The sequence below is a fragment of the Stenotrophomonas sp. GD04054 genome (assembly GCF_029836955.1).
GTDB lineage: Bacteria > Pseudomonadota > Gammaproteobacteria > Xanthomonadales > Xanthomonadaceae > Stenotrophomonas > Stenotrophomonas maltophilia_A.
Map to the genome: position 1 here is coordinate 1 of NZ_JAOECR010000042.1, position 43,511 is coordinate 43,511.

At 64.9% G+C, this 43,511-nt stretch carries 32 protein-coding genes; 19 read left to right on the forward strand and 13 right to left on the reverse strand.

Translation table 11 applies throughout. The features are described from left to right. Window positions 1–626, reverse strand: a 626-nt coding sequence (locus N7573_RS16920; protein ID WP_279943228.1) for a YceH family protein, incomplete at its 3' end; no start/stop codon positions are given. A 101-nt stretch (window positions 627–727) separates the two neighbouring features. Between N7573_RS16920 and N7573_RS16925 the strand changes: the two genes are divergently transcribed. The 4 genes from N7573_RS16925 (at window position 728) to plsB (ending at window position 6,384) form a co-directional block, all read left to right on the forward strand. Next, window positions 728–1,651 (forward strand): 5'-nucleotidase, lipoprotein e(P4) family, encoded by a 924-nt coding sequence (locus tag N7573_RS16925; protein WP_279913660.1) that lies wholly within the window; start codon window positions 728–730, stop codon window positions 1,649–1,651. Then, complete coding sequence (pyrF, locus tag N7573_RS16930; protein WP_032128688.1) at window positions 1,648–2,373, forward strand: orotidine-5'-phosphate decarboxylase; 726 nt, start codon at window positions 1,648–1,650, stop codon at window positions 2,371–2,373. The genes N7573_RS16925 and pyrF overlap by 4 nt, the downstream gene beginning before the upstream one ends. A 424-nt stretch (window positions 2,374–2,797) precedes the next feature. After that, the gene (locus tag N7573_RS16935) at window positions 2,798–3,748 is read left to right on the forward strand and encodes a hypothetical protein (RefSeq protein WP_277778873.1); all 951 of its coding nucleotides are present in this window, start codon (window positions 2,798–2,800) and stop codon (window positions 3,746–3,748) included. Beyond that, window positions 3,748–6,384, forward strand: coding sequence for a glycerol-3-phosphate 1-O-acyltransferase PlsB (plsB, locus tag N7573_RS16940; protein WP_032128690.1), 2,637 nt, complete (start codon window positions 3,748–3,750; stop codon window positions 6,382–6,384). Before N7573_RS16935 ends, plsB begins: the two co-directional genes overlap by 1 nt. Window positions 6,385–6,484: 100 nt before the next feature. Here plsB and N7573_RS16945 read toward each other — a convergent pair whose 3' ends face one another. After that, a complete protein-coding gene (locus tag N7573_RS16945; protein WP_005421068.1) occupies window positions 6,485–6,688 on the reverse strand; it encodes a YdcH family protein in 204 nt (67 codons plus the stop codon). Between the two features lie 91 nt (window positions 6,689–6,779). Here N7573_RS16945 and ttcA point away from each other — a divergent pair, with 91 nt between their 5' ends. The 3 genes from ttcA to N7573_RS16960 are packed head-to-tail and all read left to right on the forward strand — an operon-like array spanning window position 6,780 to window position 9,481. Further along, window positions 6,780–7,700: a tRNA 2-thiocytidine(32) synthetase TtcA gene (ttcA, locus tag N7573_RS16950; RefSeq protein WP_180843176.1), complete on the forward strand. Its 921-nt coding sequence runs from the start codon at window positions 6,780–6,782 to the stop codon at window positions 7,698–7,700. Between the two features lie 36 nt (window positions 7,701–7,736). After that, window positions 7,737–8,642 (forward strand): recombination-associated protein RdgC, encoded by a 906-nt coding sequence (locus N7573_RS16955; protein WP_005411825.1) that lies wholly within the window; start codon window positions 7,737–7,739, stop codon window positions 8,640–8,642. A 59-nt stretch (window positions 8,643–8,701) separates the two neighbouring features. Beyond that, window positions 8,702–9,481 (forward strand): SprT family zinc-dependent metalloprotease, encoded by a 780-nt coding sequence (locus N7573_RS16960; RefSeq protein ID WP_032128692.1) that lies wholly within the window; start codon window positions 8,702–8,704, stop codon window positions 9,479–9,481. A 449-nt stretch (window positions 9,482–9,930) separates the two neighbouring features. On the opposite strand, the gene N7573_RS16965 is transcribed toward N7573_RS16960, so the two are convergent. Continuing rightward, on the reverse strand, window positions 9,931–10,797 hold the full coding sequence (locus N7573_RS16965; protein WP_279913415.1) for a methylglyoxal synthase: 867 nt from the start codon (window positions 10,795–10,797) through the stop codon (window positions 9,931–9,933). Between the two features lie 167 nt (window positions 10,798–10,964). Here N7573_RS16965 and N7573_RS16970 point away from each other — a divergent pair, with 167 nt between their 5' ends. Further along, a complete protein-coding gene (locus N7573_RS16970) occupies window positions 10,965–13,373 on the forward strand; it encodes an ATP-binding protein (RefSeq protein WP_277778875.1) in 2,409 nt (802 codons plus the stop codon). On the opposite strand, the gene N7573_RS16975 is transcribed toward N7573_RS16970, so the two are convergent. From N7573_RS16975 to N7573_RS16985, 3 genes are all read right to left on the reverse strand, one after another. After that, window positions 13,359–14,804: an FAD-dependent oxidoreductase gene (locus N7573_RS16975; RefSeq protein ID WP_014035469.1), complete on the reverse strand. Its 1,446-nt coding sequence runs from the start codon at window positions 14,802–14,804 to the stop codon at window positions 13,359–13,361. The two genes, N7573_RS16970 and N7573_RS16975, sit on opposite strands and share 15 nt — an antisense overlap. Window positions 14,805–14,894: 90 nt before the next feature. Next, window positions 14,895–19,349 (reverse strand): glutamate synthase large subunit, encoded by a 4,455-nt coding sequence (gltB, locus tag N7573_RS16980; protein ID WP_279913414.1) that lies wholly within the window; start codon window positions 19,347–19,349, stop codon window positions 14,895–14,897. Between the two features lie 175 nt (window positions 19,350–19,524). Then, window positions 19,525–19,914: an I78 family peptidase inhibitor gene (locus tag N7573_RS16985; RefSeq protein ID WP_004133799.1), complete on the reverse strand. Its 390-nt coding sequence runs from the start codon at window positions 19,912–19,914 to the stop codon at window positions 19,525–19,527. A 111-nt stretch (window positions 19,915–20,025) separates the two neighbouring features. Here N7573_RS16985 and N7573_RS16990 point away from each other — a divergent pair, with 111 nt between their 5' ends. Beyond that, window positions 20,026–21,081, forward strand: a complete 1,056-nt coding sequence (locus N7573_RS16990) for a DNA topoisomerase IB (RefSeq protein WP_279913413.1) — start codon at window positions 20,026–20,028, stop codon at window positions 21,079–21,081. Here N7573_RS16990 and N7573_RS16995 read toward each other — a convergent pair. Then, a complete protein-coding gene (locus N7573_RS16995) occupies window positions 21,059–21,367 on the reverse strand; it encodes a hypothetical protein (protein ID WP_004153470.1) in 309 nt (102 codons plus the stop codon). The two genes, N7573_RS16990 and N7573_RS16995, sit on opposite strands and share 23 nt — an antisense overlap. 194 nt (window positions 21,368–21,561) lie before the next feature. Here N7573_RS16995 and N7573_RS17000 point away from each other — a divergent pair, with 194 nt between their 5' ends. Further along, complete coding sequence (locus N7573_RS17000) at window positions 21,562–22,668, forward strand: SDR family oxidoreductase (protein WP_279943229.1); 1,107 nt, start codon at window positions 21,562–21,564, stop codon at window positions 22,666–22,668. 72 nt (window positions 22,669–22,740) lie between these two features. On the opposite strand, the gene N7573_RS17005 is transcribed toward N7573_RS17000, so the two are convergent. After that, the gene (locus N7573_RS17005; RefSeq protein WP_279912792.1) at window positions 22,741–23,808 is read right to left on the reverse strand and encodes a serine hydrolase; all 1,068 of its coding nucleotides are present in this window, start codon (window positions 23,806–23,808) and stop codon (window positions 22,741–22,743) included. A gap of 144 nt (window positions 23,809–23,952) precedes the next feature. Next, window positions 23,953–24,900 carry an AraC family transcriptional regulator gene (locus N7573_RS17010; protein ID WP_279912791.1) on the reverse strand — a complete coding sequence of 316 codons (948 nt, stop codon included), beginning with the start codon at window positions 24,898–24,900 and terminating at the stop codon, window positions 23,953–23,955. 128 nt (window positions 24,901–25,028) lie between these two features. Between N7573_RS17010 and N7573_RS17015 the strand changes: the two genes are divergently transcribed. From N7573_RS17015 to N7573_RS17035, 5 genes are all read left to right on the forward strand, one after another. After that, window positions 25,029–25,421, forward strand: a complete 393-nt coding sequence (locus N7573_RS17015) for a hypothetical protein (protein WP_232528179.1) — start codon at window positions 25,029–25,031, stop codon at window positions 25,419–25,421. Further along, window positions 25,411–26,631, forward strand: a complete 1,221-nt coding sequence (locus tag N7573_RS17020) for an MFS transporter (RefSeq protein WP_279912790.1) — start codon at window positions 25,411–25,413, stop codon at window positions 26,629–26,631. The genes N7573_RS17015 and N7573_RS17020 overlap by 11 nt, the downstream gene beginning before the upstream one ends. Before the next feature lie 17 nt (window positions 26,632–26,648). Beyond that, window positions 26,649–28,904, forward strand: a complete 2,256-nt coding sequence (locus N7573_RS17025) for a TonB-dependent receptor (RefSeq protein WP_279912789.1) — start codon at window positions 26,649–26,651, stop codon at window positions 28,902–28,904. Between the two features lie 798 nt (window positions 28,905–29,702). Beyond that, window positions 29,703–31,922 carry an AAA family ATPase gene (locus N7573_RS17030; RefSeq protein ID WP_279912788.1) on the forward strand — a complete coding sequence of 740 codons (2,220 nt, stop codon included), beginning with the start codon at window positions 29,703–29,705 and terminating at the stop codon, window positions 31,920–31,922. Window positions 31,923–32,301: 379 nt separating this feature from the next. After that, window positions 32,302–32,748 (forward strand): zinc-binding dehydrogenase, encoded by a 447-nt coding sequence (locus N7573_RS17035; RefSeq protein ID WP_279912787.1) that lies wholly within the window; start codon window positions 32,302–32,304, stop codon window positions 32,746–32,748. Between the two features lie 77 nt (window positions 32,749–32,825). Here the strand turns inward: N7573_RS17035 and N7573_RS17040 are convergent, their stop codons facing one another. Genes N7573_RS17040 through N7573_RS17050 form a run of 3 tightly spaced genes read right to left on the reverse strand, consistent with a single transcriptional unit; the run spans window position 32,826 to window position 36,097 of the window. Further along, window positions 32,826–33,680, reverse strand: a complete 855-nt coding sequence (locus N7573_RS17040) for a hypothetical protein (protein ID WP_279912786.1) — start codon at window positions 33,678–33,680, stop codon at window positions 32,826–32,828. After that, complete coding sequence (locus tag N7573_RS17045) at window positions 33,681–35,318, reverse strand: AAA family ATPase (protein WP_279912785.1); 1,638 nt, start codon at window positions 35,316–35,318, stop codon at window positions 33,681–33,683. It lies immediately after the preceding gene. Window positions 35,319–35,350: 32 nt separating this feature from the next. Further along, window positions 35,351–36,097, reverse strand: a complete 747-nt coding sequence (locus N7573_RS17050; protein WP_279912784.1) for an abortive infection family protein — start codon at window positions 36,095–36,097, stop codon at window positions 35,351–35,353. 451 nt (window positions 36,098–36,548) lie between these two features. On the opposite strand from N7573_RS17050, the gene N7573_RS17055 reads away from it, so the two are divergent. Next, a complete protein-coding gene (locus N7573_RS17055; protein WP_279912783.1) occupies window positions 36,549–37,016 on the forward strand; it encodes a LysR substrate-binding domain-containing protein in 468 nt (155 codons plus the stop codon). Between the two features lie 331 nt (window positions 37,017–37,347). Continuing rightward, window positions 37,348–40,602 carry a hypothetical protein gene (locus N7573_RS17060; protein ID WP_279912782.1) on the forward strand — a complete coding sequence of 1,085 codons (3,255 nt, stop codon included), beginning with the start codon at window positions 37,348–37,350 and terminating at the stop codon, window positions 40,600–40,602. Here the strand turns inward: N7573_RS17060 and N7573_RS17065 are convergent. Continuing rightward, window positions 40,580–40,774 carry a hypothetical protein gene (locus N7573_RS17065; RefSeq protein WP_279912781.1) on the reverse strand — a complete coding sequence of 65 codons (195 nt, stop codon included), beginning with the start codon at window positions 40,772–40,774 and terminating at the stop codon, window positions 40,580–40,582. The genes N7573_RS17060 and N7573_RS17065 overlap by 23 nt on opposite strands. Window positions 40,775–41,162: 388 nt before the next feature. On the opposite strand from N7573_RS17065, the gene N7573_RS17070 reads away from it, so the two are divergent. Further along, entirely contained in the window at window positions 41,163–41,549 is a 387-nt protein-coding gene (locus N7573_RS17070) for a BlaI/MecI/CopY family transcriptional regulator (RefSeq protein ID WP_004133922.1), read from the forward strand. A 3-nt stretch (window positions 41,550–41,552) separates the two neighbouring features. Beyond that, on the forward strand, window positions 41,553–43,511 hold a 1,959-nt coding region (locus N7573_RS17075; protein WP_279943230.1), incomplete at its 3' end, for a M56 family metallopeptidase.

Here is a 43,511-nt window from a genome sequence, read left to right on the forward strand (position 1 = left end):
GCCTGCAGCTCGGCCACGGCCGCTTCCAGCTGGGCCACGCGCTCGGCCAGGCCGGGATCGGCCGCGTCGCTGCCACCGCCGCTGCTGGCGTACCTGGCCGCAAGCGCCGCGCCATCCACTTCACCGCACAGCAGGTGCATGTAGCGGTCTTCGCGCTGGCCGCTGGCGCGCGGCAACACCACCAGCAGCGCGCGCTGCTGCAGGCGCTCGATGGCGTGGCGGGCTTCGTCGGCGTCGGCGAAGCGGTGCAGGCGCTCGCTGCGCGTGACCAGTTCGCCCAAGGTCTGCGGCCCACGCAGCAGCAGCATCGCCAGCAGCACGGTCTGCTGCCGGGTCAGGTCCAGCGCGGCCTGCAGGCGGTGCTCGTAGCGGTCTGCGCGCGAGGAGAAGTGCTGGCGGGCCAGGCCCAGTGTCTCCAGTTGGCGCAGCGCGTGCTGCACGCTCCCGGCGTCGACGTTCATCACCGGCTCGCGGGCGGTCTTCTGGTTGGCGGCCGACTGGGCGGCGTTGACCGTCAGCGGGTAGGTGTCCGGGGTGGTCGCCTCCTTCTCCACCAGGCAGCCCAGCAGGCGGGCCTGCACGGCGTCGAGCAGGGGGACGTCGGGGGTCTGGGCGGAATCGGTCATGGCGGCCTCCGGAAGGGCAACGGGTCAACCGCCAAGCATAGCCGTCCCCGGGCCGGCTTTGCCGGTAAAATGCGCCGGTATATCTGATTGCCGGTGAATCCATGCGTCGTCCCGTTTCCCTGTCCCTGACCCTGCTCGCCACCGCGGCGCTGGGCCTGTCCGCCTGCAAGCGCGTGGATGTGCCTGCCGCCGAAGCCACTGCGCCGGAGGCCCCGGCCGCCGCTGCCAAGGCCGATGGCGCGCTCGATGCCACTGCCAACGACAACCTCAATGCGGTGCTGTGGATGCAGCGTGCGCAGGAGTACAAGGCGATCACCGAGCAGACCTACCGTGCCGCCGCCGACCACCTGGATGCCGCGCTGAAGGAAGCCCACTGGGATGCGCTGGTGCCGGAAGAACGCGGCAACGAGGCCAAGGGCCTGAAGCCGGCCGTGGTGCTGGACGTGGATGAGACCGTGCTGGACAACTCGCCCTACCAGGCGCGCCTGGTCCGCGACGGCAAGGAATACGACGAGCTGACCTGGGACCAGTGGGTGGCCGAAAAGAAGGCCAAGGCCATTCCGGGCGTGGTTGATTTCGCCAAGGCCGCCAACGCCAAGGGCGTGACCCTGCTGTACATCTCCAACCGTGCCGTGCACCTGAAGGACGCGACCCTGGCCAACCTGCGCGAGCAGGGCCTGCCGGTGGCCGATGACAGCGTGTTCCTGGGCCTGGGTACTTTGGTCGAAGGCTGTGAGCAGGCCGGCAGCGAGAAGAACTGCCGCCGCCGCCTGGCCGGGCAGAAGTACCGCGTGCTGATGCAGTTCGGTGACCAGCTGGGCGACTTCGTGGAAGTGACCGCCAACACCAATGAAGGCCGTGACGCCCTGCTGCAGCAGTACCACGACTGGTTCGGCGAGCGCTGGTGGATGCTGCCGAACCCGACCTACGGCGGCTTCGAGCCGGCGCAGTTCAACAACGACTACAGCCAGTCGCGCCAGGCCCGCCACGACGCCAAGCGCGCTGCGCTGGACTACGCGCCGTGAGCCGCGCGCCGCTGCCGCTGCGCGATGACGAGCGCCTGATCTTCGCGCTGGACGTGCCGGACCGCGTGCAGGCGCTGGAGTGGGTCGACCGCCTCGGCGACAGCGTGGCGTTCTACAAGATCGGCATGGAACTGCTCGCCTCCGGCGAGTACTTCCAGGTGCTGGACGAGCTGGCCCGCCGCGACAAGCGCGTGTTCGTCGACCTGAAGTTCTTCGACATCCCGGCCACCGCCGCGGCGGTGATCAAGCGCCTGTCGCAGTGGCCGGTCAGCTACGCCACCATCCACGGCTGGCACCCGGCGATGATGGAAGCCTGCGCCGCCGCCAACAGCAGCGACATGCGCCTGCTGGCGGTGACCGTGCTGACCTCGATGGGCCGCCCGGACCTGGCGCAGATGGGCATCGACCGTGAGCCGGTGGACGTGGTGGTCGAGCGCGCGCTGGCCGCGCAGGCGGCCGGCATCGATGGCGTGATCGCCTCGGGCCAGGAAGCCGGCCCGATCCGCGCCGCTACCGGCGCCGGGTTCTCGATCGTCTGCCCGGGCATCCGCCCCGGTGGCCCGGTCGGCGATGACCAGAAGCGTACCGTTGGCGTGGCCCAGGCCTTTGCCGATGGCGCCGATGCCATCGTGGTCGGTCGCCCGATCCGCCTGGCCGCCGATCCGCAGGCCGCGGCCCGGGCCATCCAGCAGGAAATCGCGTCGGCGTTGGCTACGCGCTGAGATTCCGCTGCGCAGGCTGCAGGCCCGAACGCCATCCCGACCCGCGCGGGATGGCGTTTTTGCATCCGTCCAGCAAGCGGTTGTGCCCGAATCGCCGCAAAACCTGCCGTAGATTTCATGGCCCCGGCGCAAGGCATCAGGCAAATCAATAAAATCAATAATTTAGGCTGCACTACGTAAAGTTTTGCCTTAACTTGAGCGGCAGCGTAGGATCGCCGCCATCCGGTCCTCGGACCGGACATGTGCCACAACACTGTCCACCGGCCCTGCGCCGGCTTGAAGAGCCTGTGATCCTCGTGATCCCGGCTCTTTTTTTATTCCGATCAGTGACTTGCACAAGCAACCGCGGAAACCGTGACGTCCCGGCTTGCCGCTGTCACCTCGCAGGCCGCAAGATGCGGACCGGTCCGGGGAGTCCGAGTGCATGAGCGTGGCAGTGCGAGGAAGGTCTGCGCGTGGATGGGGGCTGGCAGTCATGCTGCTGGCCGTGGCCGCGTGCCGTGAACCGGCCAACGATCCGGCCAGGCCGGCAGCCGAACCGGTTGCGGCGGTGCAGGCGATGGCCCTGCGCCTGGCCGAGGACGATCTGGTCGGCTATGCAAAGCTGTCGGTTCCGCCCAGCCAGTACCAGCGCCTGCAGCAGGCCTGGGCCGAGGGCCACAGCCAGTGGCCGCTGACCGAGCTGCCGCTGGGCGACCAGCTGCTGCCGATGCTGGCCGCACTGCGCACGCCCAATGCCGGTGCCGAACTGCAACGCAGCTTCGACCGCCAGCTGGCAGGCCAGGCCAGCGCGGTACGCCAGGCGGCGCAGTCGATGGGCAACTTCGGCGTGCAGTACCTGCGCCACCAGAAGGGCTATACGCCCGGCCAGCAGGCCCATTACATCGCCCTGGTGGAAACCCTTGCCAGCTGGGCGCAGGGCGCGCCGATCAGTGACCGTGCGCGTGCACGCAGCACGATCGCCGCGCTGGTGGGTGCCGCCGGCAAGGTTGGCTTCGACGATGAGGCCGGCCTGCAGGCCGCGGGCATGGAAGGCAGCCTGCAGCAGCTGGCGCCGTTCATCCATACCCTCAAGGCGGTGCTGGGCAGCTACGGGTTGGGCGTGGATGACGCACTGCGCAGCGTGCGCGGTGAACTGCTCTCGGTGGAGGGCGACAACGCGCTGGTACGCCTGCACTACGACCTGGCGGGGCGTGAGATGACCCTGCAGCTGCCGCTGAGCCGCCGCGAGGGCCACTGGTACCTGACCCGCACCCTGGCCGACACCGACGCGCTGCTGCGCAAGGCCGACGCGGCCCGCGCCGCTGCGTCGCCGTCACCGGCTGAAGCCCCCGCCGAGGGTGGGGAAGCGGCAACGCCGCCGCCTAAGCCATAATGGCGCCGATGTCGAAACAGAACCCGCTGCCGTTCCCCGGCGAAGAATCCCAGTCGACGCCCGCCGATACGGTGCCGGCGTCCCCCTCGACCGGTACCGGCCCGAACCCGGTACCGCCGCCCGCGCACGCGCGTCCGGCTGGCCGCCGCCCGCTGTGGGCTCGGCTGCTCGGCCGTCTGGTCGAGCCGTGGCTGTCGCTGAAGATCGAACCGGAAGACCCGGGCCAGTACAACGATGGCCGCCCGGTCATGTACGTGCTGGAGGACTACGGCCTGTCCAATGCGCTGATCCTGGACAAGGCCTGCCGCCAGGCCGGCCTGCCGTCGCCGCTGGTGCCGCTGGCCGGTGACCCGACCGGCCGCAAGCGCGCCTACCTGGCGCTGTCGCGGCGCAGCTCCAGCAACTCGCTGATTCCCGAACAGCGCGGCGCCAAGACCCATTCCGATTCGCTGGCCAAGGTCCTGCAGGCCCATCGCGTGCGCGATGACCTGGACGTGCATCTGGTGCCGGTGTCGATCTTCGTCGGCCGCGCGCCGGACAAGCAGAGCGGTTGGTTCGCCGTGCTGTTCTCGGAAAACTGGGCGCTGGTCGGCCGCTTCCGCCGCCTGCTGGCGGTGCTGCTCAACGGCCGCAGCACCATCGTCCGCTTTGCCCCGCCGATCTCGCTGCGCAGCACCGTGGACGAAGGCCTGGAGCCGGAGCGCACGGTGCGCAAGCTGCAGCGCGTGCTGCGTACCCATTTCCGCCGCATTCGTGAATCGGTGATCGGCCCTGACCTGTCGACGCGGCGCCTGCTGGTCGACCAGGTGCTGGCCGCCGAACCGGTGCGCGAAGCGATCGCCGCACAGGCCAAGCGCGACAATTCGAAGCCGGCCGATGCCTGGAAGAAGGCACACGCCTACGCCTGGGAAATCGCCGCGGACTATTCCAGCCCGGTGGTGCGCTCGGCCAGCTTCATGCTCAGCCACGTGTGGAACCGCATCTATGCGGGCGTGCTGGTGCACCACCTGGACAAGTTCAAGGCCGCCGCGCCGGGCCACGAAGTGGTCTACGTGCCCAGCCACCGCAGCCACATGGACTACCTGCTGCTGTCCTACCTGCTGTACGACCGTGGCATCGTGCCGCCGCACATCGTGGCCGGCATCAACCTGAATCTGCCGGTGGTCGGCACCCTGCTGCGCAAGGGCGGTGCGTTCTTCATCCGCCGCTCGATCCGTGGCAACGCGCTGTACTCGGCGGTGCTCAGCGAATACGTCGCGCAGCTGGTGGCCGGTGGCTACTCGCTGGAGTACTTCGTCGAAGGCGGCCGCTCGCGTACCGGCCGACTGCTGCAGCCCAAGGGCGGCATGATCTCGATGACGCTGCGCGCGTTCCTGCGCCAGCCGCGCAAGCCGGTGCTGTTCCAGCCCATCTACATTGGCTACGAGAAGCTGATGGAGGGCGGCAGCTACCTGGACGAACTGTCCGGCCGGCCGAAGGAAAAGGAATCGATCTGGTCGCTGCTGTGGGGCATCCCCAAGGTGCTCAAGCAGAACTACGGCCAGGTGGTGGTGAACTTCGGCGAACCGATCGCACTGAACGACGTGCTCGCCGAGAAGGCGCCGGAGTGGAAGGGCGAGGCGGTGTCCGAGGACGAGAAGCCGGCGTGGCTGTCGACCACGGTGGATACGCTGGCCGAACGCATCCAGGTGCGCATCAACGGTGCCGCCGACGTCAACCCGATCAACCTGCTGGCGCTGGCCCTGCTGTCCACGCCGAAGCATGCGATGGGCGAGGCCGACCTGATCGCGCAGATCGAGCTGTGCAAGACCCTGCTGGTCGAGATGCCGTACTCGGACCGGGTGACGGTGACCCCGCACTCGCCGGAGCGGATCATCGCCCATGCCGAGGAAATCAACGTCCTCACCCGCATCAAGCACCCGCTGGGCGACGTGCTCAGCGTCAGCGGCGATACCGCGGTGCTGCTCAGCTACTTCCGCAACAACGTGGTGCACCTGTTCACCGCCTCGTCGTGGGTGGCCTGCTGCTTCCAGAACAACCGCCGCATGAGCCGCACCGGCCTGGTCCAGCTGGGGCGTACGGTATACCCGTTCCTGCAGGCCGAGCTGTTCCTGCCGTGGAGCGAGGACGAGTTCGCCCAGCGCATCGACCGGACCATCGACGTGTTCGTGCGCGAAGGCCTGCTGCAGAACGTCAACGATGACGATGGCGGCATCCTGGCGCGCAACACCGGGCAGACCGACGAGGTGTTCCGCCTGCGTGCGATCGGCCATTCGCTGCAGCAGGCGTTCGAGCGCTATTACATCGCCATCTCGGTACTGGTGAAGAACGGCCCCGGCGTGCTCGGCGCGGCCGAGCTGGAAAGCCTGTGCCAGCAGGCCGCGCAGCGGCTGAGCCTGCTCTATGCACCGGCGGCACCGGAGTTCTTCGACAAATCCCTGTTCCGTGGCTTCATCCAGAAGCTGCGCGAGCTGCGCCTGGTGTGGCCGGACGAGAACAGCAAGCTGCTGTTCGACGAACGCCTGGATGCGTGGGCCAAGGATGCCAAGTTCATCCTCGGCCGCGAGCTGCGCCACACCATCGAACGGGTCAGCCCGGAAGCGGCACGCCCGGACGAGCCTGCGCCGCAGGATTGAAGGCAGTGCCGGGCCGTGCCCGGCGAACGGTATGCCAACCAAGGTTGGCATCTACCGGGGCGAAGCAGTAGATCCACGCCATGCGTGGATGGGCCACCGCTCAGGCCGGCTCGTCGGGAATCTGCAGGCTTTCCAGCCTAGCGATGCAGTCCTTCAGCTGCAGCTTGCGCCGCTTCAGGCGCTTGGCTTCCAGTTCGTCCTCGCCGTTGGCGGCCATGCGGGTGATCTGTTCATCCAGCAGGCGGTGCTCGGCGCGCAGGGCGGCGAGGTGCTCGACGATCTCGGCGGGGCTGTAGGTGTCCACAGCCTCCGAGCATACACAGCGATGATGACTGCCGGGAGAGGGGAATCCCGACCCCCGGCCGTGGCCGCTCCGAGCCGTTAGAATGGAACCCATGAGTGCCGTGATTTCCCTTCCCGATCCCCAGCCGCGCGCCGCCCGTGATCCGCGCGTGGCCGAGCGCGAGCAGCACAAGCTGGCCAAGCGCCTGCGCCGCCAGGTCGGCGAGGCGATTGCCGACTTCGGCATGATCGAGGCCGGCGACAAGGTCATGGTCTGCCTGTCCGGCGGCAAGGACAGCTACACCCTGCTGGACGTGCTGCTGCAGCTGCAGAAGAAGGCGCCGGTGCCGTTCGAGCTGGTGGCGGTGAACCTGGACCAGAAGCAGCCGGACTTCCCCGAGCACGTACTGCCGGAATACCTGGCAGGCCTGGGCGTGCCGTATCACATCATCGAGCAGGACACCTATTCGGTGGTCAGCCGGGTCATCCCGGAAGGCAAGACCATGTGCTCGCTGTGCTCGCGGCTGCGTCGTGGCGCGCTGTACAACTACGCCGAGACCCACGGTTTCACCAAGATCGCGCTGGGCCATCACCGTGACGACATGGTGGCCACGTTCTTCATGAACCTGTTCCACCACGCCAAGCTGTCGGGCATGCCGCCGAAGCTGCGCAGCGATGACGGCAAACACGTGGTGATCCGGCCGCTGGCCTATGTGCGCGAAAGCGACATCGTCGAGTACGCACAGGCACGCCAGTTCCCGATCATTCCCTGCAACCTGTGCGGCAGCCAGGAGAACCTGCAGCGCCGCCAGGTCGGCCTGATGCTGAAGCAGTGGGAAAAGGACCACCCGGGCCGCATCGAGCAGATCGCGCGTGCCATGGGCGAAGTCCGGCCCTCGCAGCTGGCCGACACCACCCTGTTCGACTTCATGGCGCTGGGCCGTCGCGACGACGCGCCGCTGCCCGACGCCCATGCCTGGCTGGCCGGTTCCCCGGCCGACGCCGACGCAGATCCCGAGACGCCCACCGTTTAAGGTCGGTCGCCCTTCCTCTTTGCCATCCGGAATTCCATGTTCTTTCGCAACCTGACGTTCTTCCGTTTCCCGACCACCACCGATTTTTCCGAAGTCGACACCCTGCTGCCGCACGCCCTGCTGAAGCCGGTCGGCGCACTGGAAATGAATTCGCGCGGCTTCATCTCGCCGTTCGGCCGCGAGGAGAAGGAACTGCTCTCCCACCGCATCGCCGAACATCTGTGGCTGACCGTGGGCGGCGAGGACAAGATCCTGCCGGCGGCGGTGGTCAACGACCTGCTCGAGCGCAAGCTGGAGGAGATCGAGGAGAAGGAAGGCCGCCGCCCGGGTGGCCGCGAGCGCAAGCGCATGAAGGACGACCTGCTGCATGAACTGCTGCCGCGCGCCTTCGTGAAGTCCTCGCGCAACGACGCCTTCATCGACCTGCAGCACGGCTACGTGGCGGTGGATACCTCCAGCCGCAAGACCGGCGAGTACTTCATGTCCGACATCCGCGGCCTGCTCGGCAGCTTCCCGGCGATGCCGCTGAATGCCGAAGTCGCGCCGCGCTCGATCCTGACCGGCTGGATCGCCGGCGAGCCGCTGCCGACCGGGCTGAGCCTGGGCGAAGAGTGCGAGATGAAGGACCCGGTGGAAGGTGGCGCGGTGGTCAAGTGCCAGCACCAGGAACTGCGCTGCGACGAGATCGACAAGCACCTGGACGCCGGCAAGCAGGTGACCAAGCTGGCGCTGATCTTCGAAGACAACCTGTCCTTCGTGATCGGCGACGACCTGATCGTGCGCAAGCTGAAGTTCCTCGACGGCGCCCTGGACCAGCTGGAGCATGCCGACGAAGACGGCCGCCGCGCCGAGTTCGACGCCCGCTTCGCCCTGCAGAGCGCCGAGATCCGCCGCCTGTTCCTGTTGCTGGAAGAAGCCTTCAAGCTCAGCAAGGCTGACTGAACAGGCAGCCCGACGGCCGCCGGTCATCCGGCGGCCCGAAGCGGCGCTATGCTGGGCGCATGAGCCGTCTGCTGCGCCGCCTGATCAGCCCGACCCCGCCCGCCACCGTACAGCGCGACACCGTTCGCCTGCGCCTGGAGGATGCCGAGATCGAGGTGCTGCGCGTGCGCGATCCACGTGCGCGCCGCATCAAGCTGAGCGTGGACGAGCGCGGCGCACGCTTGACCCTGCCGCCGCGCGCAAGCCTGGTGATGGGCGAACGCTTCCTGGAACAGCACCGCGACTGGCTGGCACTGCAGCTTCGCCAGTACCAGGGCCAGGGCCTGCCAGCACCGCTGCAGCCGGGCGAAGACGGCGTGCTGCCCCTGCGTGGCGAACTGCTGCCGCTGCGCTGGCAGGAAGGCCGCTACGCGCGGCTGGAGATCGACGCGCACGGCGCCTGCGTGCAGTGGCCGACCCGCGGCGGTGATGCCACCCTGCGCCGCCTGCTGCGCGAGTTCTACGAAGCCCAGACCCGCGCCGACGTCGGCCGCTGGCTGCCGAAGTACCTGCCCACCCTGCCGCGCGCACCCAGCCGCCTGCGCCTGAAGGTGATGTCCTCGCAATGGGGCTCACTTGCCCCGGACGGCAGCATGGCACTGGACCTGGCGCTGGTGCTGGGCCGATCCGAGGCGTTCGAGTACGTGCTGGTGCACGAACTCTGCCACCTGATCCAGCCGAATCACTCACCCGCGTTCTGGCACGAAGTGGAACAACGCTTCCCCGCCTGGCGCGAACAGCGCGACTACTTCCAGCTGGAAGGGCGACGCCTGAAGGCGATGCTTCGGCAACTGCTGTAGCGCCAGCGCTACAGCAGTTGCCCACGCATTCTTCCTCTAGCCCCGCCTTCGGCGCGCCCCTTCAACAGAAGGGGCGTCACTCCAGACCGCGTGCTGAGCAGTCGAGCAAGCTCGACGCTACAGAAGCGCGCGCAGCGCGCGACCCGCTTCCGCTCTTGCTCTTCTTTCTCTCTTCCGTGGCTGGACACGCACGGAAACTGTCTGAGGCCGGGCGGGTGAGCCATGCAGGGGCGTTGGCGCCATGGAGGGCGCCATCGAGCTTACAAGGGTGAAGGCGCTTTGCTTGCGAAGCACTGCTTCGCAAGCGCCTGAACGCACAGCCGCCAGCGGCTGGGCCGGGCCCCGGAGGGGGACTTGCAGCGACCCCTGCGCAATCCACCCCGCCCGGCCAAGCACGGCTTCTGATCTGAACGACCCGCCACGAGGGGCTCAGCCGTTGGCCGAAACCCTCACCCCGCCCGCAACGCCGCCGCTGCCGCCCACCGCGCCGCCACCCGCGGCGCCGTAATGCACACCGCCTGATCGGTCACCGTCGTCACCGCGCGCTCCAGCAGCTGGATATCCGCCTCATGCTGGCGCGCCACATGCGGATCCTCGAAGAAGATCGCGCGCTGGCAACGCCCCTCCAGCACCCGGTCGGAAATCTGCGCATCACCGCCCATCGGGCCGCTCTGGTAGCGCGTCACCCACGGCGTATCACGCGGCCAGCCCCGGCTCCAGGCCAGCTCGTTCAAACGCTGGCCGGTGGTCCCGGTGGCCACCCGCTCACCGAACCGGGCCAGCACATCGAAGTGCTCATCGGCGAAGGCCAGCATCGCCGGCTTCATCGCATCGTGCGCGATCAGCGCCAGCGTCTGGCCTTCGAACGCATGCAGGTCGTCGGCGCCGGCATCGGCTGCCAGCCCGGCGTGGACGCGCTCCACCTCCACCCAGTCGCGTGCGGTGGCCACGGTCGAAATGAACGGCTTGCCGTGGATCACGCACTGCCGCTTGAGCGCGGTTGCTTCCGGAAACACCGAGGATGGATCGACCGGGTCGATCAGGTAGATCGCGCCATCCAGTGTCCGATCCGGACCCATGCCAACGACTTCGGCGACCAGCTTCATCAGGCCACCCTGGCGTCCGTAGGGATAACGGTGCAGGCCCGCGTACCCGGTCAGGAAGCCCTGCCGTTCGATCGCGTCATGGGTGCGGCCGACCGCATGCAGCGACACGCCCAGCTCGCGCAGGCCGGCCTCGCTGCTGCGCAGCCAACGGAACAGCGCAGCGCGCGCGTCGTGGTGATGAAGACGGTTGGCAGCCAGGCCGATGCGCATCGAACGCTCCGCAGGTACGGGTGAAGGCGGCAGTGTATGTCGGCATTCCCCCATCTGGATGCTTTTACAACTTTCTTCATTGCCGTCGGCCCGGGCGTCGATAGCGTGGCAGGCAGCGGTACCGCAGCGCGGCCGTTCCTTCCGCCCGCGAGATGAGGATGCCTACCGTGAATGTCGCCGGCTTCCCGGCAGCCATTGCTGTCATGGCCAGCCTGCTGCTGCCTGCCGCGGCCTCCGCCACGGGCTGCAGCACACCGCTGCGCATCGCCTGGCCGTCCGACCGTGCTCCTTTGTCGTCCAGCGAACAGGGCGAAGCCCGGGGGCTCGGCGCGGCGTACCTGAAGCTGCTGGGCGGGCAACGGCCACTGCAGCTGTTGCCCGTGCCGGCCACCAGCGTGGACCGGGACGAGCTGCCGGCCGGCACCCAGGCGCTGCTGGGATGGCCACGCTCGCAACTGCCTGCCGGATGGGTGGTCAGCACGCCCTACCTGCAGCTGCCACAGGTGATCGTGCGCCGGGAGGATGCGCCGCCGGTGCTGGGCCTGGAAGATCTACGTGGACGCATTGTGGCCAGCCCCAGCCGGGTGCCGCTGCAGGGGCTGCTGGCCGAGCAGGCAGCGGGTGCACAGCTGCTGCCTCCGGCAGCGCTGGACGATGCACTCCCGCTGCTGGGCACCGGATTGATCGATGCGGTGGTCGCCAACCTTGGCGACGTCGAGGCGGCGTTGCGCCGCTACCAGGGCGATGCACTGCTGATCGCCGCGCCGGCCGGTTTCGATGATGCCCTGGTGCTGGCGGCCACGCCCGCCTGCGCCGATGTCATCGCCGGCTTCGAACAGGCGCTGTCGCAGCTGACCGATACCGAGCGCGATCAGATCCGCGCGGCCTGGCTGCCGGACCGGCCGCGCAACGCTCCGTCATCGTCGCCCCTGCGCTGGCTGGTGCCGGCCTCGCTGATCCTGCTCGCCCTGGCGCTGGTCCATGCCTTCGGCTACTGGCGGGTCCATCGCGAGAGCGTGCGCCGCCGAGGGGTGGAGCAGCGCCTGCAGGAGGTGACCGCGAACCTGCCGGCGGTGGTCTACCAGGCGCGTCGTTCGGCGGGCGGCCACTACAGCTTTCCGCAGATCGCCGGGGACGTGCAGGCCCTGTTCGGAATCAGCGTGGAGACCGCGCGGATCGATCACCAGCGGTTGTTGGCCGCGGTCCACCCGGAAGACCGCAACCAGGTGATGGCCTGCGTCGAGATGGCTGCATTGGCGCGTGGCCCGATCGACGTCACCTTCCGCACCCGCTCGCCACAGGGCTGGCGATGGGTGCGCTCGCATGGGCGGCCGTTGTCCTGCGACGACAGCGACGTCGAGTGGAGCGGCTACTGGATCGACGTCAGTGAGGTGCAGTCACGTACCCGTGCGTTGGCCGAAGCGCGCCGCGAGGCCGAGCAGGCGGCACAGGCCAAGGCGCACTTCCTGGCAACGATGAGCCACGAGATCCGCACCCCGATGAGCACGCTGCTGGGCATGCTTGAACGGCTGGCGGGCAGCAGGCTGGAGCCGCGCCAGCAGCAGGTGCTGGCCACCGTCGATGATGCCGCGCGGATGCTGCGGCAGATCCTCGACGATGTACTGCACAGCCAACGCCTGGAGGGCGCACCACTGCAGCTGCGGCCCACCGACCTGGCGGCACTGGTGCGCGCGGTGCAGCAGCTGCTGATGCCGGTGGCCGCCAGCCGAGGCCTTCACCTGCAGGTGGTGCTTGATCCGGAGATGCAGCCGGGATCGCTGGCCGATGGCCTGCGCCTGCGCCAGATCCTGTTCAACCTGGCCGGCAACGCGTTGAAGTTCACCCGGCACGGCCACGTGGAGCTGCAGGTGCAGGTACTGCAGCAACGTGACTGGGGCCAGCGGCTGCGCCTGCAGGTAAGCGACAGCGGCGTGGGCATCAGCGAGGAGCGCCAGCAGGCGGTGTTCGCTGCCTATACACAGGCGGAGCGCTCGACCACGCGGCGCTTCGGCGGCAGTGGGCTGGGCCTGGCGATCTGCCGTGAGCTGGCGATCTCGATGGGGGCGGAGCTGCAGCTGCGCAGCTCACCCGGGAAGGGCACCACGGTGTGGCTGGATCTGGACCTGGATGCCTGTGAGGCACCCGTGGCAGCGCCCGCGCCGGCGGTTGCGGACGAGCGTCCATTGCCGGCGGCGCGCGTGCTGATGGCTGAAGACCATCCCACCAACCTGCATCTGCTGGAGCAGCACCTGTGTGCGCTCGGGCTGCAGGTCCACGCCTGTACCGATGGACGGTCGGCGCTTGAAGCATGGCAGGCGCAGCCGTTCGACCTGGTCATCACCGACTGCCACATGCCGGGCATGGATGGCTTCGCGCTGGCACGGGCGATCCGTGCCGATGCCTGCCCGGCGCGTGCGCAGGTGCCGATCATCGCGCTCACCGCCAGCGTGATGGAAAGCACCCGCGAAGCCTGTCGTGCGGCTGGCATCGACCACTTCCTGGCCAAGCCGGTGGAGCCGCACGCACTGCGGGCGCTGCTGGCGGCATTGCTGGTACCGGACTCAGTGGGCCAGTAGCCGCACGATGCTGGCGGCGGCATCGCGGCCTTCGGCCACGGCGGTCACCACCAGGTCAGCACCGCGCACCGCGTCACCACCGGCGAACAGGCGTGGATGCGCGGTCTGGAACGGCAGGCGGTCCTTGCCGCCGGCCACGATGCGGCCGTTGGACTGGCCTTCCACGCCCAGCTCGGCCAGCCACGCCGGCACGCTCGGCGAGAAGCCGAAGGCGATGATCACCACGTCCGCTTCCAGCAGCGATTCACTGCCTTCGATCGGCACGGCGTTCTGGCGGCCGTTGGCATCGGGCTCGCCCAGCCGGGTTTCGACTACGGTCACGCCGATCACTTCGTCATCGGCACCGGCTTCGATCGACAGCGGCTGCCGGTTGAACAGGAAGCGCACGCCTTCTTCGCGGGCATTGGCCACTTCGCGCGCGCTGCCGGGCATGTTGGCTTCGTCGCGGCGATAGGCACAGGTGACCTTGGCCGCGCCCAGCCGCACCGCGCTGCGCACGCAGTCCATGCCGGTATCGCCGCCACCGAGCACCACCACGCGCTTGCCGTTGAGGTCGGGCAGGGCAATGGTGTCTTCCCAGCCGGCAATCGGCCGACCCTTCGGGTCATCGCCGCCAACGATGCGGCTGTTCTGTACCAGGAACGGCAGGGCCGGCAGCACGCCCTTCAGGTCCTGGCCGTCGAGACCGCCATCGGTGTAGCGGTAGGCACCGGTGCCGACGAACACCGCGTCGTGGCTGTCCAGCAGCTGCTGCACGCTCAGGTCACGGCCGATCTCCACGCCGAGGCGGAACTGCACGCCCATGCCCTCCAGCACTTCGCGGCGGCGGTGGATCACGTCCTTGTCCAGCTTGAAGCTGGGAATGCCGAACTGCAGCAGGCCGCCGATCTGCTCATAGCGGTCATAGACCACGGCGGCAATGCCAGCGCGGGCGAGGCGATCGGCGCAGGCCAGGCCGGCCGGACCGGCGCCGATCACCGCTACGCTGTGGCCGCTGGGCTGCACCGCGCCCAGATCCGGGCGCCAGCCGCTGGCCAGCGCGGTATCGACGATGTACTTCTCCACCGCACCGATGGTGACCGCGCCGAACTCCTCCAGCGTGCAGCTGCCCTCGCACAGGCGATCCTGCGGGCAGACCCGGCCGCACACTTCCGGCAGCGGGTTGGTGCTGTGGCACAGCGTGGCGGCTTCATGGATGCGGTTCTCCTGCACCAGCTGCAGCCACTGCGGAATGGCGTTGTGCACCGGGCACTTCCAGCTGCAGTAGGGGTTGCCGCAGTCCAGGCAACGGCCGGCCTGGTACTGGGCGTCCTCCTTGCCGAACTTGCCATACAGCTCGCCCCAGTCGCCGGACGTACGCAGTTCCACCGGAATGCGCTGCGGCATGGTGCGGGGCAGGTCGAGGAACTGGAAGGCGTGCTTGCGGCTCATGGCGGGCTCTGGAATGCGGGGGGGGAACGTTGCCGGCCAGCGGCCGGCACTACGTGATCCTGGGATGCCGGCCAGCGGCCGGCACTACCGTTACGCGGCGCGTCGCAGGGTTTCGGTCAGCGACTCGATGCTGGCGGCCTTCGGTTTGACCAGCCAGAACTTGCCGATGTAGTCGCGGAACTCGTCCAGGATCTGCTGCGCCCAGATGCTGCCGGTCAGCTCGCGATGGCGGCCGATCAGGCGGTGCAGGTGCTGGCGGTAGTTCTCGAAGCCTTCGGCGGACACGCGATGGATGTCGATCAGCTCGTGGTTGTAGCGGTCGACGAAATCGCGGTCGACGTCCAGCACGTAGGCCAGCCCGCCGGTGAAACCCGCACCGAAGTTCAGGCCGACCTTGCCCAGCACCAGCACCACGCCATCAGTCATGTACTCGCAGCAGTGGTCACCGGCGCCTTCCACCACCGCCAGCGCGCCGGAATTGCGCACGGCGAAACGTTCGCCGGCACGACCGGCAGCGAACAGTTCACCGCCGGTGGCACCGTACAGGCAGGTGTTGCCGATGATGGCGGTGCTGCGTGCCTCGAAGCGGGCGCCGCGCGGCGGACGCACCACCAGGCGGCCGCCGGCCATGCCCTTGCCCACGTAGTCGTTGGCTTCGCCTTCCACCTCCAGGTGCAGGCCACCGACGTTGAACGCGCCGAAGCTCTGCCCGGCACTGCCGCGGAAGCGCAGTTCCAGCGGTGCCTCGGCCATGCCCTGGTTGCCGTGTGCGCGCGCCACCGCACCGGCCAGGCGGGTGCCGATGCTGCGGTCGGTGTTGTGGATCAGGAAGCGGTGTTCGCCACCGCGCTTGTGTTCGATGGCCGGGGCCAGCAGGCCGTCCATCTGCGTGGCCAGGCTGTCCGGCGATTCGTACAGGCGCTGCGCGGCACAGTGGCTGCCCTCGTAGCGGCTGTCGGCCAGCAGGCGCGACAGATCCACGCGCACGCCGTCGCGCGGCGCGGCGTCGATCTGCCGCAGCAGGTCGGTACGGCCGACGATCTCTTCCAGCGAACGCGCACCCAGGTACGACAGCCAGCCACGCACTTCCTCGGCCAGCAGGCGGAAGAAATTCTCTACGCGCTCGGGCTGGCCGGTGAAGTGGTTCTCGCGCAGGCGCTCGTCCTGGGTGGCCACGCCGGTGGCGCAGTTGTTGAGGTGGCAGATGCGCAGGTACTTGCAGCCCAGCACGATCATCGGTGCGGTGCCGAAGCCGAAGCTGTCCGCGCCCAGCAGCGCGGCCTTGACCACGTCCAGACCGGTCTTCAGGCCGCCGTCGGTCTGCAGCAGGGTGCGCCCGCGCAGGTCGTTGGCCAGCAGTGCCTGGTGTGCTTCGGCAATGCCCAGTTCCCACGGCACGCCGGCATAGCGGATCGAGCTGACCGGTGACGCGCCGGTACCGCCATCGTGTCCGGAAATGGTGATCAGGTCCGCACCGGCCTTGACCACGCCGGCGGCAATCGTGCCGACGCCGGCATGGCTGACCAGCTTCACCGACACCAGCGCGGTCGGGTTGACCTGCTTGAGGTCGTAGATCAGCTGCGCCAGGTCTTCGATCGAATAGATGTCGTGGTGCGGCGGCGGCGAGATCAGGCCGATGCCTGGACGCGCGTAGCGCAGCCGCGCGATCAGCTCGTTGACCTTGTGCCCAGGCAGCTGGCCGCCTTCGCCGGGCTTGGCGCCCTGCGCGACCTTGATCTGCAGCACTTCGGCATTGACCAGGTATTCGGCGGTGACGCCGAAGCGGCCCGAGGCCACCTGCTTGATCTTGCTGCGCTTGGCGGTGCCATAGCGGGCGGGATCCTCACCGCCTTCGCCGGAATTGCTGCGGCCGCCCAGGCGGTTCATCGCAATCGCCAGCGCCTCGTGTGCTTCTGGTGACAGCGCACCGAGACTGATCGCCGCGGTATCGAAGCGCGGGAACAGCTCGCTGACCGGCGCCACGTCATCGAGTGGTGTCGGCGCAGCGGCCGGCACCAGTTCCAGCAGGTCGCGCAGTGCCGACGGCGGACGCGCGTGCACGGCATCGCAGTACTGCTGCCAGGCACGCGGATCGCCGCTGCGCGCCGCGCGCTGCAGGGTGGTCACCACGTCCGGGTTGTACATGTGGTACTCGCCGCCGTGCACGTACTTCAGCAGGCCGCCGACATCCACGTCCTGCTGCGCGTCCCAGGCCTGCGCGCACAGCTCGCGTGCGTCGGCATCCAGGCGCGCGAAACCGGCACCACCGATGCGCGAAGCGGTATCCGGGAAGCACAGGTCCACGACTTCCGGTTCCAGGCCGATGATCTCGAACAGCTGCGCGCCGCGGTAGCTGGCCACGGTACAGATGCCCATCTTCGAGATGATCTTCGACAGGCCCTTGTAGACGCCCTTCCGGTAGCGGCGGCCGATCTGCGACTGCTCACCGCCCTTGCTGAGCTTGAGGATGCCGCGTCGGCCCAGGTCGAACAGGGTCTGGTAGGCCAGGTACGGGTACACCGCGGTAGCGCCGAAGCCGAGCAGGCAGGCCATGTGGTGCGGGTCGCGCGCGGTGCCGGTCTCGACGATGAGATTCACGTCGCAGCGCAGGCCCAGCCGCGAGAGGTGGTGGTGGATGGCGCTGGTGGCGAGCAGGGCATGCACCATCGGCCGCCCGGCCACCGGGTAGCGGTCAGACAGCAGCAGCATCACCATACCCTCGCGCGCGGCCTGTTCGGCCTCGGCACAGATGCGCTCGATGCCGGCGCGCAGGCCCTCGTCTTCGCTGTAGGACAGGTCCAGCAGGCGGTTGGCCTGCACGTACTGGTCCATCTTCAGCAGCTGGCGCAGCTTGCGCTGGCTGAGCACCGGCGAATTGAGGATGACGTGGTTCACCGTCTCCGGGCCGGCATGGAAGATGTTGGTCTCCTTGCCGAGCTGGGTGGACAGCGACATCGCGCAGTCTTCGCGCAGCGGGTCGATCGGCGGGTTGGTGACCTGCGCGAAGGCCTGGCGGAAATAGTCGTACAGTGGACGGCTGCGCTGGCTCAGCACCGCCATCGGCGTGTCGTCGCCCATCGAACCGGTGGCTTCCTGCTCGGTCTCGGCCAGCGGTCGCAGCACCTGCTCCACTTCCTCGCTGCTGAGCTGGTAGAGCTTGTGGTAGCTGCGCAGCGTGCCTTCGTCGAAGGGTTCCTCCACCAGCGAGGGATCGATAAGTTCGGTCTGCAGGTAGGTCACGCCCTGCTGCAGCCATTGCTTGTACGGCGCGCGACCGCGGTTGATGCGGTCCACCGCATCGGAGTCGAGCAGGTCACCGCGCTTGAGATCGATGGCCACCATTTCGCCGGGGCCGAGCTTGCCCTTGCGCACCACGCGCTCGGTCGGCACTTCCCACACACCCGCTTCGGAGGCGACCAGAAAGTGGCGGTCGGCGGTCAGCATCCAGCGCGCCGGGCGCAGGCCGTTGCGGTCCAAGGTGCACACCGCATAGCGGCTGTCGCAGGCGACGATGCCGGCCGGGCCATCCCACGGTTCGCTGTTGAGGCCGTGGAATTCGTAGAACGCGGCCAGGTCCGGGTCCTTGAATTCCAGCGACTGGGTGGCCGGCGGCACCAGGATGCGCAGCGCCTGGATCAGCTCCATGCCACCGGCCACCATCAGCTCCAGCATGTTGTCCAGGCTCTGCGAGTCAGAGCCGTGCATGGAGATGACGGGGTCGAATTCACCGATATCGAAGCGCGGCGTCTTCCACACCTTGCTGCGCGCCTGGGCCCAACGCCGGTTGCCTTCGATGGTGTTGATCTCACCGTTGTGGGCGAGCATGCGGAACGGGTGCGCCAGCGGCCAGCGCGGCAGCGTGTTGGTGGAGAAGCGCTGGTGGAACACGATCGCGCTGGAGGCCAGCTCGCGGCGCTGCAGGTCCGGGAAGAAGCGGCTGAGCTTGTCCGGCAGCACCATGCCCTTGTAGCTGATCGCATCCGGGGTGAGGGTGGTGACGTAGAAGTCGGCGTGTTCGCGCAGCTGCTGTTCGCTGCGGCGACGGGCCAGGAACAGCGCCAGCGCGAAGCCGGCATCGTCCTGGCCGATGCCGGCGTCGACGAACACCTGCTCGATGCGCGGCAGCGTGTCGCGCGCCAGCTGGCCGCAGACGCTGTCATCGGTGGGCACCTCGCGCCAGCCGGCGACCTTGCAGCCGACCGCTTCCACCTGCGCCTGCAGCTGCCCGCGGCAGGCCTGCGCCGCGTCGGCGTCGTGCGGCAGGAACACCAGGCCGGCGGCGAAACGCGCAGCGACCGCGATGCCGGCTTCGCTGGCCAGCAGTTTCAGGAACGCATCGGGGCGGCGCAGCAGCAGGCCGCAGCCATCGCCGGTCAGGCCATCTGCGGCGACACCGCCACGGTGGGTCATGCGCGAAAGCGCGGCGATGGCGGTATCAACCAACAGGCGCGATGGTTGATCGTCGAGCTGGGCGACCATGCCAAATCCACAGGCATCGCGCTCGGAGCGCGGGTCGTAAAGCCCTTGGCGGTTGCGGGGGGCCATCTCTACCTCGATGCGGAATGAATTGAACGGGGACACTCAAGCCCGCTCAATCCCTGGAGCGCATCGTGAGGCCACCGGATGCCTCGACTAGATCACAGGTTGCTGCAACGCCGCAATACACGGTTGCAGGTGCAACAGAACGCGCCGGCAACCCAGTGCCGGCGCGGGGCCGGACTCAGCCGCAGCGCGCGCCGCTGACGGCGCCCTTGGCGTCCACTTCGATGTTCAGGCGGTCGCCGAGGAACTCCATCGTGGCCACGTCGTTGGGCTTGAGCACGCGCACCTGGTTGGCGCCGGCATCTTCCTGCGCCTGCTTGCCCAGCGCGTCGGTGTAGGTCTGGCCGACCAGGCTCTGCACCTGGCTGGCATCGCAGGTGCCGACCGGCGGAGCCTCGGTGGCCTTGCCGGCTTCGTCGGCCGGCGCCTTGGCGGCTTCGGCGGCCTGCTGGGCGTGGGCCGTGGCCGAATCCTGTTCATCCAGCGCCGGTGCCTGGCAGGCGGTCAGCGCCAGCACGGCCGGCAGCAACAGGGCGGAGAGCGAACGGGCGCGAATCGGGAACGACATCATGACTCCGGAAGGGGTTGTGAAGACCCGAGCATAGCGGCGAACCGGCCCTCACGTGTTTGTCTTGTGTTATCGACAGGATCGCGGCATGGCGACGGCGACACTACCGACATGCCAACCCCCTCTACTCCCGAACGACAGGCCGCACGCGCGGCCGGCCTGCGCTATGTCGACGATACCCAGCCGGGCATCAGCCGGCGCCGCGCCGGCAAGGGTTTCAGCTACCGCGATGCCGATGGTCACGCGATACGCGACGCCACCACCCTGCAACGCATCCGTGCGCTGGCGATTCCGCCGGCGTATACCGCCGTATGGATCTGCGCCCACGCCAACGGCCACCTGCAGGCCACCGGCCGCGATGCACGCGGACGCAAGCAGTACCGCTACCACGCCGACTGGGCCAAGGAGCGCGACGCCGGCAAGTTCGACCGCATCATCGCCTTTGGCGAGGCCTTGCCCACGCTGCGGCGGCGGTTGTCGCGGGATCTCAAGCGACCTGGGTTTCCGCAGGAAAAGGTGCTGGCCATGGTGGTGGCGCTGTTGGCAGACACCCTGGTGCGGGTCGGCAATGAAACCTATGCACAACAGAACCGTTCGTTCGGACTGACCACGCTGCGCAACCGCCATCTGGAGCTGCTGCGCGGCGGCCGGGTGCGCATGCGCTTCCGCGGCAAGTCCGGGCAGCTGCAGGAGGTGACCGTGGGCGACCGCAGGCTGGGGCTGCTGGTGCGGCGCCTGCAGCAGCTGCCGGGGCAGGCGCTGTTCCAGTACCGCGATGATGACGGTGCGCTGCAGCCGGTGGATTCCGGCGCGGTGAACGACTACCTGCGCGAGGTGATGGGCGAGGACTTCACTGCCAAGGATTTCCGCACCTGGGGTGGCACGGTGGCGGCGGTGCAGGCGTTTGCCGCCACCGAACTGCCGGAACCGGCCAGTCAGCGCGCGCTGGCGCAGGCGCAGCGCGCGGTGGTGTGCGAAGTGGCATCGCTGCTGGGCAATACCCCGGCGGTGTGCCGCAAGGCCTACATCGACCCGTGCTTGTTCGCCGGCTGGGAGCGCGGTGAACTGGCGAAGCTGGCCGGCCTGCGTGGGCCGCGCCAATGGGAACAGGCCACCCTGCGCGTGCTGCGCAGGGCGCGCAGGCTTAGCCGCAGTAGATCGCGGTGATGTTGTTGGTGCGGCCCTTTTCGATGGTCAGGCGGTCGCCGCCTTCGCTGGCCGGCGGTACCCGCGGACCGTCATGGCGCAGCACCCGCACATGCAGGCTGTCGCTGTCCACGCGTGCGCGGGCCACGGTGGCGTCCGAAGCGGCCAAGCCCAGTGCGCCGCGCACCATGTCGCTGTGGCACTGTCCGGAAATCACGCCGTCGATCGGCTGCACCTGGGCCATCGGTGTGCTGCTGCAGGCGGCGAGGGCGAAGCAGACGGCGGTGGTGGCGATGGCATGTTTCATGGTGGCGTTCCTTGTGTGGTTGCGTGCAGCGTGCGACGTCGCACGTGGTGGCGGAATGAATACCGTGCACATCGTGGACACGGTGCGCTCACTGCCGCCAACAGCATAGGTGGAGACACTGCAGGCGCGGCGGATGCCGCCCCGGGTAGTGCCGGCCGCTGGCCGGCAACCCCATTCCCCCCGAGGAGACCTGCATGGCCACCGCCAAGAAGACCCCCGCCCGCCGCAAGGCATCGCCGAAGGTGCGCAAAGGCAGCACCGCAACCAAGACCGTCGCCGACCCCGATCGCCCGCGCGTGGTGAAGACCGCAACCCGCAAGGCGGCCGCCAGCGATCCGCGGGCAGCGCGCGTCGCGGCCCGGCAGCGGCGCCTGCAGGACAAGGAAAAGGCCAAGGATGTGCGCGCGGCGAAGAAGGCGACAAAGAAGACCGCGACCCAGGCAGGTGCACGCCGTCAGCCGGAGGCGATGCCGGCGCAGCAGCTGGCCAAGCCAGGGCACGAACACGAACTGGAGCTGGCGCCGCGTTTCCTTGCACCGGACTACACCGGCAGCGGCAAGCTGCAGGGCATGCGTGCGATCGTCACCGGTGGCGATTCCGGCATTGGCCGTGCAGTGGCGGTGCTGTTCGCACGCGAAGGCGCCGATGTGGCGGTACTGCACCTGGACGAGGCTGAGGACGCGGACATCACCCGCCAGCACGTGGAGCGCGAAGGCGGCCGCTGCGTGGTGATCGCCGGCGACGTGCGCGATCCGCGCTTCTGCAACAAGGCGGTCAAGCAGGTGGCCAAGGCGTTCGGCGGCATCGACATCCTGGTCAACAATGCCGCGTTCCAGCTGCATTGCGAGCGGCTGGAAGACCTGGAAGACGCGCATCTGCAGGAAACCCTGCAGACCAACATCGGCGGTTACATACAGATGGCGCGCGCGGTACTGCCGCATCTGGGCGAGGGTGCCAGCATCATCAACACCGGTTCGGAAACGGGAATCTTCGGCAGCAAGGCGCTGATCGATTACTCGGCCACCAAGGGCGCGATCCATGCGTTCACCAAGGCGCTGGCCAGCCAGCTGCTGCCCCGTGGCATCCGGGTCAACTGCGTGGCGCCGGGGCCGGTGTGGACGCCGTTGAACCCCGCCGACAAGCAGGCCGAAGATGTTGCGGAGTTCGGCAAGGACAGTGACATGGGGCGGCCCGCACAACCCGAAGAACTGTCGCCCGCCTATGTGTTCCTGGCTTCGCCGGTCTGTGCCAGTTACATCAGCGGGGTGATCCTGCCGGTGATGGGCGGGCCGCACGGCTGACGCACCGATTCTGCCGGAAATGGCCGTCGGCGCGGCCGATGCTCCGGTAGTGCCGGCCGCTGGCCGGCAGCCTCAGGGCACGGTCACCGCAGGCGCATGGAGATCGGCAATGCGCGGAATGAACTGCTGTGGATTGGCACCGACCAGATTGGTCAGCACCACCACCGCGACGTCGCGGTCGGGATAGACCACGAAGGCCGAGCGCGCACCGCCGATACCGGCCACCTGCAGGTCGGGCGATGTGCGCAGCACCGGCCAGCCGCCCGCCCATGGGCCGGCACGGCCATCGGTGAGGCGCTCTGCGGTCCACATCCTCTTCAGAGGTGCATCCTGAAGCAGGCGCCCGTCGGTCAACGCGACCAGCCAGCGTGCGGTGTCATCGGCGGTGGTGAGGATGCCACCACCGGCCCACAGTGAAGGCGGAATGTCGTAGAACCAATGCGACAGGCGCGGCGGTGCATCGGCTGCGTCGGTGGCACGCGGGGCCAGGCTGTACATCGTCGCCACATCCGGGATCAGGTCGTAGCTGTCGCCGAAGGTGGTGCGCGCCATGCGCGCGCTGCTGAACTGGCGGGTGGCGAGGAAGCGTTCGTAGGGCATGCCGGATTGCTGCGCGATGATCCGTGCCAGCAGTACGTAGTTGGTCTGGTTGTAGGCGAAGCGCTGGCCGGAGGCCGCCTCCATCGGCAGCGCGGTGACCGCCGCCCACGCTTGGGCTTCGGTACCACCACCCAGCAGCCCGCTCGCATCGAGGATGTCGGGCAGTCCCGAGGTATGTGCCAGCAGCTGGCGCACACGCACGTCCTGCCAGGTGGCCGGAAGATCATCCAGATAGCGCGATGCTGGGGCATCCAGATCCAATCGCCCCTGCTGTGCCAACTGCGCGATGGCCACGCCGGTGAACGCCTTGGTGGCCGAATTGAGCGGAAAGCGGGTGTCGCGCGAGGCAAGCACACCGTTCTCGACATTGGCCAGGCCGTAGGCCTCGGACAACACGATCTGCCCGTCTTTGATCACCGCGACCTGCAGCCCGGGAATGCGCTGCTCCAGCATGATCTGGCGGATCAGGCGGCGGGTCTGGTCGTTGGCCTGGTCCTGGCTGGCGGAGATGGCGGCGAAGGGCAGGGCAGTGATGAGCATGAGCACGACTCGAAGCATTGGGCGGAACATGCGGGATTCCGGCGGGGCGTCGAGGATCGGATGCAGCGGGTGCGTAAAAGGTTTAAGCAGCACCTGCGCTGCGAGGCAGGTACTGGTTGTGTGCGCGGGACGTGCCTGTTGCGGCTAGCGGATCCGGGAAGGAGACCTTCCGAACTGCCGCTTGAACGCGGCACTGAAGCTGCTGGTATGGGCGTACCCGGCCACGCTGGCCGCCACGTCCACTGACACCCGTCGTTGCAGCAGGGCATCGTGCGCCCGTTGCAGGCGCAGTGCACGCAGCCAAGCGGCGATGCTGCTGCCGTGCAGCTGCTGGAAGGTGCTTTGCAGGTCGACGGCGTTCGTACCCAGCCTGCGCGCCATCTGGTTGATGGTCAGGCCATCGGCCTCGCCGCTCTGCAGCCACTGCTGCAACTGGTCCACGCAACGCCGCAGATGCGCGCTGGGGGCAGGCGCCTCGCGTTCGGCGATCACGGATCGAACCACGCTGGCCGCGACTTCCAGCGCAAAGCTCTCGCGTTGCAGGCTGGCCAGCAGAGGCGGCTCCACCGTTTCCGCCCCGAACAACGCTGCGGCCCGCCGCAGCAGTGGCGCAGGCGGTTGCCACGCCTGGTTGCGTGCGTGGCTCAGTCGCAGGCGGGTGATTCCGGCCGATGCAATGCCATCGAGCTGGCGCGACAACCAATCCTGGCCGAGGTGCAGGCTGACCTTGGTTTCCTCGCGACCCGCCTGCCAATGGCGCTGGAACGCTTCCTCCTCACGAAGGTGGACCAGCATCGCCGGGCTCCCGGTCCGGCGGCTGTCCATCTGCAGGCGCTGGTTGGCGATGACCACTTCGGCCTGCCCTTGCAGCAGGAAACTGGCGGTGAGGCCCGCAGGCAGGCAGTTCTGGCTGCGGCCGCCGACCATGTCCTGGCTGCGGCTGAGGTAGAGCACCAGGCCGCTGTCCATCGACTGCACCTGCTGCCAGCCGGCCAGCACCGGCAGCGCATCGGGAAGGCCCGATTCAAAGTCGACCCGGCCGCCCAGCGCGTGGGCGGCGCTCATCAGTTCGGCGCAGGAATAGACCTGCATGCAAGGCACCTGCGAATGCTGTCGTGCCTAAATTTTCTTTCGTCGCGCCTAAACTTTCAATGGTATTGCAAATTATTCTCATTTGCGGGGGGCTCGCTGCCCCTTTCCCCTGTTCAGCAAGAAGGTCGATGGCGATGGGTCTGGTGATCAACGAGGCGGTGGTGCTGCGTGCCGTCTTCCATGGCGCGGTGGATGCGCACCAGATCCGGTACTGGCTGGACCGCGTGCAGGCGCTGATCGATGCCCACCGCCCCTTCTACTTCGTTGCCAGCACCGCGCCCGGTGCCACCTTCTGCGACGATTACCGTGCCCTGCAGGCGGTCTGGTACAAGCAGTACAAGGCCGCCTTCCGGCAGTACTGCCGGGGCCTGGTGCGCATCGCCAGCGATGCCGCCGAGCAGCAGCGGCTGGACACTCCGGCGCTGCATGCGGCGTGGGCCGTGCCGTACTTCGTCACTACCGATGCCGGCGCCGGAATGCGCTGGATCGGCGAACGGCTGGAGCAGGCCGATGCGCACTGATCGTTCTGCCGCGTCGCCCTTTGGCCTGGGTGTGATCGTCGCGCTGTACATGGCACATGCCTTGCCCCTGTATTTCTACAACGTGGCGGTACCGGCCATCCTGCGCAGCCAGGGCGTGGATCTGCGCTGGATCGGCATGTTGTCGCTGCTGTACCTGCCGTGGGCGCTGAAGTTCCTGTGGGCACCACTGGTCGACCGCTGGCATCTGCCGGCCCTCGGTCGCCGCCGCAGCTGGCTGTGGCTGACCCAGCTGTTGCTGCTGGCAGGCATCCTGGTGCTGGCGTTCACCGGCCTGGATCATGGCCTGGTCGTGTTCGTGCTGGTCGGCATGTGGATCTCGACCATTGCCGCCACCCAGGACATCGCCATCGACGGCTATACCGTGGAGGCGCTGGCGCCGGCCGAGCACCGGCTGGGCAGCATGGCGCAGAGCGTGGGCGTGGCCCTGGGCAGCATGATCGGTGGTGCCGGTGTGCTGTGGCTGTATGAAACCCGCGGCTGGAGCGTGGCCCTGCTGAGCCTGGCGGCAATGAGCGCACTGACCCTGCTGGCAGTTCAGCAGATCAATGAAACGCCTGCCAGGCCCGACGCGCCGCGGCCGAGCATCCTGCGTGCGCTGCGTCGCCCCGAACTGCGCTGGGCGCTGCTGCTGATCGTGCTGTACCGGCTGGTGGAAGCGCCGGCCATGGCGATGATCAACCCGCTGCTGGTCGACCAGCAGTTCAGCCTGACCGAGATCGGGTTGCTGATCTCGGTGGGCGGTGCCGGTACCGGCATGCTGGCTGCAGTGGGCGCCGCCTGGCTGCTCAAGCAGCGCCGGGCCGAGCAGTTGCTGATGCACGCTGGCTGGTGGCGCACCGTGTTGTATGTACTGCTGGCGTTGATGCTTTACAGCGGTGCGATGGCGACGTCACGGTGGGGCCTGGGCGCGCTGGTGATCGCGCTGCTGGCGCTGCGCTATGTGGCGATGACCAGCCTGTATGCCCTGTTCATGCGGGTCAGCTCGCGTGCCCAGGCCGGCACTGACTTCACCTTGCTGGTGTGCTTCGAGCTGCTGGTCAATTTCATCGGCGGTGCATTGTCCGGCTTCCTCGCCAAGGGCCTGGGCTACCCCATCTACTACATCGCGCTGGCGGCAGTTTCGGCGCTCGGGTTGCTGCTGTGCCGGCCGCTGATGCGCCGCTTCGCAGCACCCACGAACTCCCCCTGATACGCAACGAGGACACCATGCGGCAGACCGCAGCAACCCTTCCGCTGGCGATGCTGGCGTTGGCCATCAGTGGCCAGCTGGCGGCGCAGAATACGTCCGCTACGGCTGGCACCCGGCAACTGGATGCGGTGAGTGTCACCGCCGTGCGAGGCGCACGCAGCGTGGCCGAGATCGCCGGCACCGTGTATGCCATCGAGCGCGAGCAGATTGCCCAGCAGATCACCGCCGGGCGCAGCACCGCCGATATCCTCGGCCAGTTGGTGCCGTCGCTGGCGCCGGCCAGCGGGACCACCAGCAACTACGGCATGACCATGCGTGGCCGTAGCGTGCAGGTGATGATCGATGGCGTGCCATTGACCGGCGCACGCGATGGGTCGCGCCAGCTCAACAGCATCTCGCCGACCATGATCGAGCGCATCGAGGTGATCTCCGGCGCCACCGCGCTGTATGGCGCCGGTGCCAGTGGCGGCATCATCAACATCATCACCCTGCAGCCCGGTGAGCAGCCGGTGCAGCTGGCCAGCCAGTTCGGCCTGCGCAGTCCCTCGCATCTGTCCAATGACACGCTGGCCTGGAACGCCGCGCAGACCATGACCGTGCGCGGCGATCAGTTCAGTGGCGCGTTCGGCTTCGCCTATGGCCGGCAGGGCGCATCGCTGGATGCGCATGGCCGCCGTATCGGTCCGGAGATCGCGCAGACCGATCGGCAGGACACCGAGACCCGCGAACTCAATGCGCGCTTCGACTGGACCCCGACGGACAGCCAGCAGTTGAGCGTGGGCGTGCGCTGGTTCGACGATCAGCAGGACAGTGATCATGGCCCCGACTATGGCCCGCGCCTGGCTGCGCTGTTCAACCCTGCATTCACGCCCAGCCACCAGGCGCTGCCCGGCCTGCAGCTGGAGGCGCAGCCGCGTACGCGCCATCAGGGTGTCAACGCGCAGTACCGCAACCGCGATGTACTGGGCGGGCAGGAACTGAGCGTGGAAGCCTATTACCGCAACGAGCAGGGACGCTGGTTCCCGTCGGTGTCGACGCTGGTGCACCCGGCACTGCGCGGTGGCTTCGCCTATGTGGTGATGCAGTCCAATACCGATATCGATGTGTGGGGGCTGCGCACAGCGCTGCACAAGGGTTTCGACGTGGCGGGCCGCAGCCTGCAGCTGTCGTACGGCGTGGACCACGAGCGCGAGCAGGACAGTCAGCGCGGGCAGATGTATGACATCAACCGCTTCATCGCCAGCAACGGTCTCGATTACCAGCCCACCGCGCAGTACGCGATGGGGCCGGACGTGCGCGTGGATACCACTGGCCTGTTCCTGCAGGCCGACCATTCGCTGAGTGAGCGCTTCAGCGTGCAGGCCGGCGTGCGCCACCAGATCCTGCGCAACCGCGTAGAAGACTCGCTTCCCTACACCGAAGCGATCACGGCCGATGCCGTTGCCGGGTATCAGCCGCACCTGCTGCAGGGCGGCCGCGTGCGCCACTCGCAGACCCTGTTCAATGCCGGCGTGGTGTACCGGATGGATGCATCGCAACAGCTGTTCGCCAACGTCTCGCAGGGCTTCAGCCTGCCCGACACCCAGCGCATGCTGCGCGATGTACCGGCAAGCTTCGTCATCGACAGCCGCAACGTCGGCCCGATCAAGGTCGACAGCTATGAGCTGGGCTGGCGCCGCAGCGATGCATCGCTGCAGAGCGCGGTGACCGCGTTCTACAACCGCTCGGACAAGACCGTGCAGTTCAACCGCGACTACAGCGTGTCGGTGGCCGACACCGACGAGCGCGTGTGGGGCGTGGAGGCCAACCTGCGCTACACGCCGACGGCGCAGCTGGAGCTGGGCGCAAGCCTTGCCAGCACCCGGGGCCAGTACCGCAATGCTGCCGGACGTTGGCGTGAACTCAATGCGTTCCGCGTTTCACCCTTGAAGGCGGGTGTGCATGGGCAGTGGCGCTTCGCCAATGACAGCCTGCTGCGCTTGCAGGGACAAGTGGTGGGTGGGACCGATCGAGCCTGGCGCGATGCGCCACTCGCAGCGATCAGTCCCAGCATTCGCGCTACCCCGGCGGCGAAGATCCACGGCTATGCGGTGTTCGACCTGATCGGCGAGCTGCCGCTGGCAGGCGGCCGCTTCAGTGTCGGCATCTACAACCTGGCTGATCGTGACTACCGCACGGTCTATGGCCAGCAGGCCGAGGCGACCTACGGGAAGATGTCCAGCCTGCCGGCGGCAGGGCGGACCTTCTCGATCGGGTACCGGGTGGAGTACTGAGCCGGGTATGCACTGCGCTAAAGATTGACGCCGAATTCCATCAAAGTTTGGCGCGCCCAAAGCGGAAATCGCTCTCTCCATCGCAATTCATTGAAATTCCTAAGGTTTGGCGGGGTCGTTGGCGATTGGGCGCAGGACTTCGGTCGCATCTAGCCCATCCTGACTTGGCTTAGGGGCTGTGATGGGCCCAGAAGGAGATCAAACGACGCCTGGCCCAAGTCAGCAGAACTGGATCTCCTGCGGCCGTGCGCTCAGATACAGCGAGATTGGGTCGAGCGCATGAGTTGGGCCAGCAAGCGGCGCAGGTGGGGTACTCCAAAGCTCAACCTCGTCGGCGTCCACGCTTGCGCTCTCGGGCAATAGATCCGCGTTCTCCCAATGAACGGCCAGTCGCCTAATCGATGGAATTTATGGGATCTCATCGGTACGAACGCACTTGGAGGCTGGCGGCCCGATTGACGTCCAGGACGAAATGACAGGTCTGGCATAGGACTGACGCAGGTCTGAGAGGGCACCCCTTACCAAGTCGATCAGTACGGTAGATCGGCGGAGCATCCCAAGCGCAATCGTCAGTCCAACTGCTGGTGAGAACAGCGACGTCTGAACGTGCCGGCGTGGCCAGAATGAAGTGGCCGTGGCACGGCCCGAGGTGCAGATCAGCATGGGTTCGCCCGCAGAACATGGAGCTGACATGCACGGGCCGCTGTCGCGTTGTAATGTAGGCGATAACGTGAAGCGCACTGGCGATGTACGCCGCAGTGCTTCAGCCATGGGAACGGCGACCTCTGGGGGAGAGGCATGATACGAACTATCAATATTCAGGGCTTCCGCAGCTTCGATCCAGCGTCGAGTACTGCGATTTCTTTTGATCCAAGTAAGCGAGTCGCCTACTTCTATGGGCTCAACGGCGCGGGTAAATCCGCAATTGGCCAAGTGATTCAGGGCTGTGCGACGGGTCAGAATGCAATTCCCGGTTGCACAGTAAGCGTGTTTCCCCAGGATACAAAGTACGAATACCTGGTTTACAACGACTACTTCGTCGAGACAAACTTCCGCAACCGGGACGATGTGCCAGGAATTTTCACCATTGGTGATCCTGAGTCGTCCGCCCTGGAGGCCGCTGAGGCCTTGGAGCGTGAGCTCACTACGTGGCGCGGTCAGTACGAAAACTTGGCTGAGCAGGAGCAGTTGCGCCTGACAGAGGCAGACAAAGCCCATGAGAGTGCCATCAGAGGAGTGTGGAAGAGCTACACCGCGCTCAAGGATGGCCCGTTCAAGCCTTGGGTGCCTTACGGTAACTCCAAGCAGCGCTTCTTTGACGCGCTCCAAGCAAAGGCAAAGCTTGCCTATGAAGGTGAGCCGCCGGAATTGGAGAAGCTCGAGAAGTTGCTTGCCGAACTTGGCGACAGCAACGCGATGCCCAAGCCTCGGGTTGCCGTTGACCTGCCCAATTTTGACCGTATCGAGCAAGATGAGATCTGGCCCGAACCCATCCTGGGCTCAAGCGATAGTGCTCTTTCTGCGCTGATCAGGGAGATCGACAACTTTGACTGGGTCAGTCAAGGGCGGCCCTATGCTGAGCGAAGTCACGACCTCTGCCCTTTCTGTCAGCAAGGTCTTCCTCCGTCTTTCTCCCGGGAGCTTGCCAAGCTGTTTGATGCAAGCTTTGAAAGGCGCGTACAACGGGCAAAGCTACTCGCGTCCTCCTATGCTTCCTATGTATCCAATCTCGAGGGAGCGATCAGCGGCCTTCTAGCGACCGAGACGTTTGCCTCAGAAAACGATGCACTTCGGCTTGCTTGGGCAAACGTAAGTCATCTTCTAAGCGACAATGCTCAGCGCATGGCGACCAAGTCGGAATCGCCGCAGAGCTCTATCGAGTTGCACTCCACCCAAGCACTGATGGCTTCGCTAGATGGTGTGATCGATGAGGTGTCCAAGCGCGTCGATGAATACAATCGGCGCCTGAGCCGTCGACAGTCCGAGTTAAGCCGAATCGAGAATGCATTCTGGATGCGCCTTTGCGCGGACAACGAGGCCGTCCTGACGCTCTACAAAACCACAGCAAAGGGCGCTGCTGACGCACTGGAGGCCATCCGCGAGTCGAAGGTCAACCTTCAACGCAAAATTGGCCAAGCAGAGCGAAGCCTAGTTGAGCTTCGTGCAACCAGCGGTGGAACCGAAGAGGCCGTTGTCGCCATCAATGCCCGGCTGCAGTCGCTGGGTGTCGACTCCTTCAGAATCGAACGTCGCGATGACGATCTGTACCAGCTGGTACGCCCTGGCAAGGGCCAAGACACGTACGGATCACTGAGTGAGGGAGAGAAGACCCTCATTACTTTCCTCTACTTCGTAGAGCTGATCACGGGATCTCTCGCATCGAACGCGACATCTCCCTTAGATCGGAAGATCGTTGTCATTGATGACCCGATCTCCAGCCTTTCGCACAATTTTGTGTACGACATTGCAGCTACGATCTCCCGAGACATCATTGGGCTGAAGAACGCGCAGGACAAGCGGGTGAAGCAGGTGGTTGTGCTTACACACAGCCTCTTCTTCCTCAACGAACTCATCAAGGTCACCAAGAGGGCAGATTCCCCGCAGCTGCAGCGGGTCGTAAAGAAGCGCTATTCGGCGGTTGCGCCTATGAAGATCGAAGATCTTAAGAATGACTACGAATCCTGGTGGCAAGTAGTGAAAGACGCCTATCAAGACTTGGTGAGCTCTGCCACTGTCGCTAATGCAATGCGGTGCATCCTGGAGCGGTTCTTCTACTTCACCAAGCAGCAGGAGTCGTTCAATGTCGCGATGGAGAAGCTTGCTGCGCAGGATCGGTCATTCTTGGCTCTAAGCCGTTACTTGGCACATCACTCCCATGGTGATGCCAACACGTTGACTGACTTCGGCGAGTACGACGTTAGCTACTGCCTCATCAAGTTCAAGGCAGTATTTGATGAACTTGGCTTCGCCGAACATCATCGTGTTATGGCAGGGCTGCCGGAACAGGCAACGCAGTAGCAACTGCGAGTGCTGAGGTTGGGTGACTCTCCATCAGAGCGTCTTCGTTGAGCTGAACTCACCGCCGCGTGTAGTGAGATTCGCCCTAATCAAGGATGGTCGGCTTTACCGGAGCCACGTTGTGGTCACTGGAGACAAGCACATTAGCTGAATCAGTGAGCCAGGTTCACCGCTGCGTTCGGCTAGGCCTTCTCTCTCAAAACAGCCCGGCTCCTATGATCGGAGTCGCAACGCCGCAAGGATCACACTAGCCAGATTACCGTCCCGGCCACCGTGGGGCACGTTCTTCATTGACGGCCGATTCTTGTGTTGCCAGGACGATCTGCGTAGCTCGGTAGGCTGGGTTCTCTGATGCGGGCAATAGGCTCGCTCACTTCGCGTGAATGGAATCGCGACCTCAGCATGCCGGCAATTCCATGCCCAGAGGTATGGAGCCATTGACGTGGTGGTGAACTACGACCAGCAGAAAATGGCCTCGTATGCTCGTAAGTTCGATTTCATTCTCAATGCCATGCCAGTTCATCATGACCTGAACCCGCTTGTCGGCGTGCTCAAGCGCGACTCCACGATGTGCCTGGTTGGTATCGGCGATGTGCGCTCCCCCAATGAGTTGTCGCCCTTCACATTGATCGGCAAACGAAACTCTTTCGCCGGCTCGCTGATTGGCGGCATCAAAGAGACCCAGGATGTGATGGACTTCTGCGATCTGCACGGCATCAAGCCAGACTATCAGCTGGTCGAGCTCTCCAAGATCAACGCCACCTGGGACGATGTTGTGGCCAAGAAGGCGCGATACCGCTATGTGATTGACATGAAGAAGACTTGAAGCAGGTCTAGCTTGCGCGACCCCGTTTTGGCGAGGGGCCGCGCCCTATCGTGGTCACACTGGTGGGCACACGCACATCAAGGAATGTGTTGGTAGCCGCCGCCTACAAACCACGCATCGCCCGCAAGGGCTCTGTACATTGCGTACTGCCAACTGTTGATTCGAGTGACATGCACGTTCTCATTGAAGTGTAGATATTCCTGCACGGCTTGCTGACCACCGGACTGAGAATGCAAATCTAGTGCTTTGCGAATGCTCGAAAGCTCGTCATTTGCGTTCGTTGCAAAGGTCACGGCCAAACCGCAGGCCTTGAAGTGGTGTTTGACTCGTTTCTGGTCATCCTGAGGCCAAGTCCCGGGTGGGCGAGCCTCGAACGCCAAGACGGGAGGGACGCCCGCCCCGCCTTGCTTGAGCTCCGCCCATACCCAGTTCTCAGCAAGAAGATGCTCGTCGTAGTACGGGTGGAACGTTTGCTGGCCGGCGCTCCTAGGGTACTTAGCTTTCTTCCTGTCATTGCAGAAATGGCAGATAGGAACAAGGTTCAGTGGCAGGACGGTGAGATCCGGGTACTTAGACTGCGGAAGATGATGGTCACATTGCGCAACCGTACCGACTCCACAGAGTGGGCATTTGTTATTGGGAGAAGAGCTGCGGATTCGATTGTAGACATCGCGCGCAGCACCCTTTGTCGCACTCACATGGGTTTGGTAGAGTGCTTTAAGTTCTGCTTTAGTGACGTTGCCGACGGCATCAAGCCGATTGATGTTGTGGAGCTCCGCCAGCGTTGCTTTCTGTGCGTACAGTGCAGCAGTGTTGAGTAGCGCAGGGCGGATTGCGAGCAATCGGGCCTTGAGATCTTCGTCGACGGTTGCGCCCGTGTATAGCCCATAGACGTCATCGAATCTGTCGTTAGGAAGAGGAAGCGTGCGCACTCAAGAGTCCCTATCCCCAAGGTCCGAACGCGGGACGAAGGTCAGCGCCCGCGCAAGGGAGATGCCTTCCCCCCCGAGCCTACCTCCGAACCTCTCGATCGCCTCCTGAAAACTACTTGTTTCCACGACTGCATCGCGGATCATCCGATGAAATCCTGTCTTCATCAACTCTAGACCAAAAACCTCGCGGGTCAGGGTGCCCACGTTCTCCCCGAATGTCTCCTTTTCAGGCCTATCGACGCGAGAATATTGCCCTGCGCGAGTGAGCATCCATGCGCAGTTGCGCGGAACTTCCTGTAGAACAACAGGAGAGTGCGTAGCGATGATCGCCAAGCCATTGCGCTCAGTAAGAAGTTCGCTCACGGCACGAACGAATGCAGAGAGAAGCGGAGGATGGAGATGGCTCTCAGGCTCATCGATTAGAACCAGCGTCCTTTCTTCGACCAGTTCAACCAGCCTGGTGATCGTAAGCAAGACGATGCTATGGCCGGAGCTTAGACGCCTGAACCACTCGCGAACTCTCGATTGCCAGTCACCCTCATCATCTTCGATGATTGCGCGAACGCCGGTATCCCTAAGTAGTGGGTCCGCCTCAAGCAAGCTTATAGCGCGGAGCCATCGCCTTCGACGCGAGGTCAGCCTGCATGCTTCTAAGCTTACAATAAAGTCCTGCGCCAACTCTGACCTTCCCTTGATCGTTAGGGCGGCGTCTCCGCCGCCAGGAGCTGCCCTTGTCCGACTCTCCTCGAGTTCTGCTGCCGACTCCCTAATCAGGCCAACGTGTGCATATCTGAGCACATCTTCCTTGCCGCTTTGAATAAGAGGGCCATAGTCCTCAAACGGACTGAAGGAGATGCTCACGAGTCCTGCGAACTCATAGTCATTCGATCCGTGTATGTATCTATCCATGGTCTGGCCGACCCGCGTTATTTCTCCAGCCACTCCACCACTTTTTGCGTTCAGTCCCAAGAAGGCACGGGACATAAGATCAAAGCAGCGACTTTTTCCGGCGCCATTCTGACCAATGATGACGTGAACGTTAGTGGGCGGGGTGGAGTTCGGCACGACAAGAAATTCCAGCCTAGGCGGCGGGGTCCCAGACTCGAGGTCCTGCGGAAACTTGAAACTGAAGTCATAGGTGCTAAGAGTGGTAATGCCATGCGCCAGCCGGTTCAGTCGTGTACGCATTCGCCGCTCGCTGATTCCTTGCGCAAGCGGCTTTCTTGCCGGTGGTGCGGCGACCCGCAGCGGCATAAGCGTAGGCGTAAATGACAGATCTCTGAGCGCAATCAAGTACGTTTCGCGGATGGAGTCGCCCAGCGCAATGAGCTGCTGGTAGTAGTCCTCGGAAGTACCAATTGAGTGCCAATCTTTGCTGAGTTCCGTGAACTCCTGCTCCATCTTCGCGAGAGGAACTGGCACAAATCCATCTGGGCCGACGTGTCCGATTCTCACGTGACCGAGCTCCGTGCGTTGTCCATCCGCACCAATATAGATGGCGAAGAACTCGCCATCCCACGAGTCCTCTTCGGTCAAAAACGCCCGAATCAGCAGCACATCGTCTCCGATGCGGATGGTCGACGCGTCATCTGCAATTCTGAACTTCAAGCAATTCTCCTTCGCCTTATTCTTGCGCATGCCTGAGCACAGCCAAGTTCTCTAACGGCGTGCTACTCGTTGGATTCCTGGGGACGAGCTTCCCAGGTAGCGAGAAGGAACGTTGCCAGCGCCCCTGATAGGTTTACGGCAAGCTCAGCGTGACGGGGCGCAGGCTTGGACCCTACCTTGCCCTTGCCGTGTGCATCGCTAAGACGGTTGCGGAGTGAACCCAAGCCCTCAACAACGGATGTGCAACCTCCAAGGACCTGCTTGAAGACTGCCTCGGTATGCTGAGACGGGGCGAGGTTCAGCGTTTCGGCCGTGGTCTTGTACAACTTCGGGAGTTCGGCACCATCGTCGTACTCAGTACCAGACTCATCGAGGATGTGTTTGCAGACCGACTCGATCAACGTTCGGGCAGAGGTTATGGCACCTTCCGGATCACTAGCCCGGCGCTCCAAGGCCTTTTTCCACGAAGACTGGACGTGAGATGCGTCCACGGTGCTGAGCTTGTCGGCAAAGATGTGGTCTGCTGGAGAGATGGAGGCGCGTTCAAGCGTCTCCAGAATGGGACGAAACGCGTCCCATATCAGCTGCCTGCGTTCAGCGTAGGATGAACGTTCAAACTTGATGAACTGCCAGAACTGGTCGAGGTTGCGACAATTGCGCACGAAGCGTGGGGTCAAGCTCTCTACCGAGGAGTTGCTCATCAGCGAACTACGCAATTTTGCATAGTCTTGATTACTTTCGCGGCCGCCTGTGGCATGCGCGATCAACAAATTCTGTAGTGCCTCAGCCTGATCAAATGCGTCGTTCATGCTACTCACCGGTATCCCTATCGGAGAATCACAGCCCCCTGTGCCTAAGCAACGCCCTGCAGTACACAGGCGCACCCTCAGAGGCGGATACTAGGGTCGTCACGACGTATTAACAAGCCTGAGTGGGAGCCCGTCGAGAAGGGGGCTCATCGGCTGGGATTTCCTCGGAATGGCCTTCTAGCCCAAGTTGATCAGGTAGAGGCCGCTTGTTGCAGTGACGTAGAGCTGCCGGTTGGCGGGTCCACCAAAGCACAGGTTGGAGACACATTCTGGCAAGGGTATGAACCCCAAGGGCTGTCCGGCCATGTCGTATACGTAGACGCCATCTGACGCACTTGCCCAAATACGCCCGCCGGCGTCCAAGGCGAAGCCGTCGAACACTCCATTGGGGCACACCGCAAACACCCTACCAGGACCGTCGGCACGACCGTCCCGGAGTGCGTATCGACGAATGTGCCGCTCCTTGCCGGGGCTACCGGAGGACATGGTGGCCATCCCGTTGGGCCAGCAGCTCAGATGGATCATGGTCGCCTCCCCAGGCTATCTGAAGGAAAGCGCTCTTCTGGAAAGTCCCGCCGACCTGGCGAACCACCGATGCCTGGGTATCCGGATGGGCAACAAGCAGATCTATCACTGGGAGCTTGAGTCCGGTGATCGGTCAGAAGTGGTCTCCGTGGACTGGGCGGCAATACTCAACGAGACGATTCTGGCCATCGAACTGGCAGAGACCGGCGGAGGCATTGCCTACTGCTTGGAGAACAGAGTCACCACACAGTTGGCCGAGGGCCGTCTTCAACGGGTGCTTCCCGAATGGACCTCGATGGGACCAGCGTTTCATCTCTACTACCCCAGCCGGCGCCAGCTGCCAGAGGCGTTGCGGGCACTCCTGCGACTCATCCAGGCCGAGAGTGGCTCCTGACAGAGGCAATATCGAATACGACATGCCGGTGTGCCAGAAGCCTGTCATGTCGAAGAGGGGGCCATGAGCGCGCTACGGACGCCCGGGCAGGGATTGGGCGCTGGTTCGGGCGCTTCTGAGAGTACGTCCTGGGTACTTCGGAACGGCTGTTACGGCAGCGGCAAGTAGAGTGTGCTCGGTGGGTGATCGAAAGTAAGCAGTAGGATGTCAGGCAACTCGGGGAGAACACTACCGCTGTCTCGATACTTTTCGTAGCTCGATTTCTGATTGGCTTTGTAAACTCGGCGAGCCATGCTTCTTCGCGTGCGAAGCGTAGACCTTAAGGACATTTATGGACAACGGGATTGCGAAGGTGAGCTACAGGGATTTTATGCGTGCTCGACGCCCGGAGCTGTACTCGGACACGTTGCATGCCGATGTCGGCGAAATGGACCGGCGCCAGTTTGAGTACCATCTGCAAACCCTTACCAGTCGTAAGGAAGAAACCGCGTTTGAGAACTTCGCGCGGTTGCTCGCTGAGAAGGAGCTATGCCCCAATCTCATACCGCAGACTGGGCCTACCGGCGGTGGCGATAGCAAGGTCGATACGGAGACGTATCCCGTAGCTCCGTCGATTGCGACGCTCTGGTTCGAGGGAGCACCAACCGCTGCTGAAGAGCGCTGGGGCTTCGCAGTGAGCGCCAAAGCCAAATGGAAGCCAAAAGTCCTCTCCGACGTAGCCAAGATAGCGTCGACCGGCCGGCCGTACTCGCTGATCTACTTCATCTCCAATCAGGCCATTAAGGACAAGGATCGTGCCGCAGTAGAAGATGCCCTGACAGCTGAACATGGCGTCCAGGTGCGAATCCTCGACAGAAGCTGGATTGTAGAGAGGGTTGTCCGAAATCGACGGTGGGACATCGTAGCCGAAGCCCTCCAGTTCGAGTTTGCGTATAAGACTGTCTCTACGCCTGGCCCTCACGATGCTGGAAGGCTGCGCGATCTGGAGGCACTGGACGCCAAGATTGAGGCAGCGGCTGCATCTTCAGTCACTCTCGAGCTGGTTGAAGAGAGTTTGCGTTCTGCTGTGCTTGCACGGGGCCTTGAGAGGCCGCGACATGAAATCGATGGCCGCTTCGACCGTGCGCAGCGTCTCGCGGAGAAGGTCGGAGGTAGCCAGCGCCAGCGCATTCTGTACATGAAAGCTTGGAGTGCGTTGTGGTGGTTCGATGACTTGGATGAAGCCACACGAATCTATGCCCTGCTTGAATCCGAAGTTCTGTCCTCCGAGTGGATATGGCACCTTGATGATCTCGTCAATCTGTGGACGGCGCTTCAGATAACAAAAGAACCTGACGAGGCGCGTACAGCCGCATTGCGTGCCGCACTCCAGCGACATGCCGACGACACATCAAAGACAACAAGTTCGCTCTGGGCGCGTATGCAGCTGCTCCTCATGGATCTCGCTGAGACCAGGCGCGGCAAAGGAAACCTGCAGGCCACCCTGGGCGCAATGCATGAAATCCTTGGCCAGGTACGTCGGCTGGTTGAATTTCCAATTGAGCCGATCATTCGCATCGTGCGGGAGCTATCCCAGTTCATCGGTGATGCGCCCGGGTACGATGATCTCTTGGACGGCGTCATTGAAATCGAGCGCGAGAGAAATGGCGATCGTGCCGCTGGCGAGCTGCAGTTGCAGCGCGGGCTGCAGAAGCTCGAGCGAAAGAAGTCGTACGACGCGATTGATGACCTGGCCCGAGCGCAGGTACTCCTGGCACAAGACGACTGCCGTGATCAGTTCATAACTGCGCTGGCTGGAGCAGGGCTGGCGTACGAGTCTGCGGGGCTGTTCTATGCAGCAAGAGGTAATTTTATTGGTGCGCTCGACCGATCCCTATACTCATGGTTCAAGGAAGGATCTGTTGATGGACGTGCGCTACCTCTTCTCAAAAAGCTAGCGTGGACTGAGATCCAGCTTGGTCGCGTGCCCTACGTGCTTGCATGGGTGAAGTGGTTTGGGCCCATCCGAACCGCATTGAGTTTGAGTGAGGCAGAGCTCAAGCGGCTTGATGAAGAGCTGCATGCAATCGATCGAATCTTGGGGATACTTGTTCTTCGTACTGCTCATGAAGACTGGGTGGCTTTGACGCGACTACCGGACCTCTTGTCCGACTTGGGTTTGGAGATGTCGCGTGCTGCCGCACTTTTCATGCTTGGCTACGAGAGCAAGATACGGGAAGAGTACGGCTCCGGTGATGACGATCTGGACCAGTACTTCAGCCAGTGGCTAGCGTCTCCGGCCGGCCTCGATCTTCCGGAAAGGCCGCTATGGCATTTCCGTACTACCACTTTGGTTTCCTTCATACTGGGTTGTCGAATCGAGATTCTGGTCCGGGGCGGGACTACATCGGCATTGCTTGGAGAGAGCATCATGGGCTTCCTTGAGGCCTTCTACTCCAGTGCGGTTCGCGGGATGACGCTCATTTCTCCACGCGAGCGACTGCTTATCGAGGTTCGACAGTCCGAGAGTGCGAAGGCACCGTTCTCGCATCGTCATGTTGAGGACGATTGCGGCGAAACGACGCTCATCATCACCCACCCAGTCTTGGCAGTAGCAGATCTGGTCGGTGATGGCTTTGAAAAGCCGATGTTCGATCTCTTCACGCGCGTTACCTATGAGCTGCAACTCAATGCCGAGGCGCAGAAGTTTGAAGAGATGTTTGCAAAATTCCGCGCTCAGGATCGCGCGCACTACGCGGCACGATCGATCATTTCACTCACAAACATTCTCGGAGATCCTCCGCCCGGGCGGGCGAATGATTGGTTGAAAGACGAAGGCTTGTCAGACTTCCCAGTTGCTCGAGAGGAGGCATGGGTGCCAAGTGCTGTTGCCGCTGTTGCAGGTGCCGACGTATCCCACGACGAGGAGGTGTCCGGCGATGGGTTGCGTCCCGAGCATCTCTTTGGAGCCGATGCTATTCGGCATCGAGACCTGAGAGTCCTGTCCCCCATCGTACTTCCCCTATGGGATCAGGCGAAGTGGAGAGCAACAGCTGTAGCGTTGCCACAGGTACCTGGAGAAATAGTGCCGCCAATGATGGCGTTGGCTTTCGAGGACTTCGAGTCAGGCAAGAAGATCTTCCGTGGGTGGCTCAAGAAGATTGGTGCGGAAAATAGGGATGGCTGGCTCAGTGTGACGATCATTACCGGAATCCGGCGCAGCAATCCGCTGGCCTACCGTGTGGTGGTTGGCATCAGTGAGTCATATATGAAAGCTGCCATGTCCGATAATCGTTTTTGTGCCATGACCTATCGGATGCACGACATGACGCCATCATCCAGTCGAAACCTTGACACCCTGCAGGAGCACTTTAGAGGGTCGGGATTTGTCATCCTGATGCCGGTTGATTTCAAAGGGGCCGCCTCGCGGGTAGCACTTGCACGCGAGAGCCTTGATCTGGGAATCAAAATATCGTCCTTGCAGTTTGTTCCAGCGTGGGAGGTGGATCCTTCCTCGCCTTTGGTTACAGCCATGCGTGGAATCACCGACCCTGTACTACCGGCGGGCATGACTGAAGCACCCTTCATGCAACGGCTTCAGAAGTAGGCGAGCTCAGGCGGCTAGTGCGTGTGTATTCTGGCTGCGATGGCGGTGGAAGTAGCGGTTCATCCAGGGTGGCGTGCGCGAGCTCGGATGCTTCAACCGTGGCAATGACCGTCAGCCGCTCCAGCACCTCTCCATGGGAGCCTTCTGCCAGTTCAAGAATCGCCAAAGCCATGACGTCCTCCGACGATGAGGGATCGTTCTGGCGCTCATTGTGCGCGTAATCGACGTCTCGATGGCAGCGGTGTAAGGCGGCGGGAGCTTGGCTCACTGCACCCGCTCTGAGACGCAGAGCTTTGCCTGCCGACGGTGTCTGAACGCCAAGATTTAGTAGATGATTTGCGGAAAGATTGGCGCTACACCGAAGACCTTCCCTCGGAGGCTTGCGATTCTGCGCCAAACTTCCCGGAGAAGGTGCCATGTTTGGCGCAGGCGCCAATCTTTATGCGCCTGCATAGGGGGTAGTCCGCCCCGACCGTTCGTCGGCCCATGACTTCCGGGGGGTTGACTACAGTTGTCGTCACGCAGAAAGTGGCGACACGTGTAGTCAAGGGAGTGGTGTCATGCGTGGCAAGACGATCGGGGACCAGGAACTGGCCCTGCTGCAGTACATCGATGAACATGCGCCGGCCAGCGTCGGCGAGGTCGCCAGTGGCTACGGCGAGGCCCGTGGCCTGGCCCGGTCCACCGTGCTGACGATGATGGAGCGGCTGCGGGCGAAGGGGTATCTTCGTCGCCAGCAGCAGGACGGCGTCTACCGCTACCAGGCCACGCGTGGCCCGGAAAGCGTGCTGCAGGGTGCGGTGGCCCAGTTCGTCGACAACACCCTGCAGGGCTCGGTGTCACCGTTCGTGGCCTACCTGTCGCAGCGCCAGCAGGTCAGCGACAACGAGCTGGCCGAGCTGGAAGCGCTGGTCGCCGAACTCCAATCGCGCCGCCACGAGGGCTGAGCCATGGACACCACGATGCTGATCCCGTTGTTGGAACGGCTGGGCTGGACCAGCCTGCAGACCGTGCTGCTGGTGGCCCTGGTGTACGGCGTGTGCCGCGCGCTGCCGTCGCTGTCGGCGGCCACCCGCTGCCGCCTGTGGTGGCTGGTGTCGCTGCAGGCCTTGCTCGGCCTGTTCTGGAGCCAGCCGCTGCAGCTGGCCTGGCTGCCGGCACCGCAGGCGGTGGCGATGACCGCCACTGACGTTGCCGCAGATCTGGTCTACCCGCTGGCGCCGGAAGCCTCGGCGCAGCTGCTGGCGACGATGCCGGTGCCTGCAGCGAACGTGCCGGCAGTGGCGTGGTGGGCCGTTGCACTGGCTGCGCTGTGGGCATCCGGTGTGCTGCTGATGGCCCTGCGCACCTTCGGTGAGTGGCGCCGCTGCCGGGCGCTGCTGGCCGCCGCCTATCCCTGCGAGGACGAGGCGCTGGTGCAGGCGCTGCAGCTGGCCTCCGATGCCCACGGCGTACGCCCTGCGCCGCGGCTGTGGATGAGCGCGCAGGTGGACGCACCGCAGCTGGTCGGGCCGTTCCGCCCGGTGCTGCTGCTGCCGGCCGGCGACAACGCCCTGCAGGGTGATGCGCTGGACCTGGCACTGACTCACGAACTGCAACACCTGCAGCGGCGTGACCTGCAGTGGGGCCTGCTGCCCGCACTGGCCCAGCACCTGTTCTTCTTCCACCCGCTGCTGCGCCTGTCGGTGCGCGAATACGCACAGGCCCGCGAAGAAGCGGTGGATGCGGCCGTGGTTGGCCAGCATGGCGCGAGCCGTCAAGCCTACGGTCGCCTGCTGTTGCAGCTTGGCGTGGCACCGCAGCCACACCTGGGCGTGGCCAGCGCCGCGCCGAACACCACCAGCCTCAAGCGTCGCCTGCTCTCGCTGCAGCCGCGCCGGGCCTGCCCGCGCATTCTGGCGATGGCACTGACCGCCGTCGTGGTGCTGGTGGGCGTGGCACCGATGCGGCTGGTCGCTGCGCCAGTGCCACCGGCACCGCCCGCGCCGCCGGCCGCACCGAAGGCCGTGGTGCCGCCGCCGCCGAAGGCTCCGAACGCGCCGCCCGCAGCGCCTTCGGCCGCGCGCGTTCCGGCCGTGCCGGTGGCGCCCGCGCCGCCTGCCGAGCCGGCCGATGTCGAGGCGCTGTCAGGCCCGGACGATGCCGATGTGGCGGTCGACGTGGATGTCGATGTGGATACCGACATGCACAGTGAGCATTCGACTTCCCACACCACCTCCATCACCACCTACGGGCGCCTGGATCTCGGCAAGTCGCCGTTGCAGGCCTACGTGCTGGTCGATGGTGATTCGACCTTCGCCAATGGCGGCATCGACGATGTAACGGTGGCCCGCAGGCAGCTCGGCAAGGGGCCGGCGCTGTGGTTCCGCCAGGGCGACAAGCGCTATGTGGTGCGCGACCCGATGCTGATCCAGACCCTGCAGCGCGCCTACAGCGGCGCCGTAGACCTCGGTCGCCAGCAGAGCGAACTGGGCCGCCAGCAGAGTGCGCTGGGTCGCGAGCAGGGCGAACTCGGCAGGCAGATGGGTGAGATGGGCCGCCTGCAGGGCGAGGAGTCACGCCGCCTTGCGCTGGCCGCCGCTGAGGTAGCGCGCAGCGCGATGGCCGCCCACGACATCAACCGTGAGGCCGCGGCAGAAGCAGCGAAGGCGGCGCGTGGTGCGACCAGCGATATGGCCGTTGCACGTGAGGCTGCACGCGAGGCCGCCGCTGAGGCACGTCGTGCAATGCAGGAAGCCCGCAGCGAGGCCGCGCAATCCGGCCGCACCCGTGACATGCAGCGCCTGGCCAGCCAGCAGTCTGAACTGGCCAGCCGACAGGCGGCACTGGGCAGCCAACAGGCCGCGTTGGGAGAGCGTCAGGCACGCGTGCATGCGCAGGCATCGCAGCAGGCACAGCAGGTGATCGCG

Excerpts from the sequence above, each read along its gene's own strand:
- N7573_RS16925 (WP_279913660.1), top strand. The coding sequence starts at position 728 with ATGCGTCGTCCCGTTTCCCTGTCCCTGACCCTGCTCGCCACCGCGGCG.
- N7573_RS16935 (WP_277778873.1), top strand. The coding sequence starts at position 2,798 with ATGAGCGTGGCAGTGCGAGGAAGGTCTGCGCGTGGATGGGGGCTGGCA.
- plsB (WP_032128690.1), top strand. The coding sequence starts at position 3,748 with ATGGCGCCGATGTCGAAACAGAACCCGCTGCCGTTCCCCGGCGAAGAA.
- ttcA (WP_180843176.1), top strand. The coding sequence starts at position 6,780 with ATGAGTGCCGTGATTTCCCTTCCCGATCCCCAGCCGCGCGCCGCCCGT.
- N7573_RS16955 (WP_005411825.1), top strand. The coding sequence starts at position 7,737 with ATGTTCTTTCGCAACCTGACGTTCTTCCGTTTCCCGACCACCACCGAT.
- N7573_RS16960 (WP_032128692.1), top strand. The coding sequence starts at position 8,702 with ATGAGCCGTCTGCTGCGCCGCCTGATCAGCCCGACCCCGCCCGCCACC.
- N7573_RS16965 (WP_279913415.1), bottom strand. The coding sequence starts at position 10,797 with ATGCGCATCGGCCTGGCTGCCAACCGTCTTCATCACCACGACGCGCGC.
- N7573_RS16975 (WP_014035469.1), bottom strand. The coding sequence starts at position 14,804 with ATGAGCCGCAAGCACGCCTTCCAGTTCCTCGACCTGCCCCGCACCATG.
- gltB (WP_279913414.1), bottom strand. The coding sequence starts at position 19,349 with ATGGCCCCCCGCAACCGCCAAGGGCTTTACGACCCGCGCTCCGAGCGC.
- N7573_RS16985 (WP_004133799.1), bottom strand. The coding sequence starts at position 19,914 with ATGTCGTTCCCGATTCGCGCCCGTTCGCTCTCCGCCCTGTTGCTGCCG.
- N7573_RS16990 (WP_279913413.1), top strand. The coding sequence starts at position 20,026 with ATGCCAACCCCCTCTACTCCCGAACGACAGGCCGCACGCGCGGCCGGC.
- N7573_RS16995 (WP_004153470.1), bottom strand. The coding sequence starts at position 21,367 with ATGAAACATGCCATCGCCACCACCGCCGTCTGCTTCGCCCTCGCCGCC.
- N7573_RS17000 (WP_279943229.1), top strand. The coding sequence starts at position 21,562 with ATGGCCACCGCCAAGAAGACCCCCGCCCGCCGCAAGGCATCGCCGAAG.
- N7573_RS17005 (WP_279912792.1), bottom strand. The coding sequence starts at position 23,808 with ATGCTCATCACTGCCCTGCCCTTCGCCGCCATCTCCGCCAGCCAGGAC.
- N7573_RS17010 (WP_279912791.1), bottom strand. The coding sequence starts at position 24,900 with ATGCAGGTCTATTCCTGCGCCGAACTGATGAGCGCCGCCCACGCGCTG.
- N7573_RS17015 (WP_232528179.1), top strand. The coding sequence starts at position 25,029 with ATGGCGATGGGTCTGGTGATCAACGAGGCGGTGGTGCTGCGTGCCGTC.
- N7573_RS17020 (WP_279912790.1), top strand. The coding sequence starts at position 25,411 with ATGCGCACTGATCGTTCTGCCGCGTCGCCCTTTGGCCTGGGTGTGATC.
- N7573_RS17025 (WP_279912789.1), top strand. The coding sequence starts at position 26,649 with ATGCGGCAGACCGCAGCAACCCTTCCGCTGGCGATGCTGGCGTTGGCC.
- N7573_RS17030 (WP_279912788.1), top strand. The coding sequence starts at position 29,703 with ATGATACGAACTATCAATATTCAGGGCTTCCGCAGCTTCGATCCAGCG.
- N7573_RS17045 (WP_279912785.1), bottom strand. The coding sequence starts at position 35,318 with ATGCGCAAGAATAAGGCGAAGGAGAATTGCTTGAAGTTCAGAATTGCA.
- N7573_RS17050 (WP_279912784.1), bottom strand. The coding sequence starts at position 36,097 with ATGAACGACGCATTTGATCAGGCTGAGGCACTACAGAATTTGTTGATC.
- N7573_RS17055 (WP_279912783.1), top strand. The coding sequence starts at position 36,549 with ATGTGCCGCTCCTTGCCGGGGCTACCGGAGGACATGGTGGCCATCCCG.
- N7573_RS17060 (WP_279912782.1), top strand. The coding sequence starts at position 37,348 with ATGGACAACGGGATTGCGAAGGTGAGCTACAGGGATTTTATGCGTGCT.
- N7573_RS17065 (WP_279912781.1), bottom strand. The coding sequence starts at position 40,774 with ATGGCTTTGGCGATTCTTGAACTGGCAGAAGGCTCCCATGGAGAGGTG.
- N7573_RS17070 (WP_004133922.1), top strand. The coding sequence starts at position 41,163 with ATGCGTGGCAAGACGATCGGGGACCAGGAACTGGCCCTGCTGCAGTAC.